The sequence below is a fragment of the Amycolatopsis sp. NPDC043887 genome (genome assembly GCF_056435665.1).
The window spans coordinates 860,390-915,828 of record NZ_JBWKEB010000001.1 but is presented as its reverse complement, the minus strand read 5'-3'; the positions used below and the strand labels follow the sequence as shown (position 1 = coordinate 915,828).

General features: G+C 68.9%; 56 protein-coding genes, 3 tRNA genes and 1 pseudogene (1 of these 60 cut by a window edge). 33 read left to right on the top strand and 27 right to left on the bottom strand.

What is annotated here, in order from left to right; all coding sequences use genetic code 11:
* On the bottom strand, positions 1–937 hold the 5' portion of the coding sequence (yczR, locus tag AC069H_RS04510) for a MocR-like transcription factor YczR (RefSeq protein ID WP_478231340.1). Its footprint begins 518 nt before the window's first position; the window shows 937 of its 1,455 coding nt (coding positions 1–937); it begins with the start codon at positions 935–937; its stop codon lies off the left edge, out of view.
* A gap of 61 nt (positions 938–998) precedes the next feature.
* On the opposite strand from yczR, the gene yczE reads away from it, so the two are divergent.
* On the top strand, positions 999–1,631 hold the full coding sequence (yczE, locus tag AC069H_RS04505) for a membrane protein YczE (RefSeq protein WP_478231339.1): 633 nt from the start codon (positions 999–1,001) through the stop codon (positions 1,629–1,631).
* A 36-nt stretch (positions 1,632–1,667) separates the two neighbouring features.
* On the opposite strand, the gene AC069H_RS04500 is transcribed toward yczE, so the two are convergent.
* Together AC069H_RS04500 and AC069H_RS04495 are read right to left on the bottom strand one after the other, a co-directional pair.
* Complete coding sequence (locus AC069H_RS04500; RefSeq protein ID WP_478223562.1) at positions 1,668–2,192, bottom strand: Clp protease N-terminal domain-containing protein; 525 nt, start codon at positions 2,190–2,192, stop codon at positions 1,668–1,670.
* Positions 2,192–2,401, bottom strand: a complete 210-nt coding sequence (locus AC069H_RS04495) for a sigma factor-like helix-turn-helix DNA-binding protein (RefSeq protein WP_004559389.1) — start codon at positions 2,399–2,401, stop codon at positions 2,192–2,194. The genes AC069H_RS04500 and AC069H_RS04495 overlap by 1 nt, the downstream gene beginning before the upstream one ends.
* 61 nt (positions 2,402–2,462) lie before the next feature.
* Between AC069H_RS04495 and AC069H_RS04490 the strand changes: the two genes are divergently transcribed.
* Positions 2,463–3,236 carry a protein phosphatase 2C domain-containing protein gene (locus tag AC069H_RS04490; RefSeq protein ID WP_478223563.1) on the top strand — a complete coding sequence of 258 codons (774 nt, stop codon included), beginning with the start codon at positions 2,463–2,465 and terminating at the stop codon, positions 3,234–3,236.
* A 53-nt stretch (positions 3,237–3,289) separates the two neighbouring features.
* Positions 3,290–3,841, top strand: a pseudogene (locus tag AC069H_RS04485) (DUF998 domain-containing protein); the annotation flags it as partial.
* A 78-nt stretch (positions 3,842–3,919) separates the two neighbouring features.
* On the opposite strand, the gene AC069H_RS04480 reads toward AC069H_RS04485, so the two are convergent.
* Positions 3,920–4,924 carry a D-cysteine desulfhydrase family protein gene (locus tag AC069H_RS04480; protein ID WP_478231338.1) on the bottom strand — a complete coding sequence of 335 codons (1,005 nt, stop codon included), beginning with the start codon at positions 4,922–4,924 and terminating at the stop codon, positions 3,920–3,922.
* A gap of 74 nt (positions 4,925–4,998) precedes the next feature.
* Between AC069H_RS04480 and AC069H_RS04475 the strand changes: the two genes are divergently transcribed.
* The 7 genes from AC069H_RS04475 to AC069H_RS04445 all read left to right on the top strand — a co-directional run bounded on the left by AC069H_RS04475 (position 4,999) and on the right by AC069H_RS04445 (position 11,563).
* Complete coding sequence (locus AC069H_RS04475) at positions 4,999–6,381, top strand: amidase (RefSeq protein WP_478231337.1); 1,383 nt, start codon at positions 4,999–5,001, stop codon at positions 6,379–6,381.
* Positions 6,378–6,926, top strand: coding sequence for a TetR/AcrR family transcriptional regulator (locus tag AC069H_RS04470; protein ID WP_478231417.1), 549 nt, complete (start codon positions 6,378–6,380; stop codon positions 6,924–6,926). The genes AC069H_RS04475 and AC069H_RS04470 overlap by 4 nt, the downstream gene beginning before the upstream one ends.
* Positions 6,923–7,780 carry an oxygenase MpaB family protein gene (locus AC069H_RS04465; protein ID WP_478231336.1) on the top strand — a complete coding sequence of 286 codons (858 nt, stop codon included), beginning with the start codon at positions 6,923–6,925 and terminating at the stop codon, positions 7,778–7,780. The genes AC069H_RS04470 and AC069H_RS04465 overlap by 4 nt, the downstream gene beginning before the upstream one ends.
* A 236-nt stretch (positions 7,781–8,016) precedes the next feature.
* Positions 8,017–9,465, top strand: a complete 1,449-nt coding sequence (locus AC069H_RS04460; RefSeq protein ID WP_478231335.1) for a hypothetical protein — start codon at positions 8,017–8,019, stop codon at positions 9,463–9,465.
* Positions 9,462–9,869: a FixH family protein gene (locus AC069H_RS04455; RefSeq protein WP_478231334.1), complete on the top strand. Its 408-nt coding sequence runs from the start codon at positions 9,462–9,464 to the stop codon at positions 9,867–9,869. Before AC069H_RS04460 ends, AC069H_RS04455 begins: the two co-directional genes overlap by 4 nt.
* Positions 9,870–9,888: 19 nt before the next feature.
* On the top strand, positions 9,889–11,022 hold the full coding sequence (locus AC069H_RS04450) for a hypothetical protein (protein ID WP_478231333.1): 1,134 nt from the start codon (positions 9,889–9,891) through the stop codon (positions 11,020–11,022).
* Positions 11,015–11,563, top strand: a complete 549-nt coding sequence (locus AC069H_RS04445) for a hypothetical protein (RefSeq protein ID WP_478231332.1) — start codon at positions 11,015–11,017, stop codon at positions 11,561–11,563. The genes AC069H_RS04450 and AC069H_RS04445 overlap by 8 nt, the downstream gene beginning before the upstream one ends.
* A gap of 58 nt (positions 11,564–11,621) precedes the next feature.
* Here AC069H_RS04445 and AC069H_RS04440 read toward each other — a convergent pair whose 3' ends face one another.
* Positions 11,622–11,876 carry a DUF397 domain-containing protein gene (locus tag AC069H_RS04440; RefSeq protein ID WP_478231331.1) on the bottom strand — a complete coding sequence of 85 codons (255 nt, stop codon included), beginning with the start codon at positions 11,874–11,876 and terminating at the stop codon, positions 11,622–11,624.
* 350 nt (positions 11,877–12,226) lie between these two features.
* Here AC069H_RS04440 and AC069H_RS04435 point away from each other — a divergent pair, with 350 nt between their 5' ends.
* Both AC069H_RS04435 and AC069H_RS04430 read left to right on the top strand, forming a co-directional pair.
* A complete protein-coding gene (locus AC069H_RS04435) occupies positions 12,227–12,499 on the top strand; it encodes a hypothetical protein (RefSeq protein ID WP_034310462.1) in 273 nt (90 codons plus the stop codon).
* Between the two features lie 5 nt (positions 12,500–12,504).
* Entirely contained in the window at positions 12,505–12,765 is a 261-nt protein-coding gene (locus tag AC069H_RS04430; protein WP_478223572.1) for a hypothetical protein, read from the top strand.
* Positions 12,766–12,945: 180 nt separating this feature from the next.
* On the opposite strand, the gene AC069H_RS04425 is transcribed toward AC069H_RS04430, so the two are convergent.
* From AC069H_RS04425 to AC069H_RS04415, 3 genes are read right to left on the bottom strand one after another with little or no spacing between them, the layout of a single operon-like run.
* On the bottom strand, positions 12,946–13,794 hold the full coding sequence (locus AC069H_RS04425) for an SAM-dependent methyltransferase (protein ID WP_340686807.1): 849 nt from the start codon (positions 13,792–13,794) through the stop codon (positions 12,946–12,948).
* Positions 13,795–13,808: 14 nt separating this feature from the next.
* Positions 13,809–14,624 (bottom strand): SAM-dependent methyltransferase, encoded by an 816-nt coding sequence (locus AC069H_RS04420; RefSeq protein ID WP_478231330.1) that lies wholly within the window; start codon positions 14,622–14,624, stop codon positions 13,809–13,811.
* Between the two features lies 1 nt (position 14,625).
* On the bottom strand, positions 14,626–15,483 hold the full coding sequence (locus tag AC069H_RS04415) for a helix-turn-helix domain-containing protein (protein ID WP_478223574.1): 858 nt from the start codon (positions 15,481–15,483) through the stop codon (positions 14,626–14,628).
* A 219-nt stretch (positions 15,484–15,702) separates the two neighbouring features.
* Between AC069H_RS04415 and AC069H_RS04410 the strand changes: the two genes are divergently transcribed.
* Both AC069H_RS04410 and gndA read left to right on the top strand, forming a co-directional pair.
* The gene (locus AC069H_RS04410) at positions 15,703–16,611 is read left to right on the top strand and encodes an MBL fold metallo-hydrolase (RefSeq protein ID WP_478223575.1); all 909 of its coding nucleotides are present in this window, start codon (positions 15,703–15,705) and stop codon (positions 16,609–16,611) included.
* Positions 16,612–16,924: 313 nt separating this feature from the next.
* Positions 16,925–18,364, top strand: coding sequence for an NADP-dependent phosphogluconate dehydrogenase (gndA, locus tag AC069H_RS04405; RefSeq protein ID WP_478231329.1), 1,440 nt, complete (start codon positions 16,925–16,927; stop codon positions 18,362–18,364).
* Between the two features lie 93 nt (positions 18,365–18,457).
* Here the strand turns inward: gndA and AC069H_RS04400 are convergent, their stop codons facing one another.
* Positions 18,458–19,177 carry a Clp protease N-terminal domain-containing protein gene (locus AC069H_RS04400; protein WP_478231328.1) on the bottom strand — a complete coding sequence of 240 codons (720 nt, stop codon included), beginning with the start codon at positions 19,175–19,177 and terminating at the stop codon, positions 18,458–18,460.
* A gap of 32 nt (positions 19,178–19,209) precedes the next feature.
* Positions 19,210–20,424, bottom strand: a complete 1,215-nt coding sequence (locus AC069H_RS04395; RefSeq protein ID WP_478231327.1) for an NAD(P)/FAD-dependent oxidoreductase — start codon at positions 20,422–20,424, stop codon at positions 19,210–19,212.
* A 129-nt stretch (positions 20,425–20,553) separates the two neighbouring features.
* Here AC069H_RS04395 and AC069H_RS04390 point away from each other — a divergent pair, with 129 nt between their 5' ends.
* Positions 20,554–21,903: a nucleobase:cation symporter-2 family protein gene (locus AC069H_RS04390; RefSeq protein WP_478223579.1), complete on the top strand. Its 1,350-nt coding sequence runs from the start codon at positions 20,554–20,556 to the stop codon at positions 21,901–21,903.
* On the opposite strand, the gene AC069H_RS04385 is transcribed toward AC069H_RS04390, so the two are convergent.
* Positions 21,900–22,421, bottom strand: coding sequence for a serine/threonine protein kinase (locus AC069H_RS04385; protein WP_478231326.1), 522 nt, complete (start codon positions 22,419–22,421; stop codon positions 21,900–21,902). The two genes, AC069H_RS04390 and AC069H_RS04385, sit on opposite strands and share 4 nt — an antisense overlap.
* 246 nt (positions 22,422–22,667) lie before the next feature.
* Between AC069H_RS04385 and AC069H_RS04380 the strand changes: the two genes are divergently transcribed.
* Together AC069H_RS04380 and AC069H_RS04375 are read left to right on the top strand one after the other, a co-directional pair.
* Positions 22,668–25,445 carry a sensor domain-containing protein gene (locus AC069H_RS04380; RefSeq protein ID WP_478231325.1) on the top strand — a complete coding sequence of 926 codons (2,778 nt, stop codon included), beginning with the start codon at positions 22,668–22,670 and terminating at the stop codon, positions 25,443–25,445.
* Positions 25,442–25,741, top strand: a complete 300-nt coding sequence (locus AC069H_RS04375; RefSeq protein ID WP_478223582.1) for a GNAT family N-acetyltransferase — start codon at positions 25,442–25,444, stop codon at positions 25,739–25,741. The genes AC069H_RS04380 and AC069H_RS04375 overlap by 4 nt, the downstream gene beginning before the upstream one ends.
* A 3-nt stretch (positions 25,742–25,744) precedes the next feature.
* Here the strand turns inward: AC069H_RS04375 and AC069H_RS04370 are convergent, their stop codons facing one another.
* Positions 25,745–26,566 carry an arylamine N-acetyltransferase family protein gene (locus AC069H_RS04370; RefSeq protein WP_478231324.1) on the bottom strand — a complete coding sequence of 274 codons (822 nt, stop codon included), beginning with the start codon at positions 26,564–26,566 and terminating at the stop codon, positions 25,745–25,747.
* A 180-nt stretch (positions 26,567–26,746) separates the two neighbouring features.
* Here AC069H_RS04370 and AC069H_RS04365 point away from each other — a divergent pair, with 180 nt between their 5' ends.
* Positions 26,747–27,526 carry a S1 family peptidase gene (locus AC069H_RS04365; RefSeq protein WP_478223584.1) on the top strand — a complete coding sequence of 260 codons (780 nt, stop codon included), beginning with the start codon at positions 26,747–26,749 and terminating at the stop codon, positions 27,524–27,526.
* Positions 27,527–27,657: 131 nt separating this feature from the next.
* On the opposite strand, the gene AC069H_RS04360 is transcribed toward AC069H_RS04365, so the two are convergent.
* The 4 genes from AC069H_RS04360 to AC069H_RS04345 all read right to left on the bottom strand — a co-directional run bounded on the left by AC069H_RS04360 (position 27,658) and on the right by AC069H_RS04345 (position 28,430).
* A tRNA-Phe gene (locus AC069H_RS04360) sits at positions 27,658–27,731 on the bottom strand.
* Between the two features lie 31 nt (positions 27,732–27,762).
* Positions 27,763–27,836, bottom strand: a tRNA-Asp gene (locus AC069H_RS04355).
* A gap of 28 nt (positions 27,837–27,864) precedes the next feature.
* Positions 27,865–27,937, bottom strand: a tRNA-Glu gene (locus tag AC069H_RS04350).
* Between the two features lie 235 nt (positions 27,938–28,172).
* The gene (locus AC069H_RS04345; RefSeq protein WP_020633070.1) at positions 28,173–28,430 is read right to left on the bottom strand and encodes a hypothetical protein; all 258 of its coding nucleotides are present in this window, start codon (positions 28,428–28,430) and stop codon (positions 28,173–28,175) included.
* Between the two features lie 514 nt (positions 28,431–28,944).
* Between AC069H_RS04345 and AC069H_RS04340 the strand changes: the two genes are divergently transcribed.
* A complete protein-coding gene (locus tag AC069H_RS04340; protein WP_034310430.1) occupies positions 28,945–29,364 on the top strand; it encodes a hypothetical protein in 420 nt (139 codons plus the stop codon).
* Between the two features lie 115 nt (positions 29,365–29,479).
* Here the strand turns inward: AC069H_RS04340 and AC069H_RS04335 are convergent, their stop codons facing one another.
* Entirely contained in the window at positions 29,480–29,683 is a 204-nt protein-coding gene (locus tag AC069H_RS04335; protein ID WP_003097368.1) for a cold-shock protein, read from the bottom strand.
* 421 nt (positions 29,684–30,104) lie between these two features.
* Here AC069H_RS04335 and AC069H_RS04330 point away from each other — a divergent pair, with 421 nt between their 5' ends.
* From AC069H_RS04330 to AC069H_RS04305, 6 genes are all read left to right on the top strand, one after another.
* Complete coding sequence (locus tag AC069H_RS04330; RefSeq protein ID WP_340686795.1) at positions 30,105–31,346, top strand: L,D-transpeptidase; 1,242 nt, start codon at positions 30,105–30,107, stop codon at positions 31,344–31,346.
* 158 nt (positions 31,347–31,504) lie between these two features.
* Positions 31,505–31,852: a hypothetical protein gene (locus tag AC069H_RS04325; protein WP_478231323.1), complete on the top strand. Its 348-nt coding sequence runs from the start codon at positions 31,505–31,507 to the stop codon at positions 31,850–31,852.
* A complete protein-coding gene (locus tag AC069H_RS04320) occupies positions 31,853–32,410 on the top strand; it encodes a SigE family RNA polymerase sigma factor (protein WP_340686793.1) in 558 nt (185 codons plus the stop codon).
* Between the two features lie 4 nt (positions 32,411–32,414).
* Complete coding sequence (locus AC069H_RS04315) at positions 32,415–32,873, top strand: hypothetical protein (protein ID WP_478231322.1); 459 nt, start codon at positions 32,415–32,417, stop codon at positions 32,871–32,873.
* A 214-nt stretch (positions 32,874–33,087) separates the two neighbouring features.
* On the top strand, positions 33,088–34,503 hold the full coding sequence (locus tag AC069H_RS04310; protein WP_478223587.1) for an MFS transporter: 1,416 nt from the start codon (positions 33,088–33,090) through the stop codon (positions 34,501–34,503).
* A 9-nt stretch (positions 34,504–34,512) separates the two neighbouring features.
* Complete coding sequence (locus tag AC069H_RS04305; protein WP_020633063.1) at positions 34,513–35,097, top strand: PaaI family thioesterase; 585 nt, start codon at positions 34,513–34,515, stop codon at positions 35,095–35,097.
* 66 nt (positions 35,098–35,163) lie between these two features.
* Here the strand turns inward: AC069H_RS04305 and AC069H_RS04300 are convergent, their stop codons facing one another.
* Entirely contained in the window at positions 35,164–37,827 is a 2,664-nt protein-coding gene (locus AC069H_RS04300) for a serine/threonine-protein kinase (RefSeq protein WP_478231321.1), read from the bottom strand.
* Positions 37,828–37,961: 134 nt separating this feature from the next.
* On the opposite strand from AC069H_RS04300, the gene AC069H_RS04295 reads away from it, so the two are divergent.
* The 6 genes from AC069H_RS04295 to AC069H_RS04270 all read left to right on the top strand — a co-directional run bounded on the left by AC069H_RS04295 (position 37,962) and on the right by AC069H_RS04270 (position 42,360).
* Positions 37,962–38,714: an ESX secretion-associated protein EspG gene (locus AC069H_RS04295; protein ID WP_478223589.1), complete on the top strand. Its 753-nt coding sequence runs from the start codon at positions 37,962–37,964 to the stop codon at positions 38,712–38,714.
* 94 nt (positions 38,715–38,808) lie between these two features.
* Positions 38,809–39,225: a hypothetical protein gene (locus AC069H_RS04290; RefSeq protein WP_478231320.1), complete on the top strand. Its 417-nt coding sequence runs from the start codon at positions 38,809–38,811 to the stop codon at positions 39,223–39,225.
* Between the two features lie 10 nt (positions 39,226–39,235).
* The gene (locus AC069H_RS04285) at positions 39,236–39,790 is read left to right on the top strand and encodes a DUF3558 family protein (RefSeq protein WP_478231319.1); all 555 of its coding nucleotides are present in this window, start codon (positions 39,236–39,238) and stop codon (positions 39,788–39,790) included.
* Complete coding sequence (locus tag AC069H_RS04280; RefSeq protein WP_478231318.1) at positions 39,790–40,326, top strand: DUF3558 family protein; 537 nt, start codon at positions 39,790–39,792, stop codon at positions 40,324–40,326. Before AC069H_RS04285 ends, AC069H_RS04280 begins: the two co-directional genes overlap by 1 nt.
* Entirely contained in the window at positions 40,326–40,859 is a 534-nt protein-coding gene (locus tag AC069H_RS04275) for a DUF3558 domain-containing protein (protein WP_478231317.1), read from the top strand. Before AC069H_RS04280 ends, AC069H_RS04275 begins: the two co-directional genes overlap by 1 nt.
* Before the next feature lie 19 nt (positions 40,860–40,878).
* Positions 40,879–42,360 carry a hypothetical protein gene (locus AC069H_RS04270; RefSeq protein ID WP_478223593.1) on the top strand — a complete coding sequence of 494 codons (1,482 nt, stop codon included), beginning with the start codon at positions 40,879–40,881 and terminating at the stop codon, positions 42,358–42,360.
* 43 nt (positions 42,361–42,403) lie between these two features.
* Here AC069H_RS04270 and AC069H_RS04265 read toward each other — a convergent pair whose 3' ends face one another.
* The 7 genes from AC069H_RS04265 to AC069H_RS04235 all read right to left on the bottom strand — a co-directional run bounded on the left by AC069H_RS04265 (position 42,404) and on the right by AC069H_RS04235 (position 50,076).
* Positions 42,404–43,369 (bottom strand): glutamate ABC transporter substrate-binding protein, encoded by a 966-nt coding sequence (locus tag AC069H_RS04265; RefSeq protein ID WP_478223594.1) that lies wholly within the window; start codon positions 43,367–43,369, stop codon positions 42,404–42,406.
* A complete protein-coding gene (locus AC069H_RS04260) occupies positions 43,369–44,763 on the bottom strand; it encodes a hypothetical protein (RefSeq protein WP_478231316.1) in 1,395 nt (464 codons plus the stop codon). Before AC069H_RS04260 ends, AC069H_RS04265 begins: the two co-directional genes overlap by 1 nt.
* A gap of 185 nt (positions 44,764–44,948) precedes the next feature.
* Positions 44,949–46,208, bottom strand: a complete 1,260-nt coding sequence (locus AC069H_RS04255; protein WP_478223596.1) for a GAF domain-containing protein — start codon at positions 46,206–46,208, stop codon at positions 44,949–44,951.
* A 71-nt stretch (positions 46,209–46,279) separates the two neighbouring features.
* A complete protein-coding gene (locus AC069H_RS04250) occupies positions 46,280–47,152 on the bottom strand; it encodes an ATP-NAD kinase (protein ID WP_478231315.1) in 873 nt (290 codons plus the stop codon).
* A gap of 382 nt (positions 47,153–47,534) precedes the next feature.
* A complete protein-coding gene (locus tag AC069H_RS04245) occupies positions 47,535–47,738 on the bottom strand; it encodes a cold-shock protein (protein WP_005163378.1) in 204 nt (67 codons plus the stop codon).
* A 248-nt stretch (positions 47,739–47,986) separates the two neighbouring features.
* Complete coding sequence (locus AC069H_RS04240) at positions 47,987–48,157, bottom strand: hypothetical protein (RefSeq protein ID WP_005163371.1); 171 nt, start codon at positions 48,155–48,157, stop codon at positions 47,987–47,989.
* Between the two features lie 257 nt (positions 48,158–48,414).
* Positions 48,415–50,076: a thiamine pyrophosphate-binding protein gene (locus AC069H_RS04235; protein ID WP_478224422.1), complete on the bottom strand. Its 1,662-nt coding sequence runs from the start codon at positions 50,074–50,076 to the stop codon at positions 48,415–48,417.
* A gap of 116 nt (positions 50,077–50,192) precedes the next feature.
* On the opposite strand from AC069H_RS04235, the gene AC069H_RS04230 reads away from it, so the two are divergent.
* Entirely contained in the window at positions 50,193–51,479 is a 1,287-nt protein-coding gene (locus AC069H_RS04230) for a hydroxyacid-oxoacid transhydrogenase (protein ID WP_478231314.1), read from the top strand.
* A complete protein-coding gene (locus AC069H_RS04225; protein WP_478223599.1) occupies positions 51,473–51,892 on the top strand; it encodes an acyl-CoA thioesterase in 420 nt (139 codons plus the stop codon). The genes AC069H_RS04230 and AC069H_RS04225 overlap by 7 nt, the downstream gene beginning before the upstream one ends.
* Here the strand turns inward: AC069H_RS04225 and AC069H_RS04220 are convergent.
* Positions 51,848–53,584, bottom strand: coding sequence for an ABC transporter ATP-binding protein (locus AC069H_RS04220; protein ID WP_340686773.1), 1,737 nt, complete (start codon positions 53,582–53,584; stop codon positions 51,848–51,850). The genes AC069H_RS04225 and AC069H_RS04220 overlap by 45 nt on opposite strands.
* Positions 53,581–55,248 (bottom strand): ABC transporter ATP-binding protein, encoded by a 1,668-nt coding sequence (locus AC069H_RS04215; protein ID WP_478231313.1) that lies wholly within the window; start codon positions 55,246–55,248, stop codon positions 53,581–53,583. Before AC069H_RS04215 ends, AC069H_RS04220 begins: the two co-directional genes overlap by 4 nt.
* Between the last annotated feature and the right edge of the window lie 191 nt (positions 55,249–55,439).

The following is a 55,439-nucleotide window of genomic DNA, read 5'->3' as shown; positions in this document are numbered from 1 at the left end:
TCGTGATGCCGAGGTCGCCCAGGTACGCGCCCAGCGGCGGCGGCCCGTCGGCCGGATCGCCTTCGAGGTCCAGCTCGACCAGCGTCTCGTCGACGATCGCCGGGGTCCGGGCGCGGTTCAGCGCGGCCGCGAGGCGCTGACGGCTGTCCGCGTCCATGCGCAGGCCGGTCGGGTTCTGGAAGTCCGCGACGAAATACGCGAGCCTCGGCGAGGATTGCCGCAAGGCGGCCTCGATCCCGACGATGTCCCAGCCGGTGGCCGGATCGAGGGGCACCGGCACCGGGATGGCGTGCGCGGCGCCGATGGCCTCCAGCGAGTTCGGGTACGTCGGCTGCTCGACCAGCACCCGGTCGCCCGGACCGGCCAGCATCCGCAGAACCTGCACGAACGCGTGATGCGCGCCGTTGGTGACCATCACCTGATCGGCGTTGGTCGTCAGCCCGCGTTCGGTGTAGCGGCGGGCGATCCGCTCACGCAGGACCCGCAGGCCGCGCACCTGGTAGCCGTTCTCGCCGAGGTGGTCGACCAGCGCCTTCCGCGCGGCGTCCACGGCCGGGACCAGGCCGGCGACAGCGGGCGGGCAGGCCTGGGCGAGGTCGATGAGGTCCTCGCCGGTCGGCAGGATCGCGTCCCGGCCCCGGCCGCCGGGAGAAGCGATCCACGAGCCCGCACCGCGACGGCTGGCGACCAGGCCGTCGGCCCGCAGCTTGTCCAGCGCGGCGCCGATCAGCGTGCGGCTGACCTCCAGCGCGTCGGCGAGTTCCCGTTCGGCCGGGAGCTTCGTGCCGAGCGGGAGCCTGCCGTCGAGGACCAGCAGCTCGACGGCCGCCGCGAGATCCGCGGCACCGTGTCGAGAACCACTCTGCCGCCAACTTCCCAGCAAAAGGGCCAATTTTGTGCCTGAAACGCGTCCAGTCAGCGGAATCAGCGGTTCCATAAGGCCAATTCTTCCAGATTGGCCATGGTCAAGGTAGCCACTTACCCCTGATGGTGGACGTGTGGCACTCAAACTCGACCTCAGGCCCGTCGGCATCTCCCAGGACACCACCCGACGCTCGATCCAGCTCGTCGGCGGACTCGCCCTCTACGGCGGCAGTATGGCCATGCTGACCAGGTCGGGACTCGGCCTTGACCCGTGGGACGTGCTCCACGAAGGGCTGATGAAGATCACCGGTCTCTCGTTCGGCACGGTCACCGCGATCGCTTCGGTCCTGGTGCTGCTGCTGTGGATCCCGCTGCGGCAGCGGCCCGGTATCGGCACCGCGGCCAACGTCGTGGTCATCTCGCTCACCGTCGACCTCGTGCGGGTCTTCCTGCCGGACCAGGACGTGCTCGGCTGGCAGATCTTCAACCTCGTCGCCGGGGTCGTGCTCAACGGCCTCGCCGCCGCGATCTACGTCGGCGCGCGACTCGGCCCCGGCCCGCGCGACGGGCTGATGACCGGCCTCTCGGCCCGGACGGGCAAGTCGATCCGCCTCGTCCGGACGCTCATCGAGATCACCGTCCTGGTCGCCGGCTGGCTGCTCGGCGGCACCGTGGGTGTCGGCACGGTCCTCTACGCGATCGCGATCGGACCGCTGACGCAGGCTTTCCTGCCGTACGTCATCTGGCGAGAGCGCTCCGCCGGCTAGCCGCTCGCCGGGACTCGCGTGAGCCGGCGGCGCTCCTCAGCTGGCCTCCCGTTGCTCAAGCAGCCGCCGGACGGCGAGGTAGTCGATGCCCCGCTGCGCGAGCACGTCGGCCGCGACACCGGGGACAGCGGTCAGCGCGAGCAGCAGATGCTCGCCTTCGATGCGCTTGCTGCCGACATCGATGGCTTCGCGAAGGCTCTTCTCCAGTACCTTCTTCGCCTCCGGCGTGAACGGCCGATGACCGCGCCCCACACGACGGCCACCGGTCAGCGCGCCGGGGCCGTGGCGCTGCTCGACCCGCTCGACGATGTGCTCGACGTCGATGCCGAACCCGCTCAGGGCTTCGACATCGGCGTCGCTCATCCCGCCCCGCCGCCGGACGCGGCGGAGGTCGTCGGCCAGTTCGTCCGCCGGGCAGCCCAGTGCGGTGAGCACGCCGGTGTGCCGGGCGAGGGACGTCAGCAGATGCAGCGGGTCGACGTTCCCGGACACCTCGTCCGACGCGACGCGCTGGGCGCCGACGACGACTTCGCGGGCTTCGGTGGTGAAGCGTTCGAACATCAGTGCCTCCCGTATTTCTTGTGCACCGCTTGCCTGCTGACCCCCAGCTCGGCCGCGATCTCCTGCCAGGACCAGCCGTGCACCCGCGCGCTGCGGACCTGCACGGCTTCGAGTTGTTCCAACAGCCGGCGCAAGGCGGCGACGGCGCGCAATCCCACGCGGGGATCGCGGTCGCCGGCTCGCGCGGCCAGATCTGTCGCTTCGGTCATGACGTCAACCTACGTTGACATCTCGTCCGCGTCAACCTCGGTTGACAGTTAGGGTCGGGTCATGGTCGAAATCGCAGTGGCGGAAAGGGACGGAGTAGGCGCGGACGGAGCGACGCGCCCGACCGAAGACCATGTCGCCGTACTCGGCAACGCCGTGGTGGTGCTCGACGGGGCGACCGCACCGCGGCCGGATCTGCCGTCCGGCGGCTGGTACGCGAGTCTGCTCGTGCACAGCCTGTCGCGGGCCTTGAGCGCGGAACCCCAGGCCGATCTCGCGGTGCTGCTGGCCGAGTCGATCGCCGACGTCGCCCACCGCGAGGGCCTCGAACCGGGACGATCGCCGTCTAGTACGGTCGCGATCGCGCGCTGGACGGACGACACCGTCGACGGGCTGGTACTCGCGGACAGCCCGATCATCGCCTTCGGGCCTTCCGGCACCGACCCGCTGACCGACGACAGGCTCGTCTCGCTGCGCGAACGCGGCCAGCTCCGCACCGGCGCCGACGTCCGCGCGAAACGCAACGCTCCGGGCGGCTTCTGGGTCGCCGAGGCGGAACCGAAGGCGGCCGCGGAAGCCATCCGCCGCAGCTGGCCGCGCTCGGAGGTCGACGCCCTGCTGCTGGCGACGGACGGCGTCGCGATCGGTGTCGACGAATACGACCTGTTCGACTGGCCCGAGGTGCTCGCCATCAGCCGGGAGCGTGGCCCGGACGCCGTCCTCGACGCGGTGCGCACGGCGGAGAAACAGGACCCGGACGGCGAGCGCTGGCCCCGCGCGAAAAGGCACGATGACCAGCTACTGGTACTCGTCGACTTCGGGGTAGCCCCAGGGTAAAACCGGGGGCTTCCCGGATCGGAAATCCGCGCCCGCGCGAGCACGCTGGACGCATGACGTTCCCTGGGGAGAGATCGCGGACCAAGCCCTGGCTGATCGCGTCGGGCGCGGCCATCGGCTGGGCACTGTTCACCATGGTCGTGCTCCACCTGATCAGCTCACGCGATCCGGTGTTCGACACGCTGTCCAGCTACGCCTACGTCGATCGCGGCACGGGCATGCTCGGCGCCAGCGTGCTCTCCCTGTCCATCGGCTCGCTCACCGCGCTCGGCGCGCTGGCCGCGGCCGGGATCCCGCTCAGCCGCACCACGAAACTGCTGTTCGTGCTGTGGTCACTCGGGCTGGCGGCGGCCGCGATCTTCCCGGCGAGCTACCCCGAATTCCCCGATCCGGTCAGCGGCGAGATCCACCTGTACGCCTGCCTCATCGCGTTCCTCAGCCTGCCCGCCGCCGGGTTCACCCTGCGCGACAACCTGCGCGGCACGCCCGCGGCCAAGCTGGTCGGCCGCCTGGCGTGGGGCAGCGCCGCCGGGTTGATCGTCTTCGGGCTCAGCTTCATCTTCGTGCGCCTGTCCGACATCCCGTTCTTCATGACACTGACCGACATCGCGCCGGTCGGCGTCATGCAGCGGGTTTCGCTGGTGGCGCACGTGATCCTGATCGCCGGGATGCTGAAGGTCGCGTCAGCGGCGCACCGCGTCGGCGAATTCGGGGGCGTAACCGTAGAGGCCGGGCAGACCGCCCGTGTGCAGGAAGACAACGTGCTCGCCGGGCGCGAAATGGCCTTCGGCGGCCCACTCGATCAGCGCGGCGCCCACTTTGCCGGTGTACACGGGATCGAGCGCGATCCCTTCCGTGCGGCCGAAAAGCCGCACCGCGTCCCACGTCCCGGCGGTCGGGATCCCATAACCGGGACCGATCGTGCGGTCGTCGATGCGCAGGCCGTCGAGTGACGGCGGCTCGCTCCCGAGCAGCACGGAGGCCGCGATGGTGAGGTCGGCCAGGTTGTCGAGGGCCTCGTCGACCGGATGGCTGACGCAGGCGATGTCCAGCGTCAGCCAATCGATGTCCGCCGTTCCGACGATGAGCCCGGCGGAGGTCCCGCCACTGGCGTGCGGGGCGACCAGCCGCGCCTTGGTGATGCCCAGCTCACCGAGCTGCCCGGCGATCTCCCGCGCGGCCGCGACGTACCCGAGCGCCCCGACGCCGTCGGAACCGCCGACCGGGAACGTGGCCACCTCGCGGCCCTCGGCCGCGGCCTCGGTGATCAGCCGCTCGTAGGTCCTGCCGGTCTCCTCGCCGTCGCGGCAGATGTGCACGTTCGCACCGAAGAGATGATCGAGGGAGACGTTGCCGGACCGTTCGTACGCGTCGCCTTCGCGGGGGACCTTCGCCGTCAGCACGAGCTCGCATCGCAATCCGAGCTTCGCGCAGGCCGCGGCGGTCTGGCGGCCGTGGTTGGTCTGCAGCGCGCCGAACGTGATCACCGTGTCGGCGCCCTTTTCGATCGCCGCGCCGAGCAGGAACTCGAGTTTGCGCAGTTTGTTCCCGCCCACGCCGAGCGGATGCACGTCATCCCGTTTGAGCAGCAGGTTCGGCAGGCCGAGGGCCTCGCCCAGCCGCGGTGCGGGATGCAGCGGCGTGGGGTAGCCGCCGAGGTCGACGCGGGGGAAGCGATCGAGGTTCATGAAAGTCACGTAACCACACCGAAGCTATCCGGTGGTATCGTTCGTTTGAACGAACGAGACGCGCAGGGGGAATCATGACCACCTCGAAACCGGACCTCGCGTTCACCGGCCTGGCCGAACAGGCCTCGCTGCTCGCCAGTGGCGCGGTCACTTCCGTCGAACTCACCCGTCAAGCGCTGGAGCGGGCCGAAGCGAGTCAGCCCGTTCTCAACGCCTTCAAATGCCTTCGCGCCGAAGAAGCCCTTCGCGAGGCGGAGGAAGCCGACCGACGTCTCGCCGCCGGCGAGACCGCTCCCCTGCTCGGCGTCCCCACCGCCATCAAGGACGACCTCGACGTCACCGGCCTGCCGACGGCGTTCGGCTGCGAAGGCGACTTCGCCGTCGCGACGGCGGACTCCCCGCCTGTCGCCGCGCTCCGCGAGGCGGGCGCGGTGCTCATCGGCAAGACCAACACCCCGGAACTCGGCCAGTGGCCGTTCACCGAAGGCCCGGCGTTCGGCGCGACCCGCAATCCGTGGGACACCGAGCGCACCCCGGGCGGTTCCTCCGGCGGCGCGGCGGCGGCCATCGCGTCGGGGGTGATCGCCGCCGCGCTGGGTTCCGACGGGGCCGGGTCGATCCGGATCCCGGCCGCGTGGACCGATCTGGTCGGGATCAAACCGCAGCGCGGCCGCGTCCCGACCGAACGCGAACTCTTCCACGGGCTGACCGTGGTCGGCCCGCTCGCGCGCACCGTCGCCGACGCGGCCCTGCTGCTCGACGTCGCCGCCGGGACCGGCACCGCGTTCCAGGCGGCCGCCCGCCGTGAACCGGGCCGCCTGCGAATCGGGCTCTCCACCAGGATCCCTTTCACGGCAACGAAAACCCGGCTCGATCCGCAAGCGCACGCGGCCGTCGTCCGGCTCGCGGAGCGGTTCGCCGAACTCGGCCACGAGATCGTCGAGATCGAACCCGACTACCGGCTGATCGGCCTCACCTTCCTGCCGCGTTCGCTCGTCGGCGTGCGCGACTGGTCCCGTCGCGTGCCGGACCAGGCGCGGCTCGACCCGCGCACGCGCGCCAACGCCCGCCAGGGCTCGGTGCTGGCCGGACCGGCGCTGCGGCTCGCCCGCGCCACGGAACCATCGCTGCAACGGCAGATCGGCTCGGTGTTCGGCCGGGTGGACGTCGTCCTCACACCGACCACGGCCACGCCGCCACCGCGGATCGGCAGCTTCGACGCGCTCTCCGGCTGGCAGACCGATCAGGCCATGATCGCCGCGTGCCCCTACGCTTGGCCGTGGAACGTGCTGGGCTGGCCGGGCGTCAACGTCCCCGCCGGACTGAGCCGGGAAGGACTGCCGCTCGGCGGGCAACTGCTCGGCCCCTCGCACGCCGAGGAACGGCTGATCTCGCTGGCCGCGCAACTGGAAGAGGTCGAACGGTGGCAGGACCGCAAACCCGAGACCGCTTGGTGAACACCCGCGAAGCCATTCTCCACGCCGCGCTCAAGGTGGTCGGGGAACAGGGCGTCGGCGGGCTGACCAACCGCCGGATCGCGCGGCAGGCCGAGGTCTCGCTCGGCACGCTGACCTACCATTTCCCCAGCCAGACGGCGTTGCTGCGCGAGGCGATGCTGCTGTTCGCCGAAGAAGAGACCACGAAGCTGACCGGGTTCGTCGATACGTACCGCGAACAGGGCTTGAGCGTCGAGCAGGCCGCGTCGGTGGTCGAGCAGGTCATCGCGCAGCTGCCCTTCGGCACCGACGAACTCGGCGCGCACGAGCTGTACCTGCAAGCCGCGCGCGACCCCGGGCTCCAGGACGCGGCCGCCCGGTGTTTCGCCGCCTACGACGAGCTGGCGCTGGTGATCCTGAAAACGCTCGGCGTGCCGTCCCCCGAGCGGCTGACCGGTCCGGTCGTCGCGCTGATCGCCGGCCTCCAGTTGCGCAGGCTGGCCACGGGTGACGACGGCGTCGGGGTGGCGCAGTCGTTGATGATGCTCGTCCGCGGCGCGTCATGAGCGGTCCGCCGATCGTCAAGGGGACGGCGGCGTGGCGGTACTTCGGCGACTTCCGGGCCGGGCTGCTGGCGGGCCAGGTGCTGGTGCTGCAAGTCGCGCATCCGGTCGTCGCGGCCGGGGTGCGGGATCATTCCGACTACGTCGAAGATCCGTGGACCCGGCTCATGCGCACGGCCGCGTCGCTGTCCATCTACATCTACGGCGGCCCCGAGGGCGCGCGCTACGAGGCGGACCGGCTGCGCGAGCTGCACCGGTCGTTCACCGGCGTCGACGACGGTCACCGTTACAGCGCGCTGAACCCGCGCGCGTACGCCTGGGTGCACGCCACGCTCGTGATGGTTCCCGTTGACACACAACGGTTCTACGGCACCCCGATGACCCCGTCCGAACTGGACGAGTACTACGCGCAGATGTGCGACGTCGGACGGCTCCTCGGTCTGCGCGAGCAGGACATGCCGCCGACGTGGCCGGAATTCGAGCGGTACTACGCGGAAATGATCGACGGTTTCGGCCCGAACGAGACGATCTCGACGTTGTTCGAAACGATCCGCACGGTGAAGAAACCGTGGCGATGGCTGCCCGACAATCGGTGGGTGCGCTTGCAGCGGTGGCAACACCAAGGGCAGATGTTCGTCATCCGCGCCACGCTGCCGCCCGCGCTGCGGGATCGCCTCGGTCTACAGTGGACGGACCGGGACCAGCGCCGGTTCGACCGGTTCCGCCGGGCGGTGCGGTTCTTCGGCGGCCTGGTGCCGGTGACCTTGCGTTCCTCGCTCGTGCGACGGATCGGCAGGCTCAATGTCTGGTTCCGGGCGCATCCACGCGCCTACCGGTACCTGGGCGGGAACACGTGACTCGCGTGCTTCGGGACGTAACTCGCGTGCTTGGAGCCGGAACTCGCGAGTTCCGGCTCCAAGCACGCGAGTTCCGGGGTCAAGCACGCGAGTTCCGTATTGGGGGCCGGGTCACCTGGGGGAATTCCCCCTGCCCTGCCCCACCGGAGTAAGGGGCGCGGTCCCCTTTACGGGGGACCCCGGTTCACCCCGCACCGTGACGTTTTCCCGGACCATCGTCGTTAACTTCAACCGGGATGGGGAATTCACCGAGGGGGCGGCGCACGACGCTGTTGGTCATCGCCCGTGTACTCGCGCTCTGCGCGCTGGCGTCCTTTCTGCTGGGCGGCACGGCCCAGGCGGACGGCGTGTCGAGCGGCGCGGACGTCCAAGTCGCGCAGACGCTCGGCACCCGCGATCTCACGGTCATCCTGCGGCGGATGGACATCGCGCCCGGGCCGCTGCACGTCGACGTCGTCACGCACACCGGAAGCGCGCCGGGAACGCTGAAACTGCGCGCGTCGGCCGCCGGTACGACGTTTTCCGAAACCACGATCCGCCTGGACGGGAAACCCGGCGCCCACGCGGCGCAGCTGCGGGTGGACCAGCCGGGGCCGTGGGAGCTCGGCCTCGACGACGGGACGGACACCGCGTCGATCCCGTTCATCGTCCCGGCCAGGGTCATCCCGCCGTGGGAGAAGGCCACCTTCGGCGGTTTTGTCGCCGCGGGCGTGTTCCTGGTGCTCGGCCTCGTCGTCGCGCTGCGGGTCAAGCGGCCACAGCTCGCGCTGATCCCCGCCGGCGGGATGGTCGCCGCGCTCGCGGTCGCGATCACCGGCGCGATGCTCTCCGCGTCCACCCCGCCGCCGCCCGCGCCCGGTACCGCGCTGGACCCGACGATCGACAACATCCGGGACCCGTATGCGAACGCGCAGATGTCCACTGTGGACTTCTCCCGGCCGCCGGTGAATCTGGCCGCGCACTCGCCGAACGCGCGATCCGGCGGTCTCGCCGAGGTCCGGATCGCCGTCGCCGACGGCGCGACCGGCCGCCCCGTCGACGACCTTTTGGTGCACGACAACGCCTTGATCCATCTCGTCGTCATCTCGCCGACAGGCAGGCTGTGGCATCTGCATCCGGTGCGGGTCGGCCCCGGTGACTACCGGGTGAAGTTCACCCCGCCCGAGGCCGGGACCTACGCCGTCGCCGCGGAACTCGCCCGGCGAGGCGGCGGCGTGCAACTGGCCCGCACCACGCTGGATGTCGCGGCCGGAAAGGATTCCGCCGCCGAACCCGTTCCCGCCGGAGCAGGAAAGCGAGTCGTGCAAGGAAACCTGGTCGACGTCGAGGTCAAACCGGGAAAGCCGACCACGATCACCGCGCGGTTCGGCAAAGCGGATCTTCAACCCTGGCTGGGGATGCTCGGCCACCTGATCGTCGTCGGCCCGATCACCGACGACAGCCGGGTCGGCGCGGATGCCGCTGCCGCGCCGACCTGGGCCCATGTGCACTCGATGATCCCGCAATCCCCTGGTATGCCGGGGAAACCGGATGAGACGGTCGCCGCGTACGGCCCCGACGTCCCGTTCACCTACACCTTCTCCGCGCCCGGCAAGTACCGGATCTGGTTGCAGGCCGAACGCGACTACACGGTGCTGACCGTGCCCCTGCAGATCGAGGTCCCGCCGGAAGGGGCACCGCAATGAGTTCCACTGTGGACAGACGCAAGCCCGTCCTGCTGATTTCCGTCGTCTCGGTGCTCGTGGTGGCGATCGTGGCCTGGCTCGTCTGGCCGAGCAGCGGCGGCGCGCAGGTCCAGCGCTCGACACAGGGCCCGTACACGGTGCAGCTGTCGGTCGAAGATCCGCACCAAGGCGGGAATGTCTTCGCGCTGACCGTCACGGGCGCCACGCCGGACGTCGTCACCCTCGAACCCGTGATGCCGCAGATGGGGCACGCGCTCGCCCCTTCGCCCGCGATCGCGGAGGGGCCTGGCCGGTTCCGCACCGGCGACGTCCTGCTGCCGATGTCGGGGCAATGGGAGATCACCGTTTCACTGCGCGGGCCGTCCGGCGCCACGCAGCACGTTTTTCCTTTGCTGGTCAAGTAAAGAGAGAGAGGTCGGGGGTATGGATCTCACCGCGGGAGGAGCGAGGGCCGTCTCGGTGGCGCGAAGTGAACGCACCGGTCTCGTACCGGCGGGCACGGTGCTGGCCGGATCGGTGATCTCGCTGATCGGGCTGACCTGGGACATCCAATGGCACGGCGATGTCGGTCCGGACACTTTCTTCACGATGCCGCACCTGTTCCTGTATTCGGGCAGCGCGATCTCCGGGCTCGCGAGCCTCGCGGTCGTGCTGATGACCACGGCGGCGCGCCGGGCAGGCCGCCCGGTCGATGCCAGGGTCGGCGGCCGCGCGATCAATGTCTTCGGCAAGGTCTTCGCCGCACCGGCCGGCTACCTGGTGACCGGTACGGGCGCGGCGATGTTCCTGCTGTACGGCCTGTGGGACCAGTGGTGGCACGGCCTCTACGGCTTCGACGCGGTGATCGACTCACCGCCGCACATCGGGCTGCTGCTGTCGATCACGCTGAGCATCATCGGCACGGTCATGGTGTTCGCGGCCGCTCGGGAACACCGCTGGGGCACCGTCGGCGTGGTCGGCAGCCTCGGTGTGCTGATCGCGTTCAGCACGGTGACCGTGCTGGGACTGCAGCAGATCGACGTCGACGGGCTCGACGTCGTCTCCGTCGGCATCGCGCTGCTTTCGGTGCTACTGGTCTCGGCGGGCGCCGGATTCTGGGCACGGCCCGGCGGCGCGGTCCGGGTCGCCGCGGCACTGGCGGTCATCCAGGCGATCACGTGGTGGTTCTCGCCCTGGGCCGCGGAGGCGTACGCGGGAGCCGTCGGTCTGCCCATGCGCGACTACATCGACGGCGTTCCCGCGATGCCCTCGATGATGCCGATGGCGCTGCTGCCCATCGCGGCCGTGCTCGAGGCGGTGTATCTGCTTTCGCGACGGGGCTGGTCCGCGGGCCGCGTTTCGGTGCTGGCGGGCGCGATCGGCGGCCTCCTGGTCGGCGCGAGCATGCCGATCCAGAACGCGATCGTCTACGGCGCCGACCGGATGCCGTGGGCGGTCGTGTTCGCGACGGCCGCCGCCGGCGCGGTGGCCGGGCTGCTCGGCGGGTTCGCCGGGTGGCGTTTCGGCGGGATGCTGGGGCTGCTGGCCCCGGCGAAGGGGGACAACGCGCATGCGTAAGACACTGCTGGCCCTGGCGGCGGTGATCGGTCTGCTGTTCGCGACCACGCCCACGGCGAACGCCTACGAACCGGTGAACATCGTCCACACCGAACGGGTCCAGGTCGGTCCGTACGGGATGACGGTCGGATTCAGCACGTGGCCCTTGCGCGCCATGCAATCGCTGGACTTCACGTTCATCCCGGACGACGGGATCGCCGGCAAGTCGGGGACGCTCGTGTTCGTCAATCCGGAGACCGGGCGGCTGGGCCGTCCGCAGCCGCTCGCGAAGCATCCGCGGAAACTGGAGGTGTGGGGGCTGGACATCCGTGCCCTGCAGACACAGGGCTCGTGGACGTTCCGGTTCGAGATCGAGGGCCCCGCGGGCAAGGGCACGGGAGAACTGCGGGATCTGGCGGTGCTCGAACAGCCGGGTCCGCCGATGGCGGTGAGCTGGTCGATCAGCCTGATCCCGCTGATCGTCCTCGCCGTCCTGATCGCCGTCGCCTGGCGCAGAACGAAATCCAGGCTGCGCGGGAACGGGCTCCCCGCCACGGTGTGACTCGAAGTGACCGAAGGTCGGATGGCTCGCGTGTCCCGATGGGCACGCGAGCCTTTCGTCATGGGCTCAAATCGAACTGTCCGGCCTTGACCGCCTCGAGGAAGGCGTTCCACTCACCGGAATCGAAGACGAAGACGGGACTATTGGCCAGCTTGGTGTCACGGACCCCCACCAGGCCTTCGTGGGCGAGGTTGACCTCGACGCAGTTCCCCCCGTTGGGCTCACTCGCGAAGGATTTCTCCCACGCGGAGTCGTCGAACAGCGACACGGCCGTGGTCGGATCGTAATCCGCCGCCGATGGATAATCGGCCATTGGTCGTACCTCCGAACGTCGGTCGGGGGTGCGGGCCGCGACCTGCGCGAACCGTCACTGTCCCGGCTTCTCCCTGCCTCAACGGGACTATCCCGCACGGCCAAGTGGGTGATCAACTCCGCCCACCCTCGACATGAAGATTATTCCAGGAGTAGGATTAATCGCAGCGGCCGGGGCTCGGTTGTTGGTGATTCGCTCGCAGTACGCGGACATCCCGGCGACGGACGTCACCGGGTGCGTCAGCAGGGAGTTTCGCCGTTCCGGCAGGCCACCGACGGCAGGTGACCGGCGGGGACACCCACCCCGCGGCGCATGACCACCCACCGCCGACCTCGTGGGGGAGGATCAGCGTGATCATTCAGGACACCATGCCGGCGACGGTACTCGCCGTCGGCAGGCTCATGGCCGGGACGGCGGGCGAAAGCCGCCGCTCCGCGCATCTCTTCGATTTGCACACCGGGGGTTCGCACCCCGAGTTCCTGCACGCCCGCTGCGGCGCCGCGATGCCGTACGACCACTTGGAATGGGTACCCGTCGGTTCGGGGATGCCCTGTGAGCGTTGCCTCGGCCTCGCCGGTTCGGCCGACCAGGCGCGGTTGCCGCGTCCGAGCCGGGGGGTGTGACCGCCATGGCCGTCCGTCTCACCACGCTGCTGTTCCGCCGTGAGGACGAACGCCTGGCCTCGGCGAAGCACCACCGCACCATCGGGCTCGAACTGCGTCAGCGGTTCGGGTTCAGCCTCATCCAGGCCCCGCTGCGCAAACAGCCGCCGTGGAACTCCGAAGTCGACGCGCCCGGCGCGCACCGGGACCTGATCAGGACCGGCCGGCCGCTCGAAGGTCAGTTCGAGCTGACGCCCCTGATCGGGCATCTGACCGGCCGGGCCTGACCGCTCAGGGCCTGTTGGCGGAGCTGAGGTTTCGTCCGGAAAGTGGCCATAGACGTGAACCCGCCCGGCCGAAGGCCCCGCTATCGCGGTGGCAGGGCGCCCTTCACCACCTTCGTAACCTGAAAGACCAGGTCACGTCCTGCCGACGTCGATCGCGGACGCGGGTTCACCTACAGACACTCAGGGCTTGCGGCCCAGCCCGCCGAGTCCGCCGGTGAAGGTCGGGTCGTCCGCGAACCGGTCGCTCGCCCGGGAATCCGCTTCGTCGAGATGCCAGGTGGCCATCCAGTCGATGCCCGGCTCCACCATCTCCAGCCCGTCGAAGAACGCGGCGAATTCCGCGCGGGACCGCAGATGGAACGGCGCGCTCGTCTTCTTGTACAGCTCCTGGACGTTCTCCCGGTTGTCGCCTTCCTTGCGGGTGACGCCGTCCTCGGTCAGATGCGAGGACAGGAAGTACGAACCCGACGGCAGGAAATCGAGGTACCGCTGGACCATCTCGTGCACGGGCTCCTCCGGGCCGAGGAAGTACAGCAGGCCGACCAGCACCAGCCCGATCGGCTGCCGCGGGTCGATCACCCCGGTCTCGAGGGCGCGTTTCCAGATGTCGGCGGGATCCCGCACGTCGCCCTGCAGGACCGCGTGCCGCCCGAGCAACCCCTCCCGTTCCAGCAGCAGCTGGGAATGCGCGACGGCGACCGGCTCGATGTCCACGTACACGACCCGCGAATCGGGGTTGATCGCGCTCGCGATCTGGTGGACGTTGCCGACGGTGGGCACGCCTGAGCCGATGTCGAGGAACTGCGTGATCCCCTGACGGGCCAGGTAACCCACGCCGCGGCCGAGGAAGTCGCGGCCGACGCGGGCGAACGTCTTGACCTCCGGGAACTGCTTCAGCACCTGCGTGCCGAACTCGCGGTCGATGGCCCAGTTGGCCGAACCGCCGAGGAACCAGTCGTACACCCTGGCCACGTTGGGCCGTTCGAGATCGACACCTTCGGGAACTTCGGGGTCCTGCTGCGTCGTCATACCGTCACACCTCGTCAGAAACCGGGTTTGCGGGCGACCCCGCCGATGGCGCAGTTAAGCGCAGGCGAGTGGGGGTCGTCCAGCCGCCATGCGCCGACCGGGACCAGACCCGGTGCCACGAGGTCGAAATCGCCGAAGAAACCGAGGATCTCTCCCTTGTCGCGAAAGGACGCGGGCGTGCTCGACTGCTCGTACTGCTTCACGACGCGCTGGACCTGGTCCAGCTCGTCACCTTCCACGCCGGACATAGTGACGTGGGACAGGACATAGAAGGAGCCCGCGGGCAGCAGGCGCCGGTATCGCGCGATGACGTCGGGGAGCCCGGGGTCCGGCACGAAATGCAGGACCGCGACGGTGAGCAGGGCCACCGGTTCCGCCGGATCGAGCACGCCGGTGTCGATGGCGCGTTCCCAGATGTCGTCCGCGTCGCGCAGGTCGCCGCCGAGCACCGCGTGCCTGGCGGGATTCCCGTTCTTCTCCAGCAGGATCCTGGCGTGCGCCACGGCGACCGGTTCGTTGTCGACGTACACGCACCGGCTGTCGCCGTCGACGTCGTCGGCGATCTCGTGGACGTTGCCGACCGTCGGCACGCCGGACCCGAGGTCGAGGAACTGGTTCACCCCGTGCTCGGCGCAATGCCGCACCGCGCGGCCGAGGAAGGCGCGGTTGGCCCTGGCGAGCGAGCGGATGAGCGGGAAGGTCTTGACCAGCTGTTCGCCGAATTCCCTGTCCACCGCCCAGTTCGCGGTTCCGCCGAGCGCCCAGTCGTAGATCCGGGCGGCGTTGGGCCGCTCGAGATCCACGCCGTCGGGCAGGAATCGCGGGTCCATCTCAGGATTGCATCTGGGTTCTGTACAGCTCGGCGAGTTCCTTGAGGAACTGCCGGGTCTCCTGACGCTCCAGCGCGGCGCCGCGCAGCCGGTCCCAAGAGTCGACGAAGATGTTGAAGTCCTTGACGTCGTCGAGGTACAAGCCGCCCGCGGAATGTTCGATGTAGACGAAATCCCTGGTGCGATCGGGAAAACGCATGATGGTGAAGTCGTTGGGCACCGCGGCGAGCCGCGCGCCGAACGGCAACACGTGCACATACACGCGCGGATGCCTGTCCAGCGCCAGCAGATGCTCGACCTGATCCAGCATCACCGCCGGGGCGGAGCCGCCGGGAGCGCGGCGCAAGGCGCCTTCGCTGATGATGAACCGGTAGTAGGGCGGCTGCTGCTGTTCGAAGACGGCCTTGCGGTCCAGCCGGTTGCGGACCAGTGAGGTCACGTCGGTGGCGCCCGCTTCGGTGAACTGCTTGAGCATGTAGTGCTCGGACTGCAACGGGCCGGGGATGCGCTCGCCGTGCCAGGTGAGGATCTCCGCGGCCGCGGGTTCGAGGTCGGTGAAGGTGCGGAACCAGTGCGGCACCACGGATCGGTAGCCGGACCAGTGGCCGCGCTGCCCGGCCGCGGCGCGGGCCAGGTTCATCAACGTGTCGGCCTCGTCGCCGTTGATCCCGAACGCGTTCAGCATGGATCGCACATCCCCGAGCTTGACCCCGACGGCACCGGACTCGATCTTGTTGACCTTGCCCTGGGTGCAGCCGAGAACCTCGGCGACCTGCTGCTGTGTCATCCGCGCGGCGTTGCGGGCATGCCGGAGCTCGTTCCCGAGCTGCTTCCGGCGCGAGGTGACGGTGCTGGCCATCGCCTTGCTCTCCCGGACCACATAACCAGGACCGCGGCTGCCCGCGGTCCTGCGCGCGAATACTCGAACCCACCCAGGGTACTTCACCTTGAGGGGTTCGATGATGACATTGCGCAGCGTTCCAGGAAACGCCCGAAAACACCAGTCACCTGGTACGTCACCCTGGTGGCGGATCGATCTCGTCACATTTCGGGCACGCCGGTCGGGCATAGTGACCGAGTGGACCAATCCCCCTTCGCCAGGCAAGTCACCGATGGTGTCTTCGGGTACGTCCAGCCGGACGGCTCGTGGTGGATCAACAACTGCGGGATCGTCGCCGCGGGCGATCACACGGTGGTGATCGACACCTGTTCCACCGAACGGCGTACCAGGGCGCTGCTGGCGACGGCGGAGTCGGTGGGCGGGGCGCCGGTGACCACCGTGGTCAACACGCATCACCACGGCGACCATACGAACGGCAACCACCTGGCGACCGGCGCAACGATCGTCGGGCACCGGAAGACGCGCGAAGTGATGGTCGCGACCGGGATCAACACCTACGAGAACTCGTTCACCGGCAACGACTGGGGCCATCTGGAGCTGCGGCCGCCCGAGGTGCTGTTCGACGACCGGCTGACCGTGCACGCCGGCGACGTCCGGCTGGAGCTGATCCACCCCGGACATGCCGCGCACACCACCAACGACGTCCTCGTCTGGCTGCCGGAACGGCGGGTGCTGTTCGTCGGCGACCTGATCTTCAACGGCGGCAGTCCGTTCGCTTTGATGGGCTCACCGGCCGGTTGGCGGAAGGCGCTGGACCTGGTTCGCGAGCTGGAACCGGAGACGATCGTGCCGGGCCACGGGCCGGTGTGCGGCCCCGAAGCGATCGACGTCGTCGACGGATACCTGGGCTTCCTGCAAAAACTCGCTTCGTACGGGAAGGCCGCCGGGTTGACACCGCTTCAGGCCGCTCGCGATGCGGATCTGGGGCCCTACGCGGCACTGTCCGAACAGGAGCGGCTGCCGGCGAACCTGCACCGGGCGTATGCCGAACTGGACGGTCTCGAGTGGGGCGCGCCGATCGACCTGGGTGCCGCGCTGGCGGACATGGTCACCTTCAACGGCGCCCCGATCCGGTGCTTCTCCTGACGGCCCCGCTGCCTGTCCGCTGACGGTGCCGCCGCTGTTGCGAAAGCCACAGTGCAACCCTCCCGGCACCCGTGCCCTCCCCAGGGCACCCGCACCCGATGTCTTGAAAGCCCCACACGCAGCCCCCACCCGTCCCTGGGGGGCGACCCCGAACCCAGCGTACCGGCGAGAGGGGGCGGGCCGGGGCGCGTAAGGCGAGTTGTCCACAGCCAGGCCCGGTTGTGGACAACTCCCGGTTGATCCCTTCTCGCCCCGGCGCCGTATCCCTCGACGGGGATAGGCTCGGCACGGGAATCGAAGCGGAAGGGTGCGGATGAGCAAGAAGGCGAGCATCGGGGTCACCGGCCTGGCGGTCATGGGCCGCAACCTGGCCAGGAACCTCGCGAGGCACGGGCACACGGTGGCCCTGCACAACCGTTCCGAGCAGCGGACGAAGGAACTGGTCGAGCAGTTCGGCGACGAAGGCGACTTCATCCCGGCGTATTCGGCGCAGGAGTTCGTCGACGCGCTGGAGCGGCCGCGCCAGGTCGTGATCATGGTCAAGGCAGGTGCGCCGACGGACGCCGTGATCGACGAGTTCGTCCCGCTCCTCGAGAAGGGCGACGTGATCGTCGACGCGGGCAACGCGCACTTCGCGGACACCCGTCGCCGCGAGGCCGCGCTGCGCGAGAAGGGCATCCACTTCGTCGGCACCGGTGTGTCCGGCGGCGAGGAGGGCGCGCTGCACGGGCCGAGCATCATGCCGGGCGGGTCCAAGGAGTCGTACCAGTCGCTCGGGCCGCTGTTCGAGGACATCTCGGCGAAGGTCGACGGCGAACCGTGCTGCACGCACGTGGGCGCGGACGGCGCCGGGCATTTCGTGAAGATGGTGCACAACGGCATCGAGTACGCCGACATGCAGCTGATCGCCGAGTCGTTCGATCTCCTGCGCGGCGCCGGCGGCTACTCCCCGGCCGAGATCTCCGAGGTGTTCCGCACCTGGAACGCGGGGCGGCTGGACTCGTACCTGATCGAGATCACCTCGCAGGTACTGGCCCACACCGACGCCGCCTCCGGCAAACCGTTCGTCGACATCGTGGCGGACCAGGCGGAGCAGAAGGGCACCGGCCGCTGGACCGTCCAAATCGGACTGGACCTGGGCGTGCCGATCAGCGGCATCGCCGAAGCCGTCTTCGCGCGTTCGCTGTCCGGCTCGTCGAACCTGCGCGAGGCCTCCCGCGGACTCGGTGGTCCCGCGCGCGCTCCGCTGACGGGGTCCGCTCTGGACACCTTCGCGGACGACGTCGAGCAGGCGCTGTACGCGTCGAAGGTGGTGGCGTACGCCCAGGGCTTCAACCAGATCCAGGCGGGCGGTGCCGAATACGGCTGGGACATCGATCTCGGCAAGGTCGCGTCGATCTGGCGCGGGGGCTGCATCATCCGCGCGAAGTTCCTGAACGACATCACGGCCGCGTACGCCGAAGAGCCCGCGCTGCCGACGCTGCTGACTTCAGGTGGCTTCCGCAAGGCCGTCGAGGACGCCCAGGACTCTTGGCGTTCGGTGATCTCCACGGCGGTGCGGCTCGGCATCCCGACCCCGGGCTTCTCGACCGCGCTCGCCTACTACGACGGTCTGCGCGCGGAGCGGCTCCCCGCCGCGCTGGTGCAGGGGCAGCGGGACTACTTCGGTGCCCACACGTACCGCCGCGTCGACCGCGAAGGTTCGTTCCACACCGCCTGGGCAGCCGACGGCCGCCCCGAGGCCTCGGCCTGACAGAGTCCCGTGATGGCCCCCGACTGCCAGGGGGCCATCACGCGGCCAACAGGACAAGGGCGACGAACACCAGGACGGTGAGCGCGATCCGCGTCATTCCCCGCGCGCCGCGACTATCTCCGCCAGCGCCCGCGAAATCACCGCCTCGGTCTTCTCCTTCGTGAGCCCGAGCCCGGTCAGCAGGTCGTCGCCGAGTTCGAACAGAGCCAGCAGGATGTGCTCGGTGCCGATGTAGTTGTGCCCGAGCCGCAGCGACTCCCGCATGGTCAGTTCCAGCGCCTTCTTGGCCTGCGCGCCGAACGCCATCTTCGCCGCCTCCGCCGGTTCGTCGGCGGGTTCCGGCAGCCTGGCCTCCGCGGCCTCACGGACGGCCTCGAGAGTCACGTTCTGTGCCACGATCGCCCCGGCGGCGAGCGCGGCCGGTTCCGAGAGCAGACCGAGAACCAGATGCACGGGCTCGATCTGCGGGCTCCTCGCCGAGACCGCCGCGTCCCGTGACGCGACGACGACGTGCCGCGCGCGATCGGTGTAGCGGCTGAACACCTTCACCAGGTCTTCCAGCGAAGAGCCGCTGGAGTCGACGAAGCGCTTCTGGGCTGCCTGCTTGGACACACCCATGTTCTTGCCGATTTCGGTCCAGGACGCGCCGGAACGTCGTGCCTGGTCGACGAAGTGACCGATCAGATGGTCGGCCACTTCGCCGAGGTGCTCGCCGAGGAAGACCGCGTCGGACAACTGGCCGAGCACGTCTCCGTCGGGATGCTGCTGCTTGATATGGGAGATGAGGTCGTCGAGCCGGACCGGATTCGTCATATCGTCAACTTTAGGTTGACGATCAGCCATCGTCAACCACGGGTTGACGCAAAGGTGGCCTTGAGGTCGAAGCCGTCGGCCTCCAGCGTCTCGAACCGTGGTTCCGGATCCGCGGCGAACAGGCGGCGCGCGGCGATGTGGTCCGGCGGCCGGTTCACCGACTCGACCCCGACGAGCACGCCGTCGCGGAACGACAGCACCGAGAACTTCCCGCCCTCCCGATCCCCGGTCACGACGGTCTTGTCCGCGCCGGTCAACAGCCCGGCGATCTGCAGTTTCGCGCCGAGCTGGTCGGTCCAGAACCACGGCAGGCTCTCGTAGGGCGCGGGTTCGCCGACGATGACGGCCGCGACGGCCCGCGCCTGGTCGACGGCGTTCTGCACCGACTCCAGCCGGGTCGCCGTCCCCGCCTGGACACACGGGAAGTTCGCGCAGTCCCCCACCGCCGAGATCTTCGGGTCGCTCGTGCGCAGGTGCTCGTCGACGACGACACCGTTCGCCACGGCGAGCCCCGCCTCTTCGGCCAGTCGTGTCCGCGGCACCACCCCGACCCCGACCAGCACCAGGTCGGCGAGCAGACGGCTGCCGTCGCTCAGTTCCACCTCGGCCACCCTGCCGTCACCGTGCAACGCGGCGACCCCCGTGCCGAGCAGGATGGTGTGCCCGGCCCCTTCGTGCAGAGCCGCGAAGTACGCCGAGACCTCGGGAGTCGCGACACGGGCCAGCAGCCTGTCCTGCGCCTCCACGATCGTCACGGGCCGTCCGGCGTGCGCGGCGAATTCGAGCCCGATGAACCCGCCTCCGACCACCACCACGTTCTCCGCGCTTTCCAGCGCGGCACGCAACACATCGGCGTCGTCCTTGGTGCGCAGGGTGAACACACCGTCCAAAGTGGAACCGGGAACCGGCAGGACACGGTTGTCCGCGCCCGTCGCGAGGACGAGATGGTCGTACTCATGGGCACTCCCGTCCTCGAGTACCACCTTCGTGTCATCGCGATCCACCGATGCGACACGGCCGGGGATCAGCTCGATGTCCTTCTCCGCGAAGAAGTCCTCGGGCCGCAAACGCAACTGGGCGTCGCCCGCGGTCCCGGCGAGGTAGCCCTTCGAAAGCGGAGGCCGCTGATACGGGAGGCCGGGTTCGTCACCGATCAGCACCACCCGGCCGTCGAACCCCTTGTCCCGCAGCGAGGTCGCCACTCCGAACCCGCTCTGCCCGGCCCCTACGACGAGGACGGTCTCCATCGGCGCTCCTTCCGTTGTACCCGATGTCCATTCAACACCGCCCCTTCGCAACATGATCCTCACGCGGCGGACGCGCTACGGTCATGCCCGGCGAGTCCACTGCTTGTTCCCGCACTGAGAAGGGGCTCCATGAGCAGGCCAGAGGTCCACCCGGTCGACGCCTGCCCGCCGCTGCCGAAGCTGACCTTGCTCGGACTGCAGCACATGACGATCATGTACGCGGGCTCGGTGGCCGTCCCGCTCGTCGTGGGCAGCGCGCTGAACCTGGACGCGGCGACGATCGCGTTGCTGGTCAACGCGGATCTGCTGGTCGCGGGCATCGCGACGCTGATACAGGCGGTCGGGATCGGGAAGATCTTCGGCATCCGGTTGCCGGTGGTGGCGGGCGCGACGTTCACCGTGGTCAACCCGATGATCATGATCGCGTCCCAGTACGGCATGCAAGCCGTCTACGGCGCGATGATCGCGTCGGGTGTCTTCGGCCTGCTCATCGCGAAACCGTTCGCGAAGATGATCCGATTCTTCCCGCCGCTCGTCTCGGGCACGCTGCTCATGGTCATCGGCATTTCGCTCATCGGCCCGGGCGTCGGCCTGATCGCCGGACACGACACCGGTTCACCGGACTACGCGAAGCCCGCCAACATCGCGCTCGCGTTCGGCGTGATCGCGGTGATCGTCCTGTTCACCCGGGTCCTGCGCGGGTTCGCGAGCCAGATCGGCCCACTGCTGGCGCTGTTGATCGGCCTGGTCGCGGCCATCCCGATGGGCTTGGTGAGCTTCAAGGGCATCGCCGACGCCGGCTGGTTCGGCCTCGCGTCACCGTTCCACTTCGGCCCGCCGACCTTCCCGATCGCGGCCGTGCTCTCGATGTGCGTCGTGATGCTGGTGACCTACACCGAATCCACCGCGGACCTGGTCGCCGTCGGCGAGATCACCGGACGGCCGGCGACGGACTCCGACCTCGCGCGGGGTCTCGCCACCGACGGCCTCTCGGCCATCCTCGGCGGCACGATGAACTCGTTCCCGGACACCGCTTTCGCGCAGAACGTCGGCCTCGTGCAGATGACCGGGGTGCGCAGCCGATGGGTGGTCGCGATGGCGGGTGGCCTGCTCGTGCTGATGGGCCTGGTGCCGAAGGTCGGCGCCTTCGTCGCGGCCGTACCGGAGCCGGTGATCGGCGCGGTCGCGGTGGTCATGTTCGCGATGGTCGCCGCGGTCGGCGTGCAGAACCTGAAGAAGGTGGAGTTCTCGGGCAACCACAACACTTTCATCGTCGCGGTGTCGGTCGGGGTCGGGCTGCTGCCCGCGTTCGCCACGAACCGGTTCGGGAACTCGATCTTCTTCCAGCACTTCCCGGCGTGGCTTCAGACCATCTGCGGCAGCCCGATCACGGTCGCCGCGATCGTCGCCTTCACCCTCAACCTGTTGTTCAACCACCTCGGCAAACGCCGGGAGCCGGATCTACTGCGAGCGCCCTAGCAGAACAGCCACTTCGGCCACAGGTTGCACTCTTCGGTCGGCGTCGTCGAGGGCGGCGGCGGCGTCGGGTTGGGCGGCTGCGGAACGACGGTGGACCCGGTCGTCCTCGGCGGATCGGCGGGCCCGTTCGATGACGTCGGCGTGGTGGGATCCGGGGAGTCGGACGTCGACGCGGCCGAACTCGACGTGCGGCGGCTGGACGTCGTCCGGCTGGGGCGCGACGAAGGCTCCCCGACGCCGGTTTCGACCGTCTCGGTGGACGGGACCGCCGACGTCGCGCCCGCTCCCCCGTTTTCCGAAGGCCGCTTCGGCATCTCGATGACGCTCATCTGGTTCGGCGCCGCATTCGGTTCGGGGTCCGCATCGAACCCGACGAGAACAGCGGCCGCGCCGCAGGCGACGACCACGGCGATCACCACCGCGATAACTCTCCAGCGTGACTTTGCCCGTGACTCCTCGTGGTCGTCCCAGCCCTCGCGAATAAGCAGGTCGGCGACCGAAACGTCGTCGTCATCCACCAGCTGAAACCTTTCGCACCGGGAACGAGCGAAGAGTAGTTTTACCGCAACTCACCGCCGAATGGGTGAAGTTAACCAAAAATTATTCACCCGATGGAACACGCCAGCGTAGGCCAGTCACACAGCGTGTATTCATCCGCTTCCGCTCATATCGGCGGTGACGGACCTTCGGTTCGCGTATACAGCGTCCCCCGCGGGTGGTGTAATCGACGGTGCCAGCACCGGAAGAGGGGGTTCGGACGGATCATGGAGGCTGACGCCCTCGCCGTGCCCGGAGCCGGTAATTCCGGTCGCCCGGCAGGCGCCCCGCTCGGAAACGGGCCGGTCGGCGATCTCGGCCTCGCGGGCGACCACGCCGCCATCTGGTCGTACGACTTCGAGCACGAGACCCTGTCCTGGCTGCCAGGACTCGAGAACCTGCTGGGCGGAGGCGTCCTCACCGAAGCCGAGATAGAGTCCAGGCTCGCCGATCTGGTGGCCCCGCTGACCTCCGGCACCCGCACTTCCCCGCCGTGGCGTGAGTTCGAACTCGAGCAGTCGTTCCTGAACCCGGCGGGCGAGGTCCGCTGGGTCCGGCTGCGTGCGCGCACGATCGGTGACGACAACGGCTCGACGGGCCTGCTCGGCATCGCCACCGACGTGACCGACGTCCGCGAGAACCGGCAAGCCCTCGAAGATCTCACTGACCGTTACCGGCTTTTGGTGGAACTCAGCCCGGACGCGGTCTGTGTCCACGAAGCCGGCGTTGTCACGTACGTCAACCGGGCGGCCGTCACCGCGCTCGGAGCGTCTTCGACCGCCGAGCTGATCGGGCGGCCGATCATGGACTTCGTCGCCGACGAGTCGCTCCCGGCCCTGCTGGACAGGATCGCGTCGCTTCACCGCCAAGGCGCGTCGACCGACCCCGCCGACACCGTCATGCTCCGCCTCGACGGCATGAAGTACCTGGTCCAGAGCATTTCGGTGCGCACGACCTGGGAGGGCAGGCCCGCGTTCCAGGTCATCATGCGCGACATCAGCGCGCAGAAGGCCGCCGAAGCGACCCTGCGCTACCAGGCCGCACTGATCAGCCACGTCAGCGACGCGATCATCGCGACCAGCGGCACCGGCGTGGTGACCAGCTGGAACCCCGCCGCCGAGAACGTCTACGGCTGGACGGCCGGAGAGGCGATCGGCGGCACGGTCAGCGATCTCGTCGGCGCCGAGCTGGATCCGGAAACGGTGCTGCGCAGGGGCGGCGTCATGCAGACGACCCACCGCCATCGCAACGGTTCGACCTTGGCCATCCGCATCTCGGCCGCGGAGATGAACGACGGGTTCGTCCTGGTCTGCGCCGACGAAACGGCCCGGCGGCGCGCCGAACAGCACTACAGCACGGTGGTCGCGTCCCTCGACGAAGGCGTGGTCGTGATCGGCCCCGGCGGCCTCATCGAATCGGCCAACCCGGCGGCGTGCCGGATCATCGGCGTCGACCACGACGACCTCATCGGCGTCCCGTGCGTGACGCTGGAGCTGTACGACGAACAGGGCCGGATCCCGCCCGCCCGGATGCCGTCGGTGATCACCCGGCGCACCGGGGTCACGCTGACCGGTCTCGTGCTGCGGCTGCGCAGGCCCGCCGGCGACGACGTCTGGATCTCGCTGACCTCGCGGCTGCTGCCGCCGGAAGACCCGTCGGCCCAGGCGGTGGTCGCCTCGTTCACCGACATCACCGAACGCCGCGCCATCGGCGAACGGCTCGCCCACGAGGCGACGCACGACCCGCTCACCGAACTCGCGAACCGGACGCTGGTGCTCGACAGCCTCGCCGAGGCGCTGTCCGGCGCGGGCCGCGCCGAGCTGACCACACTGCTGTTCATCGATCTCGACAAGTTCAAGGTGATCAACGATTCCCTCGGGCATTCGGTCGGGGACAAGGTGCTCCGCATCGCGGGCGAACGGCTGCGGCGGGGGATCGGAGAGAACGATCTCGTCGGCAGGCTCGGCGGCGACGAATTCGTCGTCGTGACCGCGGAGATCACCGAGCCGCACGAGATCAAGGCGCTGGCCGAGCATCTGCGCGAAGCGCTGACCGAACCGATCACCGTCAACGGCAGGCAGCTGCACATCGACGCCAGCATCGGCATCGTCACCGCCGCAAACGACGACACCCGGACCGCCGAAGATCTCCTGCGCGACGCGGATGTCGCGATGTACCAAGCGAAAACGCTCGGCCGGGCGCGCTACGAGTTCTTCGACGTCGAGCTGCGCGAGCGGATGCAACGGCGGCTGCGCATGGAGCAGGACCTGCGCGACGCCCTGCAGAACGAGGAACTCTGGACGGCGTACCAGCCGGTCGTGGACATCGAATCCGGCGAGATGGTCGCCGTGGAGGCGTTGCTGCGCTGGAAACATCCGGCGCACGGCAGCGTCTCGCCCGCCGAGTTCATCCCGCTGGCCGAGGAAAGCGACCTGATCAACCTGATCGGCAAGTACGTCCTGCGCACCACCACCCGCGAGATCGCCAGACGGCGCGAGCAACTCGGCATCGACCTCAACCTCAAGGTGAACCTCTCGGCCCGCCAGCTGGACGACCCGCATCTGGTCGCCGGGGTGCAGGACGCGCTGAAGACCACCGGGCTCCCGCCGCACGCGCTGACCCTGGAGGTCACCGAGAGCGCGCTGATGCGAGACCAGGCCGCGGCCGCCGAAGTCCTGATGTCGTTGCGCGATCTCGGTGTCTCACTGGCGATCGACGACTTCGGCACCGGCTACTCGTCGCTCGCCCAGCTGCAACGGCTCCCCTTGGATACGCTCAAGATCGACCGCACCTTCGTCACCGGTATCGCGGAATCGCGCGACGCGGCGGCGATCGTCAAGAGCATCATCGCGATGGCGCACGCCGTCGACCTGATCGTCGTCGCCGAAGGTGTCGAAGACGATAAGCAGCTCACGATCCTGCGTGAGCTGCGCTGTGACCAGGCGCAGGGCTTCCATCTCGGTCGCCCCGCGCCGCCGGACGAACTTTTCGGAGCCGTGGGATGAGTGTCGAGATCAAAGCCGGAAAAGACCGCTACGACATCGTCGTGGACGGGAAGATCGCCGGGTTCCTGGAAACCCGCACCCGCCCGGACGCGATCCTGTTCCTGCACACCGAGATCTCGGACGACTTCGCGGGACAGGGTCTCGCCGGCAAGCTCGTGACCGCGGCGCTCGACGACGTCCGGTCGCAGGGCAGATCCGTCCTGCCCTACTGCCCGTACGTGCGCTCGTTCATCGCGAAGCACCGTGAGTACGAGGACCTCGTCCCCGAGGACAAACGCGCCGAATTCGAACTCTGAGCCTCAGCCCGGATAGATCGTCAGCAGTTTCGCGAGCTCGTCCTCGGTGAGGACGACGTCCAGCTCGCGCAGTGTCGCGTCGAGCCGCTCGGGCGGGACCGTGGTGGTCTCCTTGGTCCCGTCCGGGCGTTCGACGATGAACTCCTCACCGACCAGTTTGCGGCTGAGTCCTTCCTCCAGCCGCATGACCACCAGCTGCCCAGTGAACGGCGACCGCGGATGCGTCGACGTGTAGTGGTGGTAGACCTCGTAGTCGATCCGGTGCATCGGTGTGAGTGTGAAGGCGTGCAGGTCGGTCCAGTCGTCGCCCTCCTTTTTCTGCAGGCGCCACCAGTCGCCGTCGGCGACGAGCCGGTGCGGCCAGCCCGCCTGATCCACCACGGCGCCATCGGCCAGCGGCATCGGCACCAGCATCCCGGCGCCGAATCCGACGTCGACCAGATGCGGGACGCCGTCCGCCTCGACCACGAGCGTCATATGCGTGTACGGCCCGTTCTTCTGCGGCTGCACCCGCGCGACCAGGCGGCGTACGGGGTAGCCGAGCTGCTCCGCGGCCGCCGCGAACAGGCTTCCGTGCTCGTAGCAGTAGCCGCCACGATGGCGGTGGACGAGTTTGCCGATCACGTCTTCGAGCGCGATTCCCTTGTGCTGCCCCAAAACGACGTCGACATTCTCGAACGGGACGGCCAGGACGTGCGCCTTCGCCAGCTCACGCAACGCGGCGGCGGAGGGCTTCGCGCGGTCCTGGCCGATCCGGCCGAGGTACGCGTCGAGGTCGAGGGTGTCGACGGTCCATTCGTCGACCTGCTCAGGTGCGATTGTCATGCTTCGAGATTGACACCTCGACCTTACTTGAAGTCAAGGTCGATCTTGGCCGCGGAAAACCGTTACCCCAACTGGTAACTGGCAACGGCCCCCGACTTTCGTCAGTTCACGGACGAGTGACGATTGGCCACCCTTCCGGAGTGAGCCGGTGAAACACACCGGCGTGGAAGGAGAAAGCAGATGAGGACTCGTACCCTCGTCGCCGGTCTGCTGACCGGAGCGGCCGCCGTGCTCGGGTTGGCGATGCCGGCTTCCGCCGCCGAACCGCCCTCGGGCGTTCAGCCGCTGATCGTGGGCGGTGTGGACGCGACCGAGACCTACAGCTTCATGGCGTCCATGCAGACCAAGAGCGGTGACCACAACTGCGGCGCGTCCCTGATCTCACCGGAGTGGCTGGTGACCGCCGCGCACTGCGTCGAGGGTGAGCAGCCCGCCAACTGGCAGTACCGCCTCAACACCACCGACCACACCAAGGGCGGCGAGGTCGCCGAGGTGGACAAGTTCGTGGTCCACGAGAAGTACGACGGCTCCGGCCCGTACGACATCGCCCTGGTGCACCTGACCAAGCCGGCGGAGGCGGCGCCGATCGAGATCGGCCAGTCGCCGGCGGCGGGTACCGACGTGCGGGAGATCGGCTGGGGGCTGACCTGCCCCACGCGCGGCTGCGGTTCCGCCCCTGTGGTGCTCCAGCAGCTCGACACCAAGATCGCCGAAGACTCCGGGTGCTCCGGCTCCGGCGCCTACGACGCGCAGACCGAGCTGTGCATGGACAACCAGGGCGGCAAGGCGAGCGCCTGCTACGGCGACTCGGGCGGCCCTGCCGTCGTGAAGTCGGGTGACAAGTGGACGCTGGTCGGCGCCACCAGCCGCGGTCAGACCGCGAGCTGCCCGGAGATGCCGGGCATCTACACCGACGTGACCGCGTTCTCCGACTGGGTCAAGCAGCAGACCGGTAAGTAGAACGCCAAGCCCGCACCGCGCGGTGGCGCCCGATGCTCCTGCGACATCGGACGCCACCGCGCGGGGCCGTGGATCCGGCCCCAGGCATGAAAAAACCGCCTCGATGTGCATCGAGGCGGTTCGTTGAGCGGTGGCCAGGGCCGGGGTCGAACCGGCGACCTTCCGCTTTTCAGGCGGACGCTCGTACCAACTGAGCTACCTGGCCGGGAACGCCGGCAAGGAGCCGAACGATCTTGCGACCCTGACGGGACTCGAACCCGCGACCTTCGCCGTGACAGGGCGACGCGCTAACCAACTGCGCCACAGGGCCTTGCATACTGCGGTGTAACTGTACTGCGTACTCCCAACGGGATTCGAACCCGCGTTGCCGCCTTGAAAGGGCGGAGTCCTAGGCCGCTGGACGATGGGAGCCCGGTTCGGTTTCGGCGAACCGACCGACCCGCGCTCTCCGGTGTCCCCGGGAGCGAACATAACTATAGGACACCCCCGTTTCCGCTTCCGCACAGGGGGTCCCTTAGTTGTTCACAGGGCTGGGACCTGCGAGAACGCGGCGAGTTCAGGATATCAGGCCCGAGCCGCCGCCCGGACCTGAAACGAAGCCCGGCCGCGCGGCACACCCCCGCGCGGCCGGGCCCCGTGAACGAACTCAGCGCTGGACGGGCGCCTGCCCGTCCTCGTCCAGCGTCAACCCCAGCATGTCCAGCAGCTGGACACAGTCATCGACACCCAACGCCCCATTGGCCACCGCCAGCCGGGCACGGCGCACCTGGTCGTCGGACACGCGCTGCGCGTCCCCCTGACCCGTGCGCTGCGCCGGCAGACCACCGGCCAACGTCGTCGAGCTTCCCCCATCGGCACCTTCGTACCGAAGGAGGAACTGTCGAACTTCCACAGACCCACCCATGGTTCCTCCAGACGGCCAACGAACAGCTTGGCCGCGAGGCTAGCCAGAGCCGGCCGCGACACACAGCCCCCCGGAGAGTGAACCTGTCGCCACGCTCCGCACAACGCAGAGCGATCGCGCATGCGGCCGCGCCACATGAACCCCAGGCGAACCACAGGTGGCGCCCTGCCCGGAATTCTGCCCGCGCCCACTCGCCCTTCTCAGCAAACCGTGCAACAATCGATTTGCTGACACACCCCCGGTCAGCGCCTGTGGAGATCCCCTCCGACCCCCGCGTTCCTCCCCCTGGCGCGGGGGTCGCTCCGTTTTCTGGGGGCCACCCCCAGGCCCCAGGTTCCTTGCGGCGGCGGTTGGCAGCCCAGGACCGGTCCCATGATCTTTCCCCTCGCCGGTTGCGGGTTGTGATCATGGGAAAAGGGTTTCCTGTCGGGGTTGGGCCATTCGAGACAAAATAATGGGTGTGTCGTGGCTCACTGTGGTTGGTTTGCCGAGACCGAACCGTTATCGTGGCCCGGTGCCCCTTCCTTCCCTGAGCCGTCGTAGCGGCAGCCGCACGAACCTGAAGCCGGTCAACCCCGGTCGTCACCGCAACTCCGCCTCCAAGGAGGCCGAAGCGGTCGTCGAAGACACGGAGCTCACCAGCTACCTTCGTGCCCTCGCCCCTGAGAACGACCCGGAAAGCACCGGCACCGGCAAGCGCTTCGGTGAAGCGCAGGTGTTCCAGCTGCGCATGAACCTCATCGCCTGCGAACAGCTCAAGGACGCCGCCGCCGAGCGCAACCTGTCGCCGCAGGCGCTGGCGCAGGAATGGATCCTCGAGCGCCTCTCGTGGGAATCGCAGGCCAACTCGGCCCAGCAGCGCCGCCACGAGGAAGCCCACACCGACGAATTCCGCTTCGACGCCAACGCGTGGGAGCAGCCCGTCCCCCGCTGACCCCGGTCCCCCGGAACGGAACAGCACAACAGAAGAAGCCTTCAGGCAAGAGAAAAGCCCCCGGCGATCGCCGGGGGCTTTTCTGATCAGTCTGAGCAACGCCTGAAGGGCGGACTCAGATCGCGCGGACCTTCTGGGCCTGCGGGCCCTTCTGGCCCTGACCGACCTCGAACTCCACTCGCTGGTTCTCCTCGAGCGTGCGGAACCCGCGACCCTCGATCTCCGAGTAGTGAACGAAGACGTCGCCCTCGCCGCCATCCTGCGCGATGAAGCCGAAGCCCTTCTCCGCGTTGAACCACTTCACAGTGCCTTGCGCCACCGCTGTACTCCTCGTTGCACATCCGCTTCGAGTGCCTCCGAAGCGACACCCAGACCGTCCCGGGCGGTTCCAACGAGTCGAGCGAAGAGCGCGTCACCGGCTCATGGCTCGCGTCAGAAGTTCCGCGAGTGTGAAGCCACGAACACGCAAAACGACGGCCTGATGGCAGCGTACCGGGATCTGGCCATATTTGAAGCCCGTGATCGGACTCTGGGCGCCCCCAAGTACCAAGGTCACCGGAACGTCGTACGCGGATCCGGCTTCTGTCGGACCCCCTCGCTACCCTTTCGCCGTACGCCGACCTCAGGTCATCGCCGGACACGGAACGAAGTCGGCCATGCCCCGATCGTGAACTACGATCCACCCGATTGTGACTCGCATCACTCTCGGTGGGATCAACTTAAGGGGCGGTCCGGACGTCATGGTCGGTGTACAGGGGAGCAAAGGGGAAGCTTTGAGGTTCACGGAAACCGCGCGCCGCCGGGCGGCGTTCGCGGCACTGGGGTTGGTGGCCGTTCTGACGCTGGGGGCGTGCAGCAGCGAGCCGACCGTGTCGGCCAGCGGGCCGGACGGCGGCGGGCCGGTCAGCAGTGACACCGGCGGGAAGGCGCCCGCGCCCGCCAAACTGACGTACGAGCCCGCGGCGGGCGCGCAGGACGTCGCACCGGGGCAGCCCATCAAGGTCAGCGTCGCCGACGGCACGCTCGACCAGGTCGTGCTGACCAATCCGGACGGCAAGCAGGTCGCGGGTCAGCCGTCCGAGGACAAGAAGAGCTGGTCCACCACCGAACAGCTCGGCTACGGCAAGGCCTACACGTGGTCCGGCAAGGCCACCGGCACCGACGGCAAGCCCGTCGAGATCGGCGGGAACTTCACCACCGTCAAGCCGCGCAAGCAGGTGGGCGCGAACATCAACGTCTTCGACGGGCAGACGTACGGCGTCGCCATGCCGATCACGCTGACGTTCCCCAGCAAGGTCACCGACAAGGCGTCGGTCGAGAAGGCGCTCTCGGTCGAGACCACGCCGAAGACCGAGGGGTCCTGGGCCTGGGTCCACGACGACACCTCGGTGCACTGGCGGCCGAAGGCCTACTGGCAGCCCGGCACCACGGTGAAGTTCAACGCCAAGATCTACGGCGTCAAGATCGGCGAAGGCGTGTACGGCAAGGAAGACCGCTCGGCGAGCTTCACGATCGGCCGCTCGCAGATCGTCAAGGGCAACACTCAGACCCACCGGCTCGTGGTGGTCCGTGACGGGCAGCAGATCGCGGACTACCCGGCCAGCTACGGCCTCGACGCCGACCCGGGCCGCGTCACGCCGAGCGGCACGCACGTGGTGATGTCCAAGCACGACACGTACTCGATGACCAACGAGCGCTACAACTACGAGAACATCGTCGTGCCGTCCGCGGTGCGGTTCTCGACCAACGGCGAGTTCATCCACGGCTACGCGCCCTCGATCTGGGCGCAGGGCAAGAAGAACATCTCGCACGGGTGCGTGAACCTGGCGCCGGCGAACGCCAAGGCGTACATGGACGGCGCCCTGGTCGGCGACCCCGTCGAGATCGAGGGCAGCACGGTGAAGATCAACCGCGCGCGCGACTACAGCGACTGGACCTACTCCTGGGACGAGTGGACCAAGCTGTCCGCTCTCGCGAGCTGAAGTACTTCCATGGAACCGGGCGGCCGGAGACCTTCGCGGTCTCCGGCCGTTCGTGTTCGTTGCCGTGCGCTGACTGGCACCTTCCGCGAACTTCCGAAACTCGATGCAACCCCAGAACGAGCGGGACGCATGTCTAACGACGTAAGGCGCCGCGGCCAATGAGCGGCGCCCGGATCGAGGAGACACTCTTGCGTACTCGTATCGCTCTTTCCCTCGGCGCGCTGCTGCTGGCGGGCGGCGCCGCCTTCGCGACCACGTCGCTGGCGTCGGCCGATCAGAGCGCCCCGTCGCCGACGACCACTCAGGCGCCCCAGCCGCCGACCAAGGCGCCCACCGTGGCACCGGGCGAACCGACCCGCGCTACCACCGCCCCGCCGGCGCCGGCCCCGGCGAAGACCGGCGCCGCCGTCGTGAAGCCGGGTGAGCACCGCGTGCCCAAGGCCGTTCCCGCCGGGCCGACCGGGGATCTGCACCTCCCCGCCATCGTCGAAGGAGCCGGTAACTAGGTGTCGCTGAGCCGCTCGTCGAAGACCGGGACGGGCTCGCCGTGGGACGGCGAGTTCGCCCGGTACTTCGACGAGCGCGCGCACAGCCTGCGTGCCACCGCGTACCTCTTGTGCGGCGACTGGCACCAGGCCGAGGACATCACCCAGGCCGCGCTGCTGAAGCTGTACCTGGCTTGGCCGAGGCTCTCCCGGCACGACGCGCTCGACGGCTACGCGCGCAAGATCGTGCTGCGGACGTTCCTCTCCGAGCACCGGCGCGTGTGGCGCAAACGGGAGAAGCTCACCGACGCCCTTCCCGACGTCCCGAGCGAGGCAGGGGGCACCGAACAGGAGATGCTGGTCAGGCACGCGCTGTCCGGCATCGCCCCGAAGCAACGGGCCGTACTGGTGCTGCGCTACTTCGAAGATCTCGGCGTCGAAGAGACGGCCGCGGCGCTGGGCTGCAGCACCGGCAACGTGAAGAGCCAGGCCGCGCGGGGTCTGGCGACCCTGCGCAAGCGGCTCGGACCGCATTTCAGCGAACTGGCCTTGAGCGGAGCGCACGACGATGGGAGGTGAGGAGATGGACGAGGACATCAAAGGCGTGCTTTCGCACGGGGCGAGCGGTCCCCCGCTGGGTATCCGGGCGGCGGACATCATCGAGCGGGGTGGCCGGATCCGGCGACGACGCAAACGGCTGGCGGTGGCGGGGAGTTCGCTGGCGACGGCCGCGGTGATCGTGTTCGGCGCGATCGCCGTCGGCGGTCGCGGCGGCGAGGGTTCCACGCCGGTGCAGCCCGCGGGGCCGGGCCTGTCGACCATCGCCCCGGCACCGGTCTCGCCTGCGCCTTCCGAGACGACTCCCCGTCCGGAAGTCTCCCCCGAGAAGCCGCCCCCGCCCGCGACGGCCCCGAAGACCGAGCAGACGCGTTCGACACCGAGGTCCGTTCAGCCCGGCCGTACGACGACGGCCGGTCCTCCTCACGCTCCGTCGCCAACGAAGGGGCCGAGCGAGCCGCCGACGGCGATCACGACCCACTGATCCACCGCCCGGAACGTCCGATTCCCGAAGTGTGACCCAAAGTAATCGGAAATTCTCCGACATCGGCTTCACCTGGTGCTTCGTCACCGATTCGGGGGAACGGCGGTCGCGCGACCGATCCAAAGCGCTGAATCAGGACGTTTGAACACCTACGGTCGGGGGAACAAACCCTCGACGATGGGTAAGTAAACGGGTGGGTCGGGAGGTCAAACCCATGGCCGAAGAGGCGCTGAGCGCGTCACATCAGGAAAAAGGGGAACCGGCGGAGGCCCCACCTGAGCAGATCAGAAAGGCCGTCGCCGGAGCGGCGATGGGTAACTGCATCGAGTGGTACGACTTCGGTGTTTTCGGCTTCATGCCCGCCATCCTGGGGCAGGTCTTTTTCAACGCTTCGAGCACTTCCGAGGGTGCGCTGGCGACCTTCGCGGTCCTGGCGATCACCTTCATCGTGCGGCCGTTCGGCAGCTTCGTGTTCGGCCCGCTGGGGGACAAGATCGGGCGCCAGAAGGTGCTCGCGCTGACGATCATCCTGATGTCCGGGTCGACGTTCATCATCGGCTTGTTGCCGTCCTACGCGACGATCGGCCCGGCCGCGGCGGTCCTGCTGATCCTGTTGCGCACCATCCAAGGCTTCTCGGCGGGCGGTGAGTACGGCGGCGCGGCGACGTTCATCGCGGAGTACGCGCCCGCCCGGCGCCGGGGTTTCTGGGGCAGCTGGCTGGAGTTCGGCACGCTCGTCGGGTTCGCGATGGGCGCCGGCTTCGTCACGATCTTCACCGTCGTCCTCGGCGACGAGGCCATGCGCGAATGGGGCTGGCGATTGCCGTTCCTGATCGCGGGCCCGCTCGGCATCGTCGGTCTCTACCTGCGGAACAAGCTGGAGGACACTCCGCTGTTCCAGGAGATCGAGAAGAAGAACCAGGTCGAGAAGTCGCCGCTGAAGGCGCTGCTCAAGAAGCACTGGACGTCGATCCTGCACCTGATCGGCATCGTGGTGATGCTGAACGTCGCCGACTACATCGTGATCACGTACCTGGAGACGTATCTCAAGGACGTGGTCGGCTTCAGCGGGCACGCGCCGTTGCTGATCATCCTGGCGACCATCGCGCTGATGCTGGTCCTGATCGTGCCGATCGGCATGCTGTCCGACCGCATCGGGCGAAAACCCATCCTGATCGCGAGTTGCGCCAGCTTCCTGGTGTTGCCCATCCCGGCGTTCTCGTTGATGGGCGCGGCCGCGGACGACCAGAACGGCTGGCAGCTCACCCTCGGCGTGCTGATGATCGCGGTGCCGCTGGTGCTGATACTGGCCGTGCTGGCGGCGACGCTGCCGGCGATGTTCCCGACGCAGGAGCGCTACGGCGGTTTCTCCATCGGGTACAGCGTCTCGACCGCGGCGTTCGGTGGCACGGCGTCGTACGTCATCGGCAGCCTGGTGAACTCGACCGGCGACACCCTATGGCCCGCGTACTACCTGATGGGCTCGGCGGCGATCGCGGCCATTCCGATCCTGCTGCTGCCGGAAACGGCCGGGGTGTCGCTGCGTCGCATCGTGAGTTCGCGGATCATCCGGCGCCGGAAACCGGAACCGGCCACTCCCGGCGGCGCCCCGGAGCTACCGGCGAGTTAACGTCTTTCCATGAGCCGTATCTCGCAGCCGTGGCCGCCGGTCGAAGTCGAACCGGCGACCGTTCACCCGAAAGCCCCGCAGCCGGGCAGCCACCTCGGCATCCACTTCGGTGAGTGTTTCGGGTGCGGCGACGAGATCGAGGCCGGGCTCCACCTGCATTCGACGGTGGGCGAAGGGACGACGGTGTACTCCAAGTTCACCGTCACCTCCGCCCACCAGGGTGCGCCCGGCCTCGCGCACGGCGGTCTCCTCGCCTGCGCCTTCGACGAGGCGCTCGGCGCGACCGTCGGCAACCTGCTGCGCCGCCCCGCCGTCACCGGGAAGCTGGAGACGGATTTCCTCCGGCCGGTCCCGGTCGGCTCGACCCTGTACATCGCCACGAAACTGGACGGCGTCGCCGGCCGGAAGATCTACGTGAGCGCCGACGGACGGCTCGACGCCGAAGACGGCCCTGTCGCGGTGCGTGCGCGGGCGCTGTTCGTGCGGGTCGAGTTCGAGCACTTCAGCACCCACGGGGATCCCGAGGCGCTGCAGAAGCTCGCCGCCGCGCACGAGAAGGCCAAACGCGAACGCGAGTGGGACATCAACCCCTGAGCATTTCGTCCTCTGAATGCGGTGGTTCGTAGGCCGAACTACCGCATTAAGAGGACGAAATGCGTGCTAGGTGAGGGTACGAGGCCGGATCGCGTTCGCCTTGTCGACGAGTTCGACCCGCTGGTCGACCGAGCCTGCCAACCGCGCCAGCGTCCGGTAGCAGCGCTCGAGCCCGAACCGCAGATCCCGTTCGTCCAGGTCGCAGCCCAGCACCTTCGCCCCCGGCGTCGGCCGGTTCTGCGAGTTGAGCCAGCCGTACGCCGCCTCGAGGACCTCCGCCGACAAACGTGTGCGACGTTCGGCGTCGAGCTGCAGACGCTCCAGCCTGGTCGAGGCGTCGACGAGATCCCGCTCGGACACCATCACCGGGTCCTTGCCGCCGCCGTTGATCCTGGTCTTGATCTTGATCGCGGCCACCTGCGCGGCGACATAGTGCGTCGAAGACGCGGGAACGGCTTCGAGCACCTCGATCGCGCTCGCCCTGGCGCCCTGCGCGAGGTACACGCGAGCGAGGCCGAAGGCGGCGCTGACGTAGGACCGGTCCGTTCGCCACACCAGCTCGTAGTAGCGCGCGGCGCCGAAGTAGTCCCCGACTCCCTCCGCGCTGACGGCCAAGGCCAGCTTCGGCGCGATCTCGCCGGGCAGGTCGTCGTACACCGCTTCGAACGCGACGTGCGCGACACGGGACCGGCCGCCCGCGAGCTCGATCAGCCCGCGGTACCAGTCGATCCGCCAGTCGTGCGGGAAACCGGCCTTGATCGCGAGGTACTGCGCGGCCTGCAGCTGCCGCTGCGCCTCGACCAGCTCGCCGAGTTCGATCCGGGCGCGGACGATGCGCAACCGGACCTCGATCGACTCGCGCGGCGCGCCGGCCAGCGACTCGATCGCGCCCTTGGGATCGAGCGCGACCGTCGACGCGAGCACACCGGCCGCCGGGTCGTCCGTGTCGACCTGCGGGATCGGCAGACCAGCGACCACCTCGCCGGGATCCGGCAACGGCACGCTCCCGCCGTGCTCCGGGACGACCATGTCCACGCCGAACGTGCGGCTCTCCGGGCCGAACACGGTCGAAGCTCCAGGGCGCGGCTTCCCCGTACCCAGCGCCATGATCTCGCGGAGCACACCGGTCAGCTGGTCGGCCATCTCCTCGGCCGCGATGAACCGGCGATCCGGGTCCGTATGCGTCGCCCGCTTCAGGAACCGGTAGTACGAACCGAAGAGCGCGAACAACGGGACGACGTCCGGGCCGGGCAGGGTGGTCTTGTACTTGGTGGTGTAGCCGGAGAATTCGAAGCTGAGGACGGCGAGCGTGCGGCCGACCGTGTACAGGTCCGACGCCACCGAAGCGCCGTGCGTCGCCAGCTCGGGCGCGCTGTAGCCGGTGGTGAAGAACAGCGGGCTCTCGTAGTCGTCGACGCGGCGGACCGCGCCGAGGTCGATCAGCTTGAGCTGTTCGTGCGTCTGGATGACGTTGTCGGGCTTGAGGTCGCAGTACAGCAGGTTCTGGCCGTGCAGGTAGCCCATGGCGGGCAGGATCTCGAGCCCGTAGGCGATCACCTGGCCGATCGGCAGCGGCTCCGGGCGTTTGGTCTCGCGGTGGTGCGCGAGCGCGAGCTGCCGCAGCGACTGGCCACCGACGTACTCCATGACGATGTAGCCGACCGAGTTGCCGGTGTCGCCGTCCGGATGCTGCACGAAGTTGTGGATCTTGACGATGTTCGGGTGTTCGACCTCGGCGAGGAACCGCTGCTCGTTGGCGGCGGCCGCCATCGCGGTGGCGTCGCCGGTGTCGATCAAACCCTTGAGCACCACCCAGCGGTCGCTGACGTTGTGGTCCTGCGCGAGATAGATCCAGCCGAGGCCGCCGTACGCGAGCGCGCCGAGCACCTCGTACTGGCCGCCGACGATCTCGTTCGGCCGCAGCTTCGGGACGAAGGAGAACGGGTTCCCGCACTTCTCGCACTTGCCCTCGGGCGAACCGGGTTCGCCGTCCTTGCCGCGGCCGACCTTGGCGCTGCAACTACCGCAGAAGCGCTTCTCCTCCGACACCATCGGGTTCTCGAGGACCGCGGACGCCGGGTCGCGGTACGGCACCTGCGGGACGTCGACGAGCCCCGCGCCGAGACGGCCACGACGCGACGTGCGGGACGACGTCCGGCGCGCGGTGCCGGGGAACGAACCGGTTCCGGTGCCGGTGCCCGTGCCCCGGCTGCCCGATCCGGTCCCGGTTCCTGTTCCGCGGCTTTCGCTGGAGCGTTCCGGGAGGACGCTTTCCGTGCCCGAGTCCGGCAGCGGCCCGGGTCCGTTGTCGACGCGCGGCGTCGGCGGCATGATGCTCTGCGTCTCCGGTGCCGGCGAGGCGAGCACGCTGGTCGGCTGCGGCGCGTCGGCGGGTGCCTGCCAGTCAGGACGGACGACCTGGGTCCTCGGGCTCACCGGGGCCATGTCGCCCGGCGGGCGCGTCGGGTCATCGGCGCCGGGAATCGGCCGTTGCTGGCCGCGCGGCGGAGTCTGCGGGCGCTGGACGGGCGCGTTGATGGCCGTGCGCTCGGCGTCGTTCTCCGGCTTGGGCCCCGGCGGCTCGGAGAGATCGAGCCTGCCGGAAATGGACGGTTCGGGCGTTTCCCAGCGGACCGGCGCCGGTGGCGTCCAGGAGGCGGACTCCGCCTCACGATCCGGCGTGGCGTCGTCCGGCGCTGCGTGCCGAGGACGGCGCGGCTCTTCCGACACTGGTACCTCCCGAAATCCCCGCGACGGCGTCATCCCGATCCTAGTGGTGAGCAGGCAGGTCGTGTCCGCGCCGGGTCCAACCCGCTACGGTGCGATGGAGAACCGATTCAGCAGGTGATGAGGGGGAGGGACCGGTGCCTGCGTCATTTTCGATGTCGATGGCCCAGCTCGACGTCGTACTCGAAGATCTCGGACTCGGCAGATTCGTGCTGCCCTTCGAGATCCCGACCGTCGGGACCACCATCTCCGAACGCGAGCGGCACTGCGAAGAGATCTGGGCCGGGCTGACCGAGCGGGGTTTCGCCCGCGGCGGTGAACTACTGCGCGACTACGAACAGACCCTCCGCCTCTGGGCCACCGGGGACTTCGTCCTCACCATGGAGGCGCACGAGGTCGAGCAGGACGCCGAATACTTATATCGAGGTGCGTGGAACAGTCGCCAGGGTGTCGTGAGCCAGCAACGCGGCTTCGACATCCTCTTCGAGCCGGTCTACCCCGAACAGGTCGTCGCGACCCTCCTCGGTTATCTGCCATCACTGCAGCCATTCCCCGGACGGGTGACGACGTCCAGCACACTCCCCCCGTCCAAACGACCGGACGACCCGTTCGACGAGGACCCGGACAACCTCCGCCTGGGCGCCGCCGGTCGCTTCTTCGAACACCCGCTCGCGCGGCTGGGCACGGTCAGCGTCACCCTGCGCGACGACAGGGGCAAACCGCAGCAGAAAAGCGTCCAGTGGTTCGACAGCGTCCAGGGCCGCTTCATGCTCGCCACCGACCGCTTCCCCGACGGCGAAGTCCGCCGCACGTTCACCCCGACGAGCGGCTCTCACCTGGCACGATGGGTCCACGACCTGGTCGAAGCCGCCCGCGTCGGCAGTGCGTGATCCTCGCCGGAAGGCGGGCTTCGGGACCGTTTCCGCTGATATCGTGATCTGACGAGCGCTATGAGTAACCGGGACTTGGTACAGGGGAGAGACCATGACTGAAGGCGCCGGCGGACCGCCGGGCAACTTCTCGGACATTCTGGGCGACTTCTCGGCGCAGGCCGACCGGATGGTGACGGCGGCGAAGGAGGGGCGGTTCGCGGTCAGCGAGGAGGCCGGGGAGGCCCTGAAGACCGCCATCGATGACTATCTCTACGACTGGAACAACAACAAAGGCATGTTCCAACGCCTTGCGGAAAAGCCGAAACTGGGTGCCGGACCATACGCGCAGCGGATCGGCGACCATGCGGTTCTGGTCGCAGATGGTGACGACCTGTCCGCGAAGAAGCAGCTGGACATGTTGAGGGACATCGTGATTCGAGCCAATGAAGCAATCAACCTGGCAAAGACCAAGTACAAGCAGCAAGACGAACATGGCGCTGACGCGTTCAAGAACCTGAAACAGGGCTGACTTCCTTCCTATGAAACTTCACCTCCGCCTCTGCCTGATACCGGCTCTGACGGTCGCGTTGATCACCTCAACGGCTTGTTCGTCAGAGACCCCTGGAACAGCGACGCCCATACCGACGTCATCCAATCCGGCCACCGCGACCTCTACCGGCACTGATCCTGCAGACATCTTCGGTGCACTGAAGGCATGTGACCTGCTGGAGCCGACGACCACGGCCAAAGGGTTCGAGCCTCCAAGGGTGGAAACCTACGAGAGCGACAACGGATGCAGGACCGCGAAACGTGGCTACGCCTCTGTCAGCATCTACCTCGTCCCCGAGGCCGGGATCGACAAGCTGTCGCCTGGGCAAGGAATCAAAGTCCCCGCGAAGGTGAACGGGCGCGATGCGGTCGAAATCCCGGGTGACGCAGGAACCGATGCCTGCACAGTCGCTGTCGCAGTTGGCCCTGACGCGCGATTGACGGCTTCGACGACTCTCGAGCAGACCGGAACCAACGAGGAAGCCTGCGCACTTTCGCGAGAGATCGCCACGGCCGCTGAACCGAAACTGCCCAAGGGAAACTGATGACGTCTCGTGTCCGCCTAGGTTCGCTGATCGCGGTACTCGCGGTTGCGGTGAGCGGCTGCTCGTCTGAACTTCCAGGCAGCGCCATCGCCTCGGAACCGAGCGTGGCACCGGCGAACGCGGACAACCGGTCAGGTGAAGTATTCGGTGGCCTCAAAGCCTGCGAACTCCTCGAACCCACCACGACGCGCAAGGGCTTCGCTGCCCCAGAAATCGAGCGATACGAAAGCGATAACGGATGCGCGGCCCAAAAGCGCGGCTACGCATCCGTGAGCATCTATCTCGTTGCCGAGGCGGGCATCGACCAACTGTCACCTGGCCAAGGAACCAAGATCCCGACCAAGGTCGGTGGCCGTGAGGCCGTCGAAATTCCAGGAGACTCTGGCACTGAGGCTTGCACCGTCGCGATCGCCGTGACCCCCAGCGCCCGGATGACGGCATCGACGTCCCTCAACGAGGGCACGAACGAAGAAGCGTGTGCCCTCGCCAGGGAACTTGCCGTCGCCGCTGAGCCCAAACTTCCCAGGGTGGGCTGATGGACCTTCGCTTGCGTCGAGGTTCTCTGATCGCACCGATCGCGGTACTCGCGGTCGCTAGTGCGTGTTCATCCGACCTTCGGGGTGATGCCGTGCCTCAAGCAGCAGCGACCAAGTCCAGCATTCAGTCGGCCGATGTATTCAAAGACCTCCGCGCCTGCGATCTGCTGGAGCCCACCACCACGGCCAAAAGCTTCGACCCACCAGTCGTCGAGACTTACGAAAGTGACAACGGCTGCGCTACGAGGAAGCAAGGATTCGGCTCCGTCAGCATCTACCTCGTTCCGGAAGCCGGCATCGACCAGCTATCGCCAGGGCAAGGAACCAAGATTCCAACCAAGGTCCGGAGCCGGGACGCCGTCGAAATCCCTGGCGATGCGGGCACACAAGCCTGCACGGTGGCGATCGCCGTCACCCCTAATGCCCGGATGACAGCCTCGACATCCTTGAACAAGGGAACCAACGAGGAAGCCTGCGCACTCTCCCGCGAGATCGCAGAAGCCGCCGAACCGAAACTGCCCAGAGGCAACTGACTACGGAACGGGAGGGACCATGGTCAACGTCGGCCAAGACGACTTCGACAGCAAGTTCTCGGCGATGGGCAACACCGGCCGGACGTACGAGGCCAAGCGGTACTCCGAAACGTACGACGAGGTCAACGCGGGTCCGGGCGGCAACTCCCTTACGGCGAGGCTGACGGCAGAAGCGAAGGCGGGGCAGTACTCGGCCGACCAGGCTGCGGCGCTGGCGCAAGGTCAGCAGTTCCGAGCCGGCCTCGATCCGTCGGACCAGCGCTACGAAGCCGTCCCGCACGGCGAGCTGAAGAACATGGTCACGCAGGACCTCGACCCGCAGGACATCGACGAGAAGGGCGAGCTCTGGAACAACCAGGGCAACTCCCTGAACACCTTCAGCAACGCCGTCCGCGACGCGATCGGCAAAGAGGGCGAGCACTGGCAGGGCGACGGCGCCAAGTCGGTCACCGATTTCTTCTCCAACATCAGCAAGTGGGCCGACACCGCGGGCGACGGCGCGTATCTCGCGTCCAACCGGTTCTCCCAGTCCGCCGCCGCGGCCACCACCGCGAAGAACTCCATGCCCGAAGAGGTCCCCTTCGACCGCAACGCCGAGTACAAGAACGCCCTCAACCAGCTCGCGACGGGGAACCTGGCGGGCGCGGTGGACACGGTCGGCAACATTTCGGCCAAGCAGGAGCAGTCGTTTCAGGCGCACCAGCAGGCCGCGCAGGTGATGCACACCTACGACCAGTCACTCTTCGACGTCAACTCCAAGCAGCCCACGTTCGCCCCGCCGCCGGAAATGGGTGATTCGACGTCGGTGTCCGGGTTCTCCGGGGGTACCGAGGTCAACGGCTTCAGCGGCGGGCCGGGGCCCAACAGCGGTCCTGGGCCAGGGGCGCCCGGGCCGGGTGGTCCGAGCGCGCCGGCGCCGGGGCCCGGGATCACCACGGGTGGCGGGCACACCGGGGTGCCGGCGCCGGGTCAGCCGGTCGGCGGGCAGCCGGGGTCGTTCCGGCCTGGGCCGACGCCGGGGTTGGCGGCGCTGAACACGCCCGGTCCCAGCGGTCTCGGCCGGTTGGGCAGCGAGCAGTATCGCGGCAAGCCCGGCCGGACGACGAGCGGGCCGGGCGGCAGCGCGGCGAACCGGTTGACCAGTGGCGGAGGCGGTGGGTTCGGGCGCAACGGCGGCTCGGGCAACGTCGCCGAGCGGCTCGCGGGCGGCAAGGTTTCGGCCGGTGAGGCCGAGAAGCTCGCGGGCAAGGGCGGCGGGTCCGGGGCGGGCAAGCTGCCGGAGGAGCGGATCACTCGGGGTGGCGCGGCCGCCGCGGGCAAGAGCGGCGGTCCGGGCGCGATGGGTGCCGGCGGCGCTCCTGGCGGCAGGGGGCAGAAGGAAGAGGACAAGGAAAAGAAGGCTCCGAACTACCTGCAGGAGGAGGACGCCGACGTCTTGTTCGGCGGCTACGAAGGCGAAACGAAGCCGGTTCCGCCGGTGATCGGCGAGAAATCCCCCTGAACCGAAGCGGGCCGTTCGGGAGCGAATCCCGAACGGCCCGTTCTCACTTGTACACGGGCGAAGGCGGTGTTCCGCCCTCGAGTTTGTTCCCGATCCATTTCGCGTAGCTCGCCTGCCACGCGCCGCCGCGCACGTTCTCCAGCACGGCGTTCACGAACCGCACCATGTCCTCGTTCTCCTTCGGGACACCGATGCCGTAGTTCTCCTCGGTGAACCGGTCCCCCACGATCTTCAGCGTCGGGTCCTGCGCGAGCATCCCGGCGAGGATGACGTCGTCCGTCGACACGGCCTCGACCTGCTTCTGCTGCAGCATCACCAGGCAGTCCGACCAGTTGTCCACCGAGACCGGCACCGGCTTCGACGGATCCGCCGCGATCTTCGTCAGCGAGGTCGACGTCTTGGTCGCGCACACCCGCCGCCCCGCGAGGTCCGACAGCTGGGCGACCTTCGACCCGGATTCGACCAGGATCCGTTGCCCCGCTTGGTAATACGCGGTCGAGAAGTTGACCTTCTTCAGCCGGCTGCAGGTGATGCTGTAGGTCCGCACCACGATGTCGACCTGCTTCTTCTCGAGCACTTCTTCCCGCAGTTTCGACGGGATCGCCCGGAACTGCACGCGCCCTTCCGCGCTGCCGAAGATCGCCTTCGCGATCTCGTTGACCAAGTCGATGTCGAAGCCTTCGAGCTGGCCAGACGTCGGATTCCGGAAACCGAACAGGAACGTCGTCTGGTCGACCCCCGCGACGAGCTTGCCGTTCTCCTTGATCTTCGCCATCGTCGAGCCATTGGCGATCGACGTGCCGTTGGTCGGCCGCAGGCTCGCCAACGGGTTGCAGGTCGTGTCGGTCGTTCCGCCACCGCCGGCGTTGTCGGCGCCGCCGACGTTCGCGGGCAGCGGCGGCGCGACCTCGCCGACGGGAGCCGGGTCGACCGGCGCCCCCGCGCTGCCACAAGCCGTCGCCAGCACCAAGACCGCGCCGAGCACGGCCGTTCGCAGACCGTTCCGCATCACCGGTACTCCCTCAGCCGTTCACGGATTCCCAACGCGGACCCCGCCGCCGCGATCAGCGCCAGCACCGCGATCCCCGGCGCGAGCAGGGTCAGCGCGCGTTCGGCGCCGCGGGTGTCGTCGAGGAATTCCTGCCGTCCCACGTTGATCGCGGCCACCAGGTTCTCGTCGAGCCGCAAGAACGCCCTGGCGGCACCGTCCTGCTTGTCGTCACGGATGGCGGTGTCGACGGCGTCCTGGTAGGAGCCGTCGTCGTCCTGCCTCCGCACTTGACCGTGCGCCTTGAACCAGGCCGACGCCGCTTGGATGGCCGCGTCCACCTTGTCCGCGGCCGCGCCGCCCGCGGCGAGACCGCGGGCCTCGCCCAGCAGGCCGCCCTGGCCGTCCGTCCCGCCGAGTTGCCCGGCGAGATCGATGAAGTCCTTTTCGTACGCCGCGCCGTCGCCCCGGGCGACGAGGGTCAGCGTTTCGTCGGCTCGTGCCTGCAGCGCCGCGATCCGGGCGCGGACGAGGACGTCCACCTGGTGCGAGCCGTCTTCTTCACCGCTGCCGACGAGGGAGCTCTGCACGATCAGCGCGACCGCTCCCCACAGCAGGGCCACCACCATCGACACCGTCGCGACGACCAGCCCGACGTTCAGCAGCCGGTTGGTCTTCCGCGTCAGGTGCACCTGGGTGACGATCAGCGCGGCGAGCAGGGCGAGCACCAAAGCCGTTGCCAGCCAAGGGAATCCGGTCGCGTCGTCCTGTTCGGCGGCGAGCCGGTCGGTGTCGATGCGGTACAGATCCTGAGCGGCGGGAAGGATTTTCGCCCGCATCAGCTCGGACGCTTCCCGCAGATACGAGGCACCGACGGGGAAACCCTGCCGGTTGTAGGTGCGCGCGGTCTCGATCAGTCCTGTATAGACGGGGATTTCGCGGCCGAGGGTGTTGATCCGCTCCGCCGCTTCGTCGACGCCGGAGGAGTCCGATGCCGCCTTCGCCAGCGCTGCCCCGGCCTCCGCGATGTCGCGTTCGTACCGCTGGCGCATCGGGAGCGGCTCGGTGCCGATGGAGAGGAACGAACTGGCCGCCGTCGCGTCGGCGTCCGAAAGCGCGCGGTAGACCTGTTGCGCGGCGGCGGCGAGCGGTTCGCGGTGGTCGATCAGGCCGTTGATCGTGTCCTTCTTGTCCTGCGCGGCCAGCGTGCCGAACAGGCCGGCGACCAGCGACAGCAGGACGAGCCCGATCGCGATCACCGACAGCCTGCCCGGCGTGGTCGCCGCGGACCGGACGATCGCGCGGATCCCGTTGCCCGGCAGTTCGAGCAGCCCGGCGATCCCTCCGCGACCTCCCGGCGCAGGGGGCGGCTCGGGGCTCCCCGGCGGCCCCTGCCGGGTCACTGTGCTCGTCATCGCCGATCCTCCCCATTGGCTCTACCCGCAAAGAAGGTATCCGAGTCGGGATCAGCGCAGCCAGTGACACCGGTGTGTGTCATCGGCACGTGATCTCCCGGCGGTGTCAGAGGCCTTTTTTCAGGCCGTACCGCACGATTGCGCACACCGATCGACGGCGCGACACTCGCCACCGCGAGCGAGATTCAACCCCGGACGGCGGGCGCGACCGAATGCGGGAGCACCTCACCCTCGGACGGCCGCTCCACGACGACCTCGACGTCGTCGTCGAACCGGTACGGCCTCGCCAGCAGGAACCCGCCGAAATGCCGTCGCATCCTGGACATCTCCGCGCGGACGGTGACGGTGCGGCCGGCGTCGCCGAAGAGGTCGCGCGACAGTTCCGACGCCGACCTGCCTTCGCGATGCCGCGCGAGGACGTACAGCATCTCCGCGTGCCGCGGGCTCAGCCGATGCGACCAGGTCCCCGCCGCGCCCGAGACGCGCAGCGTGCTTTCCCGCGACGACCTCAGATCGAGTACGACCCGCGTCGGCGGCGCGTCCTCCTCATCGGTGAGCCGGACGAGCCAGCCGCCGGGCAGCGGCTCCAGCAGGCATTCGCCGTAGGTCGGCAGCCAGGTGCGGCCCGGAGCGGCGCCGTTCGGCAGCGCGATCCGGCCGACCGGCACGAGACCGGCCGAGGCCGCGATCCAACCGTGCGGGTCGGCGATGACCGCCCGGCCCTTCACCTTGGCGAGCAGCGGCGTGGCCAGACCGCGCAGCCGTTCGAGATCCGAGAGATGGGTGGTGCGCAGATGCGCTTCGGCGAGCTTCGCGACCGTATCGACCAGGGCGAGGGTCGTCGGGTGCACGGTGGAGGCCGGTCCGGAGAGGTCGACGACGCCGAGCAGCCTGCCGTCCCTCGGATCGTGCAGCGGCGCGGCGGCGCAGGTCCAGTCGTGCTGGTTGCTGACGTAGTGCTCGGCCGAGTAGACCTGGACCGGATGCCGGGCGACCAGCGCCGTGCCGATGGCGTTGGTGCCCGCGGCGCGCTCGTGCCAGTCGACCCCTTCGACGAACCCGAGCCCGTCGGCGCGGCGGCGGACCGCGGTGCTGCCGTCACGCCAGAGGACACGGCCGTCCGCGTCGACGACGGCCATGATGTGCGCGGCCTGCTCGGCGAGGCTGATCAGGCCGCCGCGCAGAACGGGGAGGACGGCCGCGAGGCCGCTCTCGCGACGGCGGGATTCCAGCTGGTCCGGAGTGAGCGCGGACGACGGCGAGCCGCGGTCCGGGTCCAGGCCGAGCCGCCGCATACGCTGCCAGGACGCGCCGATGACCGCTCGCGGAGCACTCGGGAGCGTAGTCCCGGCGAGCGCCGCCTCACGTACCTCGGCGAGGGCACGCGCGTGCCGCCGCGGGTCCGCGCCGACCGGCAGCGCCGCCTCCAGCTGCACCTGGCCCACTCCTTTGCTCTGTCAGGCCAGTGTGCCCGGACGTCCCGGGGAGCGGAAGGTCTCTGTGACCTGGGCGCGGTCTACCCGGGGAACGGCGCGTCCGCGAGGCGGGGCGTGGGAACGGCCTCCGCGGGCTTCCGGCCCAGCAGCAGACCGGTCCTGGTGGCCTCGGCCATCACCGCGCGGACGTCGACGCACCACGGGCCGTCGGGCTTCAGCTCCACGAAAGCGCTCTCTCCCGGCTTGAGCACGAAATGCGGTTGGCCGTCGAGCGCGATGGAGCCACCGGCGGCGGCGAGGTCGACGCGGACCCCCGCGTGCAGCACGCTCCAGCCCCGGACGCCCACCGCCCGGACCTCGCCGGGCGCGATCGGCGCCTGCACGACGTACGGCGCCTCGTCGACCGGCCCGAGCGAGACGGCGACACCGTCCACAGTGGACTTCGGACTGGGGCACAGCCGTCCGGGGATACTCGACAGCCCGACCCCGTCCGGGACGGCGAACGTGCAGTACAGCTCGGTCAGCGACGCGGGGTCCCACCGGCTCTCCGAGCACACGCTGACGTCGGTCAGCGCGATCTCGCGGCGGGCCTTCGTGACGACCTCGAGCACGGTCGCGCGGTTCGTGACCAGGTCAGTGTCCACCTGATGGGTGGCCACCAGCCCGGCGGCGAGCCCGGCGACGGTGGATTCGTCGGCACCTCCGGCGGGCAACATCAGCAGCGGCACGTCACCGCAGGCGGCCGCCGCCGCCCGCATCATGGTCTCGTTGCCCAGGCAGATGATCACGCTGGCACCCGCGTCCACCATCCGGCGGACGGTGCCGATGATCTTCCCCGCGTCGGTCCACACCATCACGCGGCCGACGCCGGCCACCCTCAGTGCCGAACGCAGGCTCTGGATGTCACGCTCCGAAGCGGGGTTCGCCACGATCCCCGCAACCGCTTCGCCCACATGTCCTCCGCTGCCGCGCCAAGTCCCTACAAGGAAACGACGTCCGCGCCACGAAAGAAAGAGTTGCACGAGGTTGCATCACAAAGCCACCGCGGCGGAGGAAGGCGACCGGCAGGATCACCAGGGCGGCCAACGCGGCGAAAGCGGCATGCTCCGGCGTGAGGTCCTTGAGCACCGGATGCCGCAGCAACGTGCCCGCGAACCACACGAGCGGGGCGAGAATCAGTGCCACTCCGCAGTAGGTTCTGGGCGGTGCGCGGGTGGCGGCGGACGGCTCGCGGCGGAACCCCGGCCGCGGTCGTGTCGTCCGGTCAGTCACGAGCCCGAAAAGCAGCAGGGCCGCCTCCCCGAGGGGATGACGGCCCTGCTTGGAAAACCTGGATCAGATCACGGTGACCGAGGTGGCCTGCGGACCCTTCGCGCCCTGCCCGATCTCGAACTCCACGCGGGCGTTCTCCTCGAGGGTACGGAAGCCGTTGCCCTTGATCTCGCTGTAGTGCACGAAGACGTCGCCGCCGCCGTTGTCGGGAGTGATGAAGCCGAACCCCTTCTCGGAGTTGAACCACTTCACAGTGCCCTGAGTCATAAAATCTCCATATGCAACACAAACAAACAGGAAGCCACGTCGGCAGCCCGGGTCATGACCAGACGGTTTGCTTCCCCGGAAACACGAGGAGACACTACGCCCGCTGAGTTCTGCGAGCGTGAACCAACACGAACACAAAAAACGAGACCTGAAACAGTAAAGCACACCTCACGCAGGCCGACAAGCGTCGTCACCCGGGTGTGCCCGGACGCACTGTACCTCTCCCGGCGGAGGCTCCTCCGGCCGGGCTATTCGCCGCTGGCGGCGCGCAGGGGTACCTCGGCACCGAACGGCGAACGGCGCAACGCCTCCCGGTTCGTGGCCACGACGGCGATGTCGTGGGTCTCGGCGTCCGCGCTGAACAGCACCGGCACCACGCCGGAAACGGACTTGTCCTGTGGCTTCGTTTCGTCAGCCATGTTTTCTCCCAGTGTCAACACAACGCTCTAAGTACTGCGTGCCAACAACTTCACCGGTGATCGTTCCGGTCCATATCGGACCCTCGGTGTTGCCGCGATTGTGCCACGGCCGACCGACAAAATCCGGTCTCCGCGACCGAAAGTCGGCCGAGTCGTCACCGGTTTCCCTCCTTTTGGAGCAGGTGAAGGCGGCGCCACAAGGGTTTCTGTGTATCCCCTGAGAAAAAGTACCGCCCGTTAGTCGGCGCGGCGGACTCCTACTGACCTCCCTGCTGCGGCCTCGCGGCGCCCAGCAGGGTCGTCAGCCGGATGTCCGGGGTCACCACGTCCGGATCCGTCCTGATGTCGATCACGCACGGTCGTTGCCGCACCAGCGCGCTCGCGATGATCGGCTCCAGCTCCTCACGGTCGTCCACGGTGTACCCGGCGGCGCCGAGCCCGCGTGCCCACGACGCGAAGTCGGTGATGGGGACGGTGACCCCCGAAAGCCGTCCGTGCTTACGCGCCTGGTGCACGGCGAGCGGGCCGTGCACACCGTTCTGGAACACCAGGACGGTCACCGGAACGCGGTAACGGACGGCGGTCTCGATCTCCTGCCCGGTCATGAGCGCGCCGCCGTCGCCCGCCATCGCGATGACCGTCCGGCGTGGTTCGGCGAGTTTCGCCGCGACCGCCGCGGGGACCGCGTAGCCCATGGCCGCGTTGCTCGGCCCGAGCTGGCTGCGCGGCGCGGTGAAGCACCAGTAGCGGTGCATGAACTGGGCGAAGTTGCCCGCGTCGCTGGTCACGATCGCGTCCTCGGGCGCGAGTTTGCGCACCGCCCGGATCACGTCCGCGGGGTGGACGCGGGTGGCGCCGCTGGTGTCGGGCGGCGTCATGAAGGTGTGCACGGCGGCGTTCGCGGCCGACGCGCGCCGCTGCCGCGGCGAGGCGACATTGCGCAGTTCACGCAGGAAGGGCTCGACCTCGGAGTCGACCCGGAAGGTCAGCCCGCCGCGGCGGGCGGGTTCGATCCCCGTGCCCACCAGCACCAGCGTCTGCGACGGCGTCGGGTAGCGAAAGGACTGTGTGGTGACCTCGTCGAGCTGCGTGCCCAGCGCGAGCACGAGGTCCGCGCGCTCCAGCGCGTCGAGCTGCCGCGCGGGGATGCCGATGCCGAGGTGGCCGGCGTAGCGCGCGTGGTTCTCCGGGAAGGCGTCCTGACGGCGGAACGCGTTGTACACCGGCAGCGCGAGCTCGTCGGCGACGGCGATCAGCTCGTCCCGCGCCGCGCGGGCCCGGCCGCCGACGATCACCACCGGGTAGCGGGCCTCGTCGACCAGTTGCGCGACCGCCTCGGCGGTCCGGCCGAGCGCGCCGGTGGCGGGCGGGCGCACGGCGGCGACCGGTTTGGCCGAATCGAACGGGACGCCCCAGAAATCGGCGGGGACGGCGACGACGGTGGGCCCCGGCCGCCCTTCCCGGCAGCGGGTCAGCGCCTCGACCAGCAGGCCGGGGACCTCGTCTGGCGATTCCGCGCGACCGGTCCACTTCGAGATCGGCTCGAACATCGCGGTCAGGTCGGCGGTGGGCAGCTCGCTCGTCGGGCCGGGATCCTGCGGCGGGTTCTCCAGGAGGACGACCATCGGGCTCTCGTCCTGGTACGCCGTCGAAACGCCGATCGCGAGGTTCGCCGCGCTCGGGCCGCGGCCCGCCAGCAGCACCGCGGGGTGCTCGGTCAGCTTGCCTTCGGCCTCGGCCATGAAGGCAGCGCCGGAGTCGTGTCTCGCCGAGACGAAGGTGATCGAGCGATCGCGTTGCAGCGCGTCGAGCAGATCCAGGAAGGACTCACCCACCACCGCGTACACGCGGTGGATCTGCGCCTCGGTCAGGATCCTCACGGCCGTCTGGGCGACGGACGCTCCCGGTTGGTATCTAATGAGAAGAGCTTAGGCGGGCGGTGATCGGTGCCGTCAAGCGATCTTCCGATTCCGGCAACCCCGGAGCGGCGGAATGTCCGATATTCGGAACGTGTTCGAGCAAGGGAGCACGAAACGTGACCTCAGCCACCGCCGGACGTGAAACTGTTTTCACCTACGGGGCACCGGCCTTGAAATACGGCACCGGGTCGAGCGACGAGATCGGCTACGACCTCACTCAGTACGGCGCGCGCCGGGTGCTCGTCCTGACCGACGCGGGTGTCGCCGCGACGGGCTGGCCACAACGGATCGCCGAAGGTATCGAAACCTATGGCATCGAAGCCGTCGTCTTCGACGGCGTGCACGTCGAGCCGACCGACGTCAGCATGCGGAAGGCCGTCGACTTCGCCCGCGGGCAGGGCGAGTGGGACGCCTTCGTCGCCGTGGGTGGCGGGTCGGCCATCGACACCGCCAAGGCGGTGAATCTGTTGACCAGCAACGACGGCGACCTGATGGACTACGTCAACGCGCCGGTCGGTGGCGGCCGCGCGCCGAGCTCGCCGCTGAAACCGCTGGTCGCGGTGCCGACCACCACCGGGACGGGCTCGGAGAGCACGACGGTCTGCGTGCTGGACGTGTTGTCACTGCGCGTGAAGAGCGGCATCAGCCATCTCCGGATGCGCCCGAGCCTCGCCGTGGTCGACCCGCGGCTGACGGTCTCGCAGCCGCCGGAGGTCACCGCCGCGAGCGGGATGGACATCCTTTGCCACGCCGCGGAGAGCTACACGGCCAAGCCGTACACCGAGTTCGACCGGAAGCGGCCGGAGGACCGGGTCCCTTACTGTGGCTCGAATCCGCTGGCCGACATGTTCGCCGAGCAGTCGCTGCGGCTGCTGTCGTGGGCGCTGCCCGCGGCCGTGCGGGACGGCGCCGACATGAAGGCGCGCGAGGCGATGGCGCTCGCGGCGACGTTCGCCGGGCTCGGCTTCGGCAACGCCGGCGTGCACATCCCGCACGCCAACGCGTATCCGATCGCCGGGCAGGTCCGGGACTTCCATCCGTCCGGGTATCCGGGCGACGAAGCGATGGTGCCGCACGGGATGGCGGTCTCGCTGACCGCGCCGGCGGCGTTCCGGTTCACCTTCGACGCCGCGCCGGACCGGCACATCCGGGTGGCGCGGCTGCTCGCGCCGGACTACGAATGGCCGGGCGATCTGCGTGACCACCTGCCCGCGGTGCTGGGACAGATCATGCGGGAGATCGGGATCCCCAACGGGATCGGCGCCGTCGGCTACACCGAGTCCGATGTGGACTCACTGGTTTCCGGCACGGTGAAACAACAACGGCTGCTGGCGACGGCCCCGCGCGAGGCGTCCGAAGCCGACCTCGCCGTCATCCTGCGGGAATCGGTGACGCTGTGGTGAACGCCGAGTACCCGCACTGGCAGACGGTTCCGTTGCGGTGGAAGGACAACGACGTCTACGGGCACGTCAACAACGTCGTCCACTACTCGGTGATGGACACCGTGATCAACACGTGGCTGATCGAACGCGGCGGCCTCGACATCGAAACCGGTGAGGTCATCGGGCTGTGCGTGGAATCGCAGTGCAAGTACCACGCTTCGGTGTCGTTCCCGGGTGAACTCGAGGTCGGCCTGCGGGTGGGCCATCTCGGCCGGTCCAGCGTCCGCTACGAGGTCGGGATGTACTCGAAGGAGACGGTGATCGCGGAAGGGCACTTCGTGCACGTCTTCGTCGATCGCGGATCCCGGCGGCCGGTCCCCGTCGAAGGTCTACTCAGGAGCGCGCTGGAAGAACTGCGCGCTGGGCTGGGGTAGCCGCGGCGACCACGCGTGCATGAGCTGGGCGTAGCGCGTAGACCGGTCCATGAGTTCGACGTGGGTGCCGAGTGCGGTCTCCTTGCCGTCCATCACCAGGACCCGGTCCGCGCGCAACGCCGACGACAGCCGGTGCGCGATCACCACCAGCACCCCGCCCCGCTCGGCGAACGCCCGTTCCGCACGGGCTTCGGCGGGCGGGTCGAGGTGCGACGTCGCCTCGTCGAGGATGACGACGCCCGCGTCGCTCGCGTAGACGCGGGCGAGCGCGATCAGCTGCGCTTCGCCGGCGGACAGCGTGCCGTGCCCGATCTCGCCGTCGAGCCCGCCCAGCCGCGTGACCAGCGGTTCCGCGCCGACGGCCGCCACCGCCGCCAGCAGTTCGCCGTCCATCGCGGTCTGTGCGAACAGGCCGACGTTGTCCCGCACGGACCCCGCGAAGACGTAGGCCTCCTGCGGGATCAGCGCGATCATCCGGTGCCGCAGCGCCGCCGGGACCTCCCGGACCGGCACCCCGCCGAGCAGCACCCGGCCACCCCGCGGTTCGAGCATTCCGGTCAGGAGCCCGGCCAGGGTCGACTTGCCGATACCGCTCGGCCCCACGACCGCGAGCCGCTCGCCGGGCCGCAGGTGCAGGTCGAGTCCCCGCACCACCGGTTGCGCGGCCGCGCCCCAGCTGAAGGTCAGGTCGCGCACGTAGATCGCGGTCCCGTCGGGTTCCGCCGTGCCGTCGGGTTCGGGCTCGGCCTCGGCGGTCTCCGCGAGCCGCCGCAGCGCGACGATCAGCCGCAGCACCACGGTGCTCGCGGTCGCGGCCAGCCCGCGCAACGCCGGCTGCATCGTCGTCGCGAGGTAGACGAGCGCCCCGAGCGCGGCCCCGGCCGTGAGCACCCCGTCCCTGACCATGCCCGGCGCCACCAGCAACGCCAGGAGCAGCGGCACGAACCCGCCGGTCGCGATCACCACCGTCCTGGCCGCCCCGGACCTCGCCACCCGCACGGCCGCCGCGGCCTGTGTGTCGATGGCGTCGTAGAGCTCCAGCGCGGCAAGAGGTTCCGCGCCGCAGGCGACGACGTCGCGCATACCGGACAGCGACGCGCCCGCGACCTCGGCGGTCCGCTCGTCGGCCAGCGCCAGCGCGCGCTGACGACGGGCCAGCGACGGGAGCAGGCAGGCGAACACCGCGACCGCGACCACGACCGGGATCGCGACGATCAACGCGAGCGAACCGGCGACGGTGAACAGCCCGGCCAGCGCCGCCACCGTCGTCACGATCATCCCGCGCGCCTGCACCAGAAGCCCGGCCGTGGCGTCGCGGACCACTTCGACGTGCTGGGTGATACGGGCGACGCCGCTGGCGTCCGGCTGGTTCCGCGGCGGCGCCGGATCGTGCAGGACCCCGCGCACGACGGCCGTCACCAGCGCGTCGCGCAACGGCTCGACGACCTTGCCGAGCTGATGCCACACCAGGCGCGAGCCGAACGCGCCGATCACGGCGACCAGCCCGAAGACCGCGAGCCAACGCAGTCCGGTGCCTGGCCGATCCGCGGCAAACCCCTCGTCAACCGCGAGTTCGACCAGGCGACCGGACAAGAACGCGGGTGCGCTTTCCAGTACGGAGCAGGCCAGCAGGACCAGCCCGCCACGCCACTGCCCGGCCAGCGCCGAGCGGTAGAGCCCCCAGACGCTCACTGCGCGCCCTCGGTGAAGACGGCTCGATAAGCAGGATTCCGCCACAGCCCGTCATGCGTGCCGACCGCGCGGACGCGGCCGTCTTCCAGCCACACCACCGTGTCCGCCCGCGACGCGGTGGCCGCGCGATGGGTCACCACCACCCGGGTCCGGCCGGGGAGCGTGCGTTCGATCGCCTCTTCGACCGCGGCTTCGGTGACCGTGTCGAGGCTGGCGGTGGCGTCGTCGAGGATGAGCACCCGCGGCGCGTGCGCGATCGCGCGTGCCAGCCCGATCCGCTGCGCCTCCCCACCGGAAAGCGGCGTCTCCGAAAGAGGCGTCTTGTACCCGTCCGGCAGCCGGACGATCAGGTCGTCGACCTGCGTGGACCGGCAGGCGGCGCGCACGGCGGCCTCGCCTGCCCACGAGCCGTAGCCGACGGCGTCACCGATGGTCGCCCCGAGCAGCGCGGGCCGTTCGAAGGCGAACCCGACGACCGCGCGGAGCTCGTTCGGCCGCAGCCGCTCCAGCGGGCGGCCGTCGAGCAGCGCCGCCCCCTGGTCCGGGGACAGCAGTCCGCCGAGAACGTTGACCAGCGCGGACTTCCCCGAACCGGATCGCCCGACGACCGCGGTGAACCGGCCGCCCGGCACGAGCAGGTCGACGTCGGCCAACGCGCCTTCGACGGTGACGCCGCGCAATTCGAGCTTGCCCCGCCCGGGGGCGACGCCGAGGTCGCCCGGTTCGGGGACCGGCGAGTCCAGCACCTCGTTGATCCGCCGCGCACACGACCGCGCGCGGGAAAGTGTGGTGAGCAAAGGGATCTGGGTGATCAGCCCCATGCCGAGCGCGACGTAGCCGAGCGCCGCGAGGACCTGGCCGACGGTCAGCCTGCCTTCCAGCACACCGAAACCGGCGGCGACGAGCACCGCGAGTTCGACCGCGGGCAGCAGCAGACCCGAGCGCCACACCATCTTGGCCTGGGTGCGCCACATCCCGCGGCCGGCGAGACTCAGCTTCGGCAGCGGCCGCAGGACGCGTTCGGCCTCGCGATCGGCGGTGCCCGACGCGGCGATCGTGCGGAGGCCGGCGACGGCGTCGACCATCCTCGCCGCGAGTTCGCCGGACACCTCTTGATAGGTCAGGACGTCGTCCGCGGTGTTCTTCAGATGGGTGCGCGCGAGCATCAGGCCGAACGGGATGCTGCCGAGGAAGACGAGCGCGAGCCGCCAGTCCATCAGCGCGAGCAGGACGACGGCTCCGCCGGAGATCAGGGTGGTCGACCCGAGCTGGACGACGACCGAGGCGACCATTCCCGCGCCGGTGCAGTCACCGGTGAGCCTGCTGATCGCGTCACCGTCGGCGAAGGTCGATCGGGTGCCGAGCGCGAGATAGCGGTCGGCGAGTTTCCGGCGCAGCCAGGCGGTCGCGGACGCGGTCATCCGCGCGGTGAGGATGCCGCCGATCAGGCCGACGGCGATTTCGGTGACACCGAGGACGATCAGCCAGGAGACCTCGGGAAGGCTGGGCCGCCCGGCCACCACGGCGTCCACCGCGGCGGCGAGCGCGCCGGGCAGCAGCAGCCCCGCCACCGTCCCGGCGAGCGCGCTGAGGATCAGCGCGATCAGGCGGGGGCGGTCGAGCAGGGTCACGGTGACCAGCAGCCGATCGGCGGAACCCGCCATCCCACTCCTAAGTTCCTTGGTTCAGGGGCTCTTCCCGGCATGCGCTGACAGTTCGGTCGGGTGGGTCGTGGGGGGGGGGGTGGGGTTTTCCCCCCCCCCCCCCCCCCCCCCCCCCCCCCCCCCCCCCCCCCCCCCCCCCCCCCCCCCCCCCCCTCCCTCCGGGGGCGGCTCGCGGTCGTCTAAAAACAAAC

Bases quoted from the DNA above. Each gene is read 5' to 3' on its own strand.
- AC069H_RS04400 (WP_478231328.1), bottom strand. From the start codon at position 19,177: ATGACGAATCCGGTCCGGCTCGACGACCTCATCTCCCATATCAAGCAG.
- gndA (WP_478231329.1), top strand. From the start codon at position 16,925: ATGAGCAAGAAGGCGAGCATCGGGGTCACCGGCCTGGCGGTCATGGGC.
- AC069H_RS04480 (WP_478231338.1), bottom strand. From the start codon at position 4,924: ATGAACCTCGATCGCTTCCCCCGCGTCGACCTCGGCGGCTACCCCACG.
- AC069H_RS04245 (WP_005163378.1), bottom strand. From the start codon at position 47,738: ATGACTCAGGGCACTGTGAAGTGGTTCAACTCCGAGAAGGGGTTCGGC.
- AC069H_RS04325 (WP_478231323.1), top strand. From the start codon at position 31,505: ATGAGCGGCGCCCGGATCGAGGAGACACTCTTGCGTACTCGTATCGCT.
- AC069H_RS04415 (WP_478223574.1), bottom strand. From the start codon at position 15,483: ATGGCCAGCACCGTCACCTCGCGCCGGAAGCAGCTCGGGAACGAGCTC.
- AC069H_RS04455 (WP_478231334.1), top strand. From the start codon at position 9,462: ATGAGTTCCACTGTGGACAGACGCAAGCCCGTCCTGCTGATTTCCGTC.
- AC069H_RS04330 (WP_340686795.1), top strand. From the start codon at position 30,105: ATGGTCGGTGTACAGGGGAGCAAAGGGGAAGCTTTGAGGTTCACGGAA.
- AC069H_RS04365 (WP_478223584.1), top strand. From the start codon at position 26,747: ATGAGGACTCGTACCCTCGTCGCCGGTCTGCTGACCGGAGCGGCCGCC.
- AC069H_RS04460 (WP_478231335.1), top strand. From the start codon at position 8,017: ATGGGGAATTCACCGAGGGGGCGGCGCACGACGCTGTTGGTCATCGCC.
- AC069H_RS04450 (WP_478231333.1), top strand. From the start codon at position 9,889: ATGGATCTCACCGCGGGAGGAGCGAGGGCCGTCTCGGTGGCGCGAAGT.
- AC069H_RS04490 (WP_478223563.1), top strand. From the start codon at position 2,463: ATGGTCGAAATCGCAGTGGCGGAAAGGGACGGAGTAGGCGCGGACGGA.
- AC069H_RS04430 (WP_478223572.1), top strand. From the start codon at position 12,505: ATGGCCGTCCGTCTCACCACGCTGCTGTTCCGCCGTGAGGACGAACGC.
- AC069H_RS04440 (WP_478231331.1), bottom strand. From the start codon at position 11,876: ATGGCCGATTATCCATCGGCGGCGGATTACGATCCGACCACGGCCGTG.
- AC069H_RS04500 (WP_478223562.1), bottom strand. From the start codon at position 2,192: ATGTTCGAACGCTTCACCACCGAAGCCCGCGAAGTCGTCGTCGGCGCC.
- AC069H_RS04280 (WP_478231318.1), top strand. From the start codon at position 39,790: ATGACGTCTCGTGTCCGCCTAGGTTCGCTGATCGCGGTACTCGCGGTT.
- AC069H_RS04240 (WP_005163371.1), bottom strand. From the start codon at position 48,157: ATGGCTGACGAAACGAAGCCACAGGACAAGTCCGTTTCCGGCGTGGTG.
- AC069H_RS04425 (WP_340686807.1), bottom strand. From the start codon at position 13,794: ATGACGACGCAGCAGGACCCCGAAGTTCCCGAAGGTGTCGATCTCGAA.
- AC069H_RS04275 (WP_478231317.1), top strand. From the start codon at position 40,326: ATGGACCTTCGCTTGCGTCGAGGTTCTCTGATCGCACCGATCGCGGTA.
- AC069H_RS04495 (WP_004559389.1), bottom strand. From the start codon at position 2,401: ATGACCGAAGCGACAGATCTGGCCGCGCGAGCCGGCGACCGCGATCCC.
- AC069H_RS04265 (WP_478223594.1), bottom strand. From the start codon at position 43,369: ATGCGGAACGGTCTGCGAACGGCCGTGCTCGGCGCGGTCTTGGTGCTG.
- AC069H_RS04345 (WP_020633070.1), bottom strand. From the start codon at position 28,430: ATGGGTGGGTCTGTGGAAGTTCGACAGTTCCTCCTTCGGTACGAAGGT.
- AC069H_RS04285 (WP_478231319.1), top strand. From the start codon at position 39,236: ATGAAACTTCACCTCCGCCTCTGCCTGATACCGGCTCTGACGGTCGCG.
- AC069H_RS04420 (WP_478231330.1), bottom strand. From the start codon at position 14,624: ATGGACCCGCGATTCCTGCCCGACGGCGTGGATCTCGAGCGGCCCAAC.
- AC069H_RS04465 (WP_478231336.1), top strand. From the start codon at position 6,923: ATGAGCGGTCCGCCGATCGTCAAGGGGACGGCGGCGTGGCGGTACTTC.
- AC069H_RS04310 (WP_478223587.1), top strand. From the start codon at position 33,088: ATGGCCGAAGAGGCGCTGAGCGCGTCACATCAGGAAAAAGGGGAACCG.
- AC069H_RS04375 (WP_478223582.1), top strand. From the start codon at position 25,442: ATGAGTGTCGAGATCAAAGCCGGAAAAGACCGCTACGACATCGTCGTG.
- AC069H_RS04290 (WP_478231320.1), top strand. From the start codon at position 38,809: ATGACTGAAGGCGCCGGCGGACCGCCGGGCAACTTCTCGGACATTCTG.
- AC069H_RS04270 (WP_478223593.1), top strand. From the start codon at position 40,879: ATGGTCAACGTCGGCCAAGACGACTTCGACAGCAAGTTCTCGGCGATG.
- AC069H_RS04395 (WP_478231327.1), bottom strand. From the start codon at position 20,424: ATGGAGACCGTCCTCGTCGTAGGGGCCGGGCAGAGCGGGTTCGGAGTG.
- AC069H_RS04305 (WP_020633063.1), top strand. From the start codon at position 34,513: ATGAGCCGTATCTCGCAGCCGTGGCCGCCGGTCGAAGTCGAACCGGCG.
- AC069H_RS04475 (WP_478231337.1), top strand. From the start codon at position 4,999: ATGACCACCTCGAAACCGGACCTCGCGTTCACCGGCCTGGCCGAACAG.
- AC069H_RS04260 (WP_478231316.1), bottom strand. From the start codon at position 44,763: ATGACGAGCACAGTGACCCGGCAGGGGCCGCCGGGGAGCCCCGAGCCG.
- AC069H_RS04370 (WP_478231324.1), bottom strand. From the start codon at position 26,566: ATGACAATCGCACCTGAGCAGGTCGACGAATGGACCGTCGACACCCTC.
- AC069H_RS04390 (WP_478223579.1), top strand. From the start codon at position 20,554: ATGAGCAGGCCAGAGGTCCACCCGGTCGACGCCTGCCCGCCGCTGCCG.
- AC069H_RS04380 (WP_478231325.1), top strand. From the start codon at position 22,668: ATGGAGGCTGACGCCCTCGCCGTGCCCGGAGCCGGTAATTCCGGTCGC.
- AC069H_RS04215 (WP_478231313.1), bottom strand. From the start codon at position 55,248: ATGGCGGGTTCCGCCGATCGGCTGCTGGTCACCGTGACCCTGCTCGAC.
- AC069H_RS04445 (WP_478231332.1), top strand. From the start codon at position 11,015: ATGCGTAAGACACTGCTGGCCCTGGCGGCGGTGATCGGTCTGCTGTTC.
- AC069H_RS04315 (WP_478231322.1), top strand. From the start codon at position 32,415: ATGGACGAGGACATCAAAGGCGTGCTTTCGCACGGGGCGAGCGGTCCC.